The organism is Brevundimonas sp. UBA6550, assembly GCF_002434505.1.
Classification (GTDB): Bacteria; Pseudomonadota; Alphaproteobacteria; order Caulobacterales; family Caulobacteraceae; genus Brevundimonas.
In genome coordinates, this window is the sequence record NZ_DJKE01000012.1 from 218355 (window position 1) to 274547 (window position 56193).

Annotated in this window: 55 protein-coding genes (2 of these 55 running past the window's edge); 21 read left to right on the forward strand and 34 right to left on the reverse strand. The window is 67.7% G+C overall.

All coding sequences use genetic code 11. From position 1 onward, the window contains the following. A protein-coding gene (locus tag B3Z70_RS14455; protein ID WP_292022767.1) for an LPD7 domain-containing protein crosses the window boundary here: on the forward strand, positions 1–110 show its 3' end. 310 nt of this gene lie to the left of the window's left edge; the window shows 110 of its 420 coding nt (coding positions 311–420); its start codon lies beyond the left edge, outside the window; its stop codon occupies positions 108–110. A gap of 80 nt (positions 111–190) precedes the next feature. On the opposite strand, the gene B3Z70_RS14460 is transcribed toward B3Z70_RS14455, so the two are convergent. Both B3Z70_RS14460 and B3Z70_RS14465 read right to left on the reverse strand, forming a co-directional pair. Continuing rightward, on the reverse strand, positions 191–1195 hold the full coding sequence (locus tag B3Z70_RS14460) for a relaxase/mobilization nuclease domain-containing protein (RefSeq protein WP_292022765.1): 1005 nt from the start codon (positions 1193–1195) through the stop codon (positions 191–193). After that, positions 1192–1713, reverse strand: coding sequence for a MobC family plasmid mobilization relaxosome protein (locus B3Z70_RS14465; RefSeq protein ID WP_291834318.1), 522 nt, complete (start codon positions 1711–1713; stop codon positions 1192–1194). The genes B3Z70_RS14460 and B3Z70_RS14465 overlap by 4 nt, the downstream gene beginning before the upstream one ends. A 410-nt stretch (positions 1714–2123) precedes the next feature. Here B3Z70_RS14465 and B3Z70_RS14470 point away from each other — a divergent pair, with 410 nt between their 5' ends. The 3 genes from B3Z70_RS14470 to B3Z70_RS14480 all read left to right on the forward strand — a co-directional run bounded on the left by B3Z70_RS14470 (position 2124) and on the right by B3Z70_RS14480 (position 4515). Further along, a complete protein-coding gene (locus B3Z70_RS14470) occupies positions 2124–2624 on the forward strand; it encodes a helix-turn-helix domain-containing protein (protein WP_291834314.1) in 501 nt (166 codons plus the stop codon). An 83-nt stretch (positions 2625–2707) separates the two neighbouring features. Continuing rightward, positions 2708–3391, forward strand: coding sequence for an Abi family protein (locus B3Z70_RS14475; RefSeq protein ID WP_291834312.1), 684 nt, complete (start codon positions 2708–2710; stop codon positions 3389–3391). Further along, the gene (locus B3Z70_RS14480; RefSeq protein ID WP_292045802.1) at positions 3388–4515 is read left to right on the forward strand and encodes a hypothetical protein; all 1128 of its coding nucleotides are present in this window, start codon (positions 3388–3390) and stop codon (positions 4513–4515) included. Before B3Z70_RS14475 ends, B3Z70_RS14480 begins: the two co-directional genes overlap by 4 nt. 36 nt (positions 4516–4551) lie before the next feature. On the opposite strand, the gene B3Z70_RS14485 is transcribed toward B3Z70_RS14480, so the two are convergent. From B3Z70_RS14485 to B3Z70_RS14505, 5 genes are all read right to left on the reverse strand, one after another. Then, positions 4552–4734 (reverse strand): zincin-like metallopeptidase domain-containing protein, encoded by a 183-nt coding sequence (locus tag B3Z70_RS14485; RefSeq protein ID WP_292045803.1) that lies wholly within the window; start codon positions 4732–4734, stop codon positions 4552–4554. A gap of 383 nt (positions 4735–5117) precedes the next feature. Further along, positions 5118–6464, reverse strand: a complete 1347-nt coding sequence (locus B3Z70_RS14490) for a dihydrolipoyl dehydrogenase family protein (RefSeq protein ID WP_039574902.1) — start codon at positions 6462–6464, stop codon at positions 5118–5120. After that, the gene (gene merB / locus B3Z70_RS14495; RefSeq protein ID WP_292045804.1) at positions 6446–7225 is read right to left on the reverse strand and encodes an organomercurial lyase; all 780 of its coding nucleotides are present in this window, start codon (positions 7223–7225) and stop codon (positions 6446–6448) included. Before merB ends, B3Z70_RS14490 begins: the two co-directional genes overlap by 19 nt. A 9-nt stretch (positions 7226–7234) precedes the next feature. Further along, positions 7235–7462, reverse strand: coding sequence for a GDCCVxC domain-containing (seleno)protein (locus B3Z70_RS14500; protein WP_025549113.1), 228 nt, complete (start codon positions 7460–7462; stop codon positions 7235–7237). Continuing rightward, positions 7455–7814: a hypothetical protein gene (locus tag B3Z70_RS14505; RefSeq protein WP_017184393.1), complete on the reverse strand. Its 360-nt coding sequence runs from the start codon at positions 7812–7814 to the stop codon at positions 7455–7457. The genes B3Z70_RS14500 and B3Z70_RS14505 overlap by 8 nt, the downstream gene beginning before the upstream one ends. A gap of 74 nt (positions 7815–7888) precedes the next feature. On the opposite strand from B3Z70_RS14505, the gene B3Z70_RS14510 reads away from it, so the two are divergent. Next, a complete protein-coding gene (locus B3Z70_RS14510) occupies positions 7889–8305 on the forward strand; it encodes a MerR family transcriptional regulator (RefSeq protein WP_017184392.1) in 417 nt (138 codons plus the stop codon). Positions 8306–8308: 3 nt separating this feature from the next. Here B3Z70_RS14510 and B3Z70_RS14515 read toward each other — a convergent pair whose 3' ends face one another. From B3Z70_RS14515 to B3Z70_RS14545, 7 genes are all read right to left on the reverse strand, one after another. Next, positions 8309–9178 (reverse strand): ArdC family protein, encoded by an 870-nt coding sequence (locus B3Z70_RS14515; RefSeq protein WP_017184391.1) that lies wholly within the window; start codon positions 9176–9178, stop codon positions 8309–8311. Between the two features lie 155 nt (positions 9179–9333). After that, positions 9334–11511, reverse strand: coding sequence for a hypothetical protein (locus B3Z70_RS14520; RefSeq protein ID WP_039574906.1), 2178 nt, complete (start codon positions 11509–11511; stop codon positions 9334–9336). After that, positions 11508–13295, reverse strand: coding sequence for a hypothetical protein (locus B3Z70_RS14525; RefSeq protein ID WP_205499360.1), 1788 nt, complete (start codon positions 13293–13295; stop codon positions 11508–11510). The genes B3Z70_RS14520 and B3Z70_RS14525 overlap by 4 nt, the downstream gene beginning before the upstream one ends. Further along, complete coding sequence (locus B3Z70_RS14530) at positions 13292–14647, reverse strand: tyrosine-type recombinase/integrase (protein WP_292045805.1); 1356 nt, start codon at positions 14645–14647, stop codon at positions 13292–13294. The genes B3Z70_RS14525 and B3Z70_RS14530 overlap by 4 nt, the downstream gene beginning before the upstream one ends. Before the next feature lie 151 nt (positions 14648–14798). Then, entirely contained in the window at positions 14799–15545 is a 747-nt protein-coding gene (locus B3Z70_RS14535; protein WP_292045806.1) for an ArdC family protein, read from the reverse strand. Between the two features lie 72 nt (positions 15546–15617). Next, positions 15618–15911, reverse strand: a complete 294-nt coding sequence (locus B3Z70_RS14540) for a DUF736 domain-containing protein (protein WP_182714080.1) — start codon at positions 15909–15911, stop codon at positions 15618–15620. 347 nt (positions 15912–16258) lie between these two features. After that, a complete protein-coding gene (locus B3Z70_RS14545) occupies positions 16259–16837 on the reverse strand; it encodes an SOS response-associated peptidase (RefSeq protein ID WP_292045807.1) in 579 nt (192 codons plus the stop codon). A gap of 151 nt (positions 16838–16988) precedes the next feature. Between B3Z70_RS14545 and B3Z70_RS14550 the strand changes: the two genes are divergently transcribed. The 5 genes from B3Z70_RS14550 (at position 16989) to B3Z70_RS14570 (ending at position 26426) form a co-directional block, all read left to right on the forward strand. After that, entirely contained in the window at positions 16989–17747 is a 759-nt protein-coding gene (locus B3Z70_RS14550; protein WP_291839314.1) for an ImuA family protein, read from the forward strand. Beyond that, positions 17662–19182, forward strand: coding sequence for a Y-family DNA polymerase (locus B3Z70_RS14555; protein ID WP_291839317.1), 1521 nt, complete (start codon positions 17662–17664; stop codon positions 19180–19182). The genes B3Z70_RS14550 and B3Z70_RS14555 overlap by 86 nt, the downstream gene beginning before the upstream one ends. Further along, entirely contained in the window at positions 19179–22436 is a 3258-nt protein-coding gene (locus B3Z70_RS14560) for an error-prone DNA polymerase (protein WP_292023910.1), read from the forward strand. The genes B3Z70_RS14555 and B3Z70_RS14560 overlap by 4 nt, the downstream gene beginning before the upstream one ends. 83 nt (positions 22437–22519) lie before the next feature. Beyond that, on the forward strand, positions 22520–25438 hold the full coding sequence (locus B3Z70_RS14565) for a hypothetical protein (RefSeq protein ID WP_292023908.1): 2919 nt from the start codon (positions 22520–22522) through the stop codon (positions 25436–25438). A 76-nt stretch (positions 25439–25514) separates the two neighbouring features. After that, entirely contained in the window at positions 25515–26426 is a 912-nt protein-coding gene (locus B3Z70_RS14570; RefSeq protein ID WP_291834815.1) for a HEPN domain-containing protein, read from the forward strand. Between the two features lie 58 nt (positions 26427–26484). On the opposite strand, the gene B3Z70_RS14575 is transcribed toward B3Z70_RS14570, so the two are convergent. From B3Z70_RS14575 to B3Z70_RS14585, 3 genes are all read right to left on the reverse strand, one after another. Continuing rightward, positions 26485–27966 (reverse strand): hypothetical protein, encoded by a 1482-nt coding sequence (locus tag B3Z70_RS14575; RefSeq protein ID WP_291834817.1) that lies wholly within the window; start codon positions 27964–27966, stop codon positions 26485–26487. 140 nt (positions 27967–28106) lie between these two features. Beyond that, on the reverse strand, positions 28107–28955 hold the full coding sequence (locus B3Z70_RS14580; RefSeq protein WP_291834820.1) for a hypothetical protein: 849 nt from the start codon (positions 28953–28955) through the stop codon (positions 28107–28109). 15 nt (positions 28956–28970) lie between these two features. Next, entirely contained in the window at positions 28971–29579 is a 609-nt protein-coding gene (locus B3Z70_RS14585) for a hypothetical protein (RefSeq protein ID WP_291834822.1), read from the reverse strand. A 278-nt stretch (positions 29580–29857) separates the two neighbouring features. Between B3Z70_RS14585 and B3Z70_RS14590 the strand changes: the two genes are divergently transcribed. After that, positions 29858–30658 (forward strand): hypothetical protein, encoded by an 801-nt coding sequence (locus tag B3Z70_RS14590; protein ID WP_291834825.1) that lies wholly within the window; start codon positions 29858–29860, stop codon positions 30656–30658. Positions 30659–30707: 49 nt separating this feature from the next. Here the strand turns inward: B3Z70_RS14590 and B3Z70_RS14595 are convergent, their stop codons facing one another. Then, positions 30708–30878, reverse strand: a complete 171-nt coding sequence (locus tag B3Z70_RS14595; RefSeq protein ID WP_291834828.1) for a hypothetical protein — start codon at positions 30876–30878, stop codon at positions 30708–30710. A 218-nt stretch (positions 30879–31096) separates the two neighbouring features. Then, the gene (locus B3Z70_RS14600; protein ID WP_291834831.1) at positions 31097–33160 is read right to left on the reverse strand and encodes a ParB/RepB/Spo0J family partition protein; all 2064 of its coding nucleotides are present in this window, start codon (positions 33158–33160) and stop codon (positions 31097–31099) included. A 332-nt stretch (positions 33161–33492) separates the two neighbouring features. Between B3Z70_RS14600 and B3Z70_RS14605 the strand changes: the two genes are divergently transcribed. After that, positions 33493–33801 carry a hypothetical protein gene (locus B3Z70_RS14605; protein WP_291834834.1) on the forward strand — a complete coding sequence of 103 codons (309 nt, stop codon included), beginning with the start codon at positions 33493–33495 and terminating at the stop codon, positions 33799–33801. 45 nt (positions 33802–33846) lie between these two features. On the opposite strand, the gene B3Z70_RS14610 is transcribed toward B3Z70_RS14605, so the two are convergent. After that, a complete protein-coding gene (locus B3Z70_RS14610; protein WP_291834837.1) occupies positions 33847–34746 on the reverse strand; it encodes an endonuclease/exonuclease/phosphatase family protein in 900 nt (299 codons plus the stop codon). Positions 34747–35068: 322 nt separating this feature from the next. On the opposite strand from B3Z70_RS14610, the gene B3Z70_RS14615 reads away from it, so the two are divergent. After that, positions 35069–35353 carry a hypothetical protein gene (locus B3Z70_RS14615; RefSeq protein ID WP_291834840.1) on the forward strand — a complete coding sequence of 95 codons (285 nt, stop codon included), beginning with the start codon at positions 35069–35071 and terminating at the stop codon, positions 35351–35353. Here the strand turns inward: B3Z70_RS14615 and B3Z70_RS14620 are convergent. The 9 genes from B3Z70_RS14620 to B3Z70_RS14660 all read right to left on the reverse strand — a co-directional run bounded on the left by B3Z70_RS14620 (position 35350) and on the right by B3Z70_RS14660 (position 43995). Next, the gene (locus tag B3Z70_RS14620) at positions 35350–35643 is read right to left on the reverse strand and encodes a hypothetical protein (RefSeq protein ID WP_291834843.1); all 294 of its coding nucleotides are present in this window, start codon (positions 35641–35643) and stop codon (positions 35350–35352) included. The two genes, B3Z70_RS14615 and B3Z70_RS14620, sit on opposite strands and share 4 nt — an antisense overlap. A 140-nt stretch (positions 35644–35783) precedes the next feature. Beyond that, positions 35784–37016, reverse strand: coding sequence for a DUF3800 domain-containing protein (locus B3Z70_RS14625; RefSeq protein WP_292023902.1), 1233 nt, complete (start codon positions 37014–37016; stop codon positions 35784–35786). Between the two features lie 429 nt (positions 37017–37445). After that, on the reverse strand, positions 37446–38711 hold the full coding sequence (locus B3Z70_RS14630; protein WP_292023901.1) for a site-specific integrase: 1266 nt from the start codon (positions 38709–38711) through the stop codon (positions 37446–37448). 224 nt (positions 38712–38935) lie between these two features. Then, a complete protein-coding gene (locus B3Z70_RS14635) occupies positions 38936–40384 on the reverse strand; it encodes a M20/M25/M40 family metallo-hydrolase (protein ID WP_292023899.1) in 1449 nt (482 codons plus the stop codon). A 43-nt stretch (positions 40385–40427) separates the two neighbouring features. Beyond that, positions 40428–40667 (reverse strand): DUF3297 family protein, encoded by a 240-nt coding sequence (locus B3Z70_RS14640; protein WP_087119764.1) that lies wholly within the window; start codon positions 40665–40667, stop codon positions 40428–40430. A gap of 85 nt (positions 40668–40752) precedes the next feature. Beyond that, entirely contained in the window at positions 40753–41667 is a 915-nt protein-coding gene (locus B3Z70_RS14645; RefSeq protein ID WP_292045808.1) for a MotE family protein, read from the reverse strand. A 17-nt stretch (positions 41668–41684) separates the two neighbouring features. After that, a complete protein-coding gene (locus B3Z70_RS14650) occupies positions 41685–42284 on the reverse strand; it encodes a DUF6468 domain-containing protein (RefSeq protein ID WP_292045809.1) in 600 nt (199 codons plus the stop codon). Beyond that, entirely contained in the window at positions 42284–43327 is a 1044-nt protein-coding gene (gene fliM, locus B3Z70_RS14655; RefSeq protein ID WP_292021441.1) for a flagellar motor switch protein FliM, read from the reverse strand. Before fliM ends, B3Z70_RS14650 begins: the two co-directional genes overlap by 1 nt. Positions 43328–43329: 2 nt before the next feature. Continuing rightward, entirely contained in the window at positions 43330–43995 is a 666-nt protein-coding gene (locus B3Z70_RS14660; protein ID WP_292021438.1) for a flagellar basal body-associated FliL family protein, read from the reverse strand. 181 nt (positions 43996–44176) lie between these two features. Here B3Z70_RS14660 and flgF point away from each other — a divergent pair, with 181 nt between their 5' ends. From flgF to B3Z70_RS14695, 7 genes are all read left to right on the forward strand, one after another. Continuing rightward, on the forward strand, positions 44177–44917 hold the full coding sequence (gene flgF / locus B3Z70_RS14665; protein ID WP_292045810.1) for a flagellar basal-body rod protein FlgF: 741 nt from the start codon (positions 44177–44179) through the stop codon (positions 44915–44917). Positions 44918–44931: 14 nt separating this feature from the next. Next, positions 44932–45720, forward strand: a complete 789-nt coding sequence (flgG, locus tag B3Z70_RS14670; protein ID WP_248118777.1) for a flagellar basal-body rod protein FlgG — start codon at positions 44932–44934, stop codon at positions 45718–45720. Between the two features lie 3 nt (positions 45721–45723). Beyond that, positions 45724–46332, forward strand: a complete 609-nt coding sequence (locus B3Z70_RS14675; protein WP_292045811.1) for a flagella basal body P-ring formation protein FlgA — start codon at positions 45724–45726, stop codon at positions 46330–46332. Positions 46333–46344: 12 nt separating this feature from the next. Beyond that, positions 46345–47064, forward strand: a complete 720-nt coding sequence (gene flgH / locus B3Z70_RS14680; protein WP_292021106.1) for a flagellar basal body L-ring protein FlgH — start codon at positions 46345–46347, stop codon at positions 47062–47064. A gap of 157 nt (positions 47065–47221) precedes the next feature. Further along, a complete protein-coding gene (locus B3Z70_RS14685) occupies positions 47222–47650 on the forward strand; it encodes a hypothetical protein (protein WP_292021104.1) in 429 nt (142 codons plus the stop codon). Positions 47651–47661: 11 nt separating this feature from the next. Continuing rightward, positions 47662–48165, forward strand: coding sequence for a hypothetical protein (locus B3Z70_RS14690; protein WP_292021102.1), 504 nt, complete (start codon positions 47662–47664; stop codon positions 48163–48165). A gap of 52 nt (positions 48166–48217) precedes the next feature. Beyond that, positions 48218–50002, forward strand: a complete 1785-nt coding sequence (locus tag B3Z70_RS14695) for a DUF885 domain-containing protein (protein WP_292021101.1) — start codon at positions 48218–48220, stop codon at positions 50000–50002. Between the two features lie 158 nt (positions 50003–50160). On the opposite strand, the gene B3Z70_RS14700 is transcribed toward B3Z70_RS14695, so the two are convergent. Genes B3Z70_RS14700 through cysG form a run of 5 tightly spaced genes read right to left on the reverse strand, consistent with a single transcriptional unit; the run spans position 50161 to position 55581 of the window. Further along, positions 50161–51159 (reverse strand): cysteine synthase A, encoded by a 999-nt coding sequence (locus tag B3Z70_RS14700; protein WP_292021099.1) that lies wholly within the window; start codon positions 51157–51159, stop codon positions 50161–50163. A gap of 34 nt (positions 51160–51193) precedes the next feature. Then, entirely contained in the window at positions 51194–52273 is a 1080-nt protein-coding gene (locus B3Z70_RS14705) for a phosphoadenylyl-sulfate reductase (protein WP_292021097.1), read from the reverse strand. Beyond that, positions 52257–53927 (reverse strand): nitrite/sulfite reductase, encoded by a 1671-nt coding sequence (locus tag B3Z70_RS14710; protein WP_292021095.1) that lies wholly within the window; start codon positions 53925–53927, stop codon positions 52257–52259. Before B3Z70_RS14710 ends, B3Z70_RS14705 begins: the two co-directional genes overlap by 17 nt. Next, the gene (locus tag B3Z70_RS14715; RefSeq protein ID WP_292021093.1) at positions 53927–54202 is read right to left on the reverse strand and encodes a DUF2849 domain-containing protein; all 276 of its coding nucleotides are present in this window, start codon (positions 54200–54202) and stop codon (positions 53927–53929) included. Before B3Z70_RS14715 ends, B3Z70_RS14710 begins: the two co-directional genes overlap by 1 nt. Next, positions 54199–55581, reverse strand: a complete 1383-nt coding sequence (gene cysG, locus B3Z70_RS14720; RefSeq protein ID WP_292021091.1) for a siroheme synthase CysG — start codon at positions 55579–55581, stop codon at positions 54199–54201. Before cysG ends, B3Z70_RS14715 begins: the two co-directional genes overlap by 4 nt. A 124-nt stretch (positions 55582–55705) precedes the next feature. Between cysG and gcvA the strand changes: the two genes are divergently transcribed. After that, positions 55706–56193, forward strand: the 5' portion of a protein-coding gene (gene gcvA / locus B3Z70_RS14725; protein ID WP_292021088.1) for a transcriptional regulator GcvA. 442 nt of this gene lie beyond the right edge of the window; 488 of the gene's 930 nt are visible here — the first part of the coding sequence; its start codon is at positions 55706–55708; its stop codon lies off the right edge, out of view.

The window sequence follows — 56193 nt, forward strand, 5'->3', positions numbered from 1 at the left end:
CCCGTCTGCTGCAACAGGCGTGGGCGCGGGTTCACCCTGGGTCGGACAAGTCCCGCGGGCCCGACAGCCGTGACGCGCGGACGCGGGGGGAGCGAACCCGGCAGCGGTGATGAGGCCGCGCCGTTGTGTCGGCAACCGGAGCTGCCGCTCTGACCGCGTCCACAGCCCCGGCATCAGACGATCGTCCTCGTCAGCGAGTTCGATCTTTGCCTCGCGCGCTCCGCCCATGATCTTCGCCGAGGGCCCGGGCCAGAATTTCCCGCCGGGTCGCGACGGGCGGCAGTGTCCGAACAAAGGTCTCCAGGTCGCGCCCGAGGCTACGGTCTGCCTCCAGTTTCGACGCCTGAAGCCGCAAGGCCTCAACCACGAGCGCCTTCCGGATTTGCGCCTGCTTCTGGCGCAGGTGGACCTCCCAAGGCTCCGCTTCAGCCGCCGGCCTGGCAGCGTCCTTTAACGCGCCCCTGAGCGTCTCCGACATCGCCCCCTCTCCACGCTCGAACCGCTCGCGCAGCTTTCGAACGGGCGTGCGTTCGCTCTTGCGCACCACACCACGCGCGCGTCGCGGCGTGGCTTCGGCCTCGACGCCCCGATCACGCAGGGCCGCTGCGAAGGTCTCGCGCCAGAGCTGGAGGTCCGCCTTGCGCGGATTGAGCCGTTCCCCGTCACGTCCAAGCGCCCGGACGGTGAGATGGACGTGGGGATGCCGATCATCCGTATGCAGGGCGAAGACATAGGGATGGCGATCGCCGAACAGGGCGTCCGCGAACGCGCGCGAGGCATCGTGCACCCGGCCGGGTTCCACCCCCGCCGGCATGCTCAGAACGATCGACAGCGAGACCGGAGCATCCTTTCGGGACGCCAGAAAATCCAGTTCTGCGCGCCAGTCCTCGGCCAGCGCGCGGACCTCCGCACGTCCCGACAGACACTCGCCGTCGGGTCCCTCCAGGACCAGTTTTCCTTTTCGGGTGATGTAGTCCAGGTGGCGCTGCAGATGGTCGCCGTCCCGCGTTCGGCCGGTGATCTTGACCATCACCTCCGGGGCGCGGCGCGCGACGCGCTGAAGCCTGGCGGTCGCCGGCTCGCTTCCCTTCCCTCGCGTTACACGCAGCACCGCGTGCGCCAGCCTCGCCCGCCGCATGCGGACGGGAGGACGCAGCGCCTCCTCGAACCCTGACGGGAGGCGAAAGTCGTTCATGGGTCGGGCGTCCAGTACGACAGATTACCCGCGAAGGCGTCCCGCACCCCGACCAGGTGCGCGCGGATTTCGTGCGCATAGGCGTCCAGCTGGGCGACCTCCAGGTCCAGCACCGCGCCCTCCATCACGGCCGTGTTCAGGGCCCGGGCGATCTGGTTGATGTTGACGCCGATCCGGCGAAGTTCGCGCTGCACCTCCAGAAAAGCGATCGCCTCGCCACGGCTGAGCTGAGGTCGGCCATGCAGCCGCGCGCGGATCAGAGCCACGGTCCATTGTGTCCGGGACTGGCCTCTCCGGGCCGCCTCGCGCTCCAGGGCGGTCATGTCCTCGATGGTCAGCCGCAGGCCCAGTTTGGCCTTCAGGCGCGCGGGCGGCGTCGCCGGGGCCTCCGGAAACGGCACCTGGGCCGCCGCTTCCATCAGCCGTCGCAGGAGCCGCGCGCGTCCGCCGCGCGAGGCCGCGGCGGCGTCGAAGCGGCGGATCAAATCGGGAGGGAGGCGAAGGGTGAGGCGATCCATGGGCGAGTGGGTCTGTCAGACATTGCCGGCGCAAAGCCTATCCTGCCCTAGAACCCTCACCCCCTTCGCCCCGTAGGCTTACGGGGCTGGCCCGACCTCCCCTCGGCGGCCGGTTCCGGCCGCTCGCCCGCCGCCCTGAAGGGCGCCCCAACCAGGCGGGAAGAGGAAGACCTCGCGGCGCGCCCGCTCGGAGGGTGGGTCTTTTTCCCGCCCTACCGGTGGGGCTCGTGCGAACCCCACCTGGGTCCTCAGCCTGCCGCTGAATCAGCGGGACGTTAAGCGGCGCATCTGGCGTAACGATCGTAAGCATACCCAGTCAGGTAGGTCATGACGGCGCCATACTTCCGCAACCCCGGAACCTTGTTCGCCGCCCATCGCACCCATAGGTTCGTGGGGAAGGAGTTTCCGCCATGTCCACCCCCGCCTCACCGAGCGTTGTCCCGTTCCCGCCGCTCGCCCCCGCCCCGCCCCCCGCCAAGACCGCCGCGTCGCAGGACCGGATCTGGGGCAAGGCCGTCATCGCCAACGGTTATGCCGGCATCCCGTCGATCCTGATCCAGGCGCAGTCGCGACTGGGGCTGACCGCAATGCAGTTCAACATCCTGGTTCAGCTGCTGGACTATTACCGGGACCCGAACCGCGCCCCCTTCCCGTCGCGGGCGGAGCTCGGCCGCCGCATCGGTGTGAAGCCGAAGACTATCCAGACCAATATGCGGCAGCTTGAGCAGGCCGGCCTGGTGCGTCGCGAGATGCGCAAGACGGCGGCCGGCGACTGGGCCTCCAACATCTACCATCTCGATGGTCTGATCGAACGGGTCCGCAAGCTCGAACCCGAGTTCACCCAGGCGCGCAAGGATCGGGAGGCCGCCCGGCTTCGTGTCTCCACTCCGGTGGGACTGCGTCAGCCGTAAAGTCCGGGCCCAGAATTGATTTACCCCGGGGGCATGCTTTGCAGCAGAGGCGATCCCGGGGTGTACGCAGGTAGAGATAATCCATGACCCACCCTGATGCAAGGCCGGCGGCCGACGCCGATGCGGTGGAAGCCGCGCTCTCTCTCGAACGCTTCGCCCGCTATGTCGCGTGGGCGGAAGGCGACCGCGAGCGCGCCGTGGCCCTCTATACGCTGAACACCCAGGTCTCCGAAGCCCTCTATGTGCCCCTCCAGGCCCTGGAGGTGGCGCTGCGCAATCGCATCCATACGGTGATGTCCGAGGCCCATGGCCCGGGCTGGTTCCAGCCCGAGGCCGGTCACGTCACCGACCGTCAGGCCGAACAGGTGCGCACGGCGATCGCCGAGCTGACCGAGGCGGGCAAGCCGATCGAGGACGGCCGCGTGGTCGCCGCCCTGACCTTCAGCTTTTGGACCTCGATGTTCGGGCGGGAGCAGGACGATCTGTGGAAGCGCACCCTGCACCGGATCGCCACGCGGGAAGGCCGCTTCCTGGCCAGGAAGGACTTCACCGCGCGCCTGACACAGGTGCGGCTCCTGCGGAACCGGATCGCCCACCACGAACCCATTCTCTACGGGAACCTGCCCAAGCTGCATCAGGCCATGCTGGAGATGACCCGCTGGCTGTCGCCGGCGATGGACGACTGGCGCGGGACGGTCGACCGCTTCCCCGAGGTCCACCCGGCCGAGCGTCTCGCCCTGCCCCGCCCCGGGAAGGACGAGGCGTGAGCGAGCCCTCCGGGACGACGAGCCCGGTCATCGACGTGAACATGCTGAGGCGGACGGCCATCGAGGCGCACGGCCTGATCCACGCCGACCGGGCCTACTGGCTCTACTACGACGAAACGAACAATATCCGGCGACTGCATCTCCAGGCCGACGCCTTCAACGTCCCGGATCTGAACTGCTGGGTGCTCGGCGGTCTCGGTCGTCGGGATTCGACCCCGATCGATGTCGCGCCGCTGAGGGCGCGGGCCTTCATCCAGCCCAACGCCGAGGAGCTGCATTTCGCGCTCTTCGGCCGGGGCGAGTTTCCGAAGGTCCTCGGGTCGAGGAAGCTCGAAACGTTTCTCGACTGGGCGCTGGAGGAAGACTTCCTCGTCCACTACCTCGCGCTCGACCCCTTCTACTGGTCCGTCGTCGATGTCGTCGACTCGGTGCTGGCGGCCGGGAAAATGCCGGACGGCTTCGGGGAAACCCTGAAGTCGGACCTCTGCACCGTGCTTCGCGCCGACCGGGCCCGGACCGCGGCCCTGATGGCCCGGTTCGACTATCCCGACCTGAAGCCGGAAAACCGGCACGCCTTCATGACCGAGTTGATCGCCTTCGCGGAAGATCACGCCGGTCTGCTGGATCATTTCGGCTACCAGATGCTGCGGGGCCTGCTGCAGATGGGCCGCCACCATCCCTTGCCCTTCATAGAGGGCGGGGAAGCGCGGGTTCTGATCGACGGCTTCCGGGATTTCTTCCTGGAGCGCATCTGCATCCTGAAGAATGCGAGCCACATCTTCGACGCCGAGGACGTCGTCTCCGGCGAGCTCGCCCGGATGACGTTGACCGACGGCGACGCCCCCTTTTGCAACTATCGCTTCGTCGAGAGGTCGCATGACGATCCCGGCGTCCAAGCCTCCGATGTGATGGTCGGCTTCCTCGCCAAAGTCTTCAGCTGGATCTCCAGTGTGGACGAGGACGAGGTTCGGGATTTGAAGGCCGCCCTGAGCCCGGCCCAGGCGCGCAACCGGGAGCGCCTCATCGGTCTTCTCGAGGCCAGCTACGCCGAGAACGCGGCGTTCACGCACACAGTCGTCAGCCTCGCGGACCGACAGAAGGCCGCGATCTTCCTCGACTTCTGAGGAAACGGGCCGACGGCTCGTCGGCCCGTCCCGGCCTCAGGGCTGCAGACCGTGCAGATGGTCGACCGCCTTCTGCGCGTGCGAGGCCGCCGAGACGATGAAGCGCTTGTCGTCCTTCAGGACCTCGAGCCAGTTGGCGATATAGGCCGCATGGTCCTCGCGCGGTTCGAGGGCGAGCCCGAGGTCCGCGCAGAGGAAGGCGGCGCCGAGCTCGGCCACATATCCTGACAGTCCAGCCCCAATCCGGGGTTCGAGGAAGAAAACCATCGGCTGCCTCCAGCACTGCCCAAAAACCGCATCGGCCTCCCCCGAGGCGGGGGTGGGCGGCGAGAGCGACCGAAGAGGCCCGTTCGAGCGGCGGGCTGCACCCGCAGGGGCGAAATGAAATGGAGCAGCCCGGCGAAGCCGGGGCTTGCAGCCCGCCGTGGCGGGCCTAGCAGGGAGCGCCGACCACCTCCGCGTCGGAAGGGAGGCCCAAAAAGTAGCGCCGCCGCGTCAGCGGCGTCCGCAGATCAGGCGGGCGACAGCCCGCTATCGTCTTTCGCGACAGGCTGCCGCCCGCCCGCGGGCGAGCACTGGTGACGGATCGTGCGCGGCGTCGCCTAGAGCATGTAGCCGATATCCGAGGCGCCGGTCGGATAGGCAAACATGGTGGAGCGTAGATCGGCCGCGGTGAGGCCGTGGCGGATGGCCAGGCCGAAAAGGTTGATCACCTCGTCGGCGTTCGGCCCGACGAGATGCGCGCCGAGGACGAGGTCCGTCCGCTCGTCGATCAGAACTTTGTGGCCATAGACCGGCTCGGCGAGCCGGCGGGCGGTGAACCAGTCCGGCGTCGAGGCCGCGTTAACCCGGAACTTGAGGCCGCTGCGGCGCGCCGCCTCTTCCGAAAGCCCGACGGCGGCGATCGGCGGCACGGTGAAGGCGACGCTCGGAACACCGCGATAGTCGGGCTCGCGCGATGGACCTTGCAGGAGGTTCGCGGCGACGATCTTCGCGTCGTGGCTCGACACCGGGGTCAGGGGCGGCCCGACGCCGGCGGCGTCACCGGCGGCATAGACCCGCGGGTTGGAAATGCTGCGCAGATGCGCATCGAGCTGCAGTCGTCCGTCTTGCACCGCGACCTGCCCGGTGGACAGGTCGAGGCTGCCGAGATCGGGACGACGCCCGGCAGCATGAATGACGAGATCGCAGGCGACCTCCAGGTCCGGCGCTCCCTGGCGAGAGGCACGCACCTGCAGGCCGTCCCCGTTCCGCTCGACCCGTGTGACCGCGGTGCCGGTCTCGATGCGAATGCCGAGCGCCGTGAACCGCGGTGTGAGCCAGCCCACCAGGTCGGGATCGAAATGCGGCAGCAGCCGGCTAGCGCGCTGCAGGATCGTGACTTCGGCGCCGGCACGTGCGGCCAGATGCGAGAACTCCGCGGCGACATAGCCGCCGCCGATCAGCACGATCCGGCGCGGCAGCGTCTCCAGCTCGAGGAAAGCGTCGCTCGTGCTGACCAGCTCCTCGCCTGGAATGCCGAGCGGGATCGGCCCCGCGCCGGTTGCGATCAGGATATGCTGGGCCTGCAACGTCCGACCGTCGACCGCGACCGCGTCCGGGCTTGCGAAGCGCGCTAGCCCGTGGAAGGCGTCGACGCCCAGCTTGGCGTAGCGGCGTTCCTGCTTGGCGGGGACCGGATCGGTAAAGCTGCGCTTGAACGCCATCAGGCTCGGCCAATCGATCGCCAGGTCGCCGCCGACACCATGTCCGGCCATGCGAGCGGCGGCATCGATCGCCTCTTCGCCGCTGACCAGCATCTTCTTGGGATCGCAGCCCCGTAGCGCACAGGTGCCGCCGAACGGGCGGTGGTCGATGACGGCGACGGACCATCCGGCGGCGCGGACCTGGCCGATCGCGACCTGGGCGGCTGTTCCGCTGCCGATGACGATCAGGTCGTAATGGGCCATGGCAATATCCCTCCGAGCATCGGTGCAAAGATCGCGCGGCCGACCTGGAGGGCCTCGCGCAGGGTCAGGCGAATGCCGTCGCGGGCGGTCACGGAACCGTCCATACGCCAGGCTTCAAGATGATCGGCATGGCAGAAGAAAGCCTGCTGAGTGCAGAGCGAAGACGCTGCACAGCCGCCGGTGTAGCGATGACCGGACCAGACGAGAATCCCCTCGGGCACGACGTCGCCCAAGGTGCAGCCCCGGTCGTGGACATGGATCGCAAGCGAGCGCCGGCATTGGCGGCATGACGAGCGGATGAGGCTGGCGTGCGGTGCGATCGTGCAGATCCCCAGCGCGTCGAGGGCGCACATGGCTCCCATCGTGATACCCGCGGCCTCCACCTGATGCTCACTGGGAGCATCGGTGAAAGGATAGGCGCCGCTCACTCGGCCGTCGCCGTCGAGGACCACGAGATCGCGTCCGGCGAGCCGGTGGAGCGCTGCGGCCACGTCGCCGGGCGGGAGCGCAACCGCGGCAGCGATCTCCACCGGCGCCGGCGCGTGGCCCTGGGTGACATAGGCCCGGAGGATGGCACGCCGCACCTCGTCCTCGGTGCTGTCGATGCCATGCCACCTGCGGCCGATAAATGCCGCGAACAGCGCTGTCAGGACCGAATGGGCGCTTGGCGCGGTGACCGCAGTCCAGTCCGGGACGACGGTGCCGTCGGGGAATGCAACCGTCGGTTCAGGGGCAGCGTCAGCGGGGGTGGCAAGCGTCACGGCTTGTCTTCAGCCGCAGCAGGACGCGCCCTTGCCCTCGATCTGGATCGGCGGACACGGAACGTCGCCATAGGAACAAAAGACGCAGCAATCGCCCTGCTTGGGCTTGAGGACCGCGCCGCAGCCCCGGCAGTCATAGAAAAACTGGCATGCGTTGGTCGGCATCGTCTCGGTCGCCTGATGTCCGCAGTGCGGACAGGTCAGGGTCGAGTGCAGCTCCGGAACGACGTCAGACATAGCTATAACCCGCCCAGAGCAGTGCCGCGCCGACCAATAGGCCGGCGAGAGTGAGGATGCGCGTCCAGCGCGGCGTGCACACGCCGTCCGGGCCGCAGCGCATGGCGGCGAGTTGCTGGCGCAATAGCAGCGCGGCGCCGGCGACGAGGCATAATGCGCCGATCACGAGGAGCGGCGTGCGATAGGGCGCGGAGACGACGGCCACGCCGCTGAGCCAGGCCGCGCCGATGCCGGCGGATGCCAAGAGGATCGGCAGTGCGCAGCAGGCAGCGACGCCGAACGCGGCGGCGATCCCCGCCAGGGTAAGCGCGGCGGTACTTATCCCCTTGGGCGGGCTTGGTGTCTGGGTCACGGGCGACTCCTTGTGGCGGGCATGCAGCTATCCTACCATCTGTAGCGACTACAGACTCAAGAGGTATTTTGAAGATGGCCGCAACCGCCGCGATCCAGATCGGCGAACTCTCGCGCCGTACCAGCTGCAACATCGAGACGATCCGCTATTACGAGCGGATCGGGCTGCTGCCCGTTCCGCCGCGGCGGGGCCGTTACCGCAGCTACGGTCGGGAGGACGTGGCTCGCCTGGGCTTCGTGCGCCGTGCGAGGGAGCTGGGCTTCACCCTTGACGAGGTGCGCGCCTTGCTCGGACTCGCGGCCGGCGGCCAGGCCTCCTGCACCGAAGTCCGCGAGCTCGCGGCGTCGCATCTGCAGGATGTGCGCGCGCGGATCGCGGACCTCAGGCGGATGGAACGGGTTCTGGCAGACTCGGTGCGAGCCTGCGATGCCGGTCAGGATCCGGGCTGTCCGCTGCTTGATGCGCTCGGCGCCGAGGTGCGGGCCGCGTGAGCGTCACGGCTGCTGGGCGTGCATCCAATCGGCCGCCGCCTGCGCCTTGCTGGCCGCAGTGAAGATCGCGCGGCTGTCGTTCTTCAGCACCTGAAGCCAGGAGGCGATATAGGCGGCATGATCGGGACGCGGATCGTGCGCGATGCCGAGGTCGGCAAGCAGGAACGAGGCGGTCAGCTCGGCGGTCGCTTCCTCCATCGCGAGCGCGTCCTTGGTCCACCTGGCGCTGAAATCCCGGTCGAGCCGATGCGCCGCGCCGCTGGCATGGGCACACTCGTGGATATGGGTGCCGTAGAATCCATGCGCGCTACGGAAGGTTGCGAAGTGCGGCATGTAGATGCGGTCTTCGCCGAGATGGTAATAGGCGCTGCTCGACCCGTAGACCGTGTCGATACCGAGCGCGGCGATGAAGGCCTCGGCGGCCGCAAGGCGCTCGCTCTCGGGCAGGACCGGCCCGGGCTCGGGCGCGTAGCCGTCGACCTGATCGGCGTTGAACAGGCTGAACGCCCGGGCGAAGAGCCGCCGTCCCTTGCCGCCATCTTCGTCATCCTGCTCGTCGTCGCGCCGGCTGATCTCCTTCCAGAGGACGCCGAGGCTGGCCTGCTCGCCCTTGCGGACCTGGGCGCCGCGGTCCTGCCACTGACGATAAGTGCCCCAGACCCCGCTCGCATAGCCGCCGCCATAGGCCGCCGCCCAGAGCGACACCGTGTTGATGCCGCGATAGGGCTTGCCGCTGGCGATGTTGGTCGGCCGGGTGACATCGGCGCCGCTGTGATGCCATGGCATGCGCCAGTTGCCCGTACCGGCTTCGATCGCTGCAAGGATCGCCTCGGTGACCCGAGTATAGACGTCGGCTCGTACCTGAGTTGGCATGATCTGAACTCCGCTTGCCCGTCGGGGGCCATCCCCGGCGGCGGAGCTCGACTAGCGCCGGGCACAAGCGCGGTTGCGCACCCGTAGGGCCGCAGCGAAGCGGAGGACGGCAACGCCGTTGCGCCAGCGCGCCGACCGGCGCAGAGCTTCCGCCGTCAGCCGGGGTTGGCCTCCGGCGGCGCGGGGCCGATGGCGTCGATCACGGTAGTGAGCCGGTTGATCTCGGTGGCGAGTGCATGGCGTTGAAGATCCGACAGACGTCGTTCGCGCAGCAATGCCCTGGCATCATCGGCCGCGCGTTCCCAAGCTGGCCTGTGACGGGCGGTGATGCAGGCGTTGGGACAGCGGGTCGGCTCGCACAGCGCCGTGAGCGGCTGCTTGGGATCGGGGGTGGTCACGCGCTTGAGGCAGAGCGCGGTGGCGGGATCGAAGAAGCAATCCGCGAGGAGGCCGACATGGAGGGTTCGCGCGACGCTGGCGAGCATGACACGTAGCCGGGAGCGGTCGGCGATCATGGCGGGCAAGGGCCCGAGCTGCACGGCCGCATCGTCGAGCGTCCGCGCGATGCGTGGTCCCGCCGGCCCCGCGAGTGAGGCACCGCCCTGCCGCCGGTCGAAATAGTCCAGCAGGTCGCCCTGCTGACCGAGCCGGCGCTGCGCCTCGACCTCGGCGCGAAACCCCGATGCGCTGGTTCCGGCATAGCCCTCGAAAGCGGCGACCGAGGCGTGCTTATACTGGATCATGCCGGCGATGGTGCCGAACGGACGGTTGGCGATGTGCCATGCGATGGTGCGGCGGAACTGCCGCGTCGTTATGCGCCACGGCTTGCCACCGGGTCCGGACGGGATGACCGGCACATCAGGGCTGCCGAAGGCAGCGTTGAGGTGGTCGCGGAAGGCGTTGAGTTGGCGGACCACCTCGCTCGACAGATGCGTCTTGGTGGCGGCGCCGGGGCGTAGCACCGGCCAGAGCGTATCGCTGCCGCTGGCGCGCGTCGGTCTTGCCGACAGGCGTTCAAGCACCGCTATCGCGTCTGCGACCGGCTCGATCGTCACCCAGCTCGCCGCCTCGCCCATGGTCGACCGACGCTTGTAGATGGTCGATCGAATGCGATGCCGCTCGACCAGGCCATCCTCGCTGCGCGCGATCGAGAGGCACCCCCGCCGCATCGCCTGCACCTCGCAGTCGCGCATGCCGGTGAGGTAAGCGCACACTATATAGGCGGCCGCCTGAAGCATCCGTTCCTCTTGTGCGAGCGTCTTCGCATCGAAGCGTGCGCGCCATGGCCGACCGCTATCGGGATCAATCGAGATCGGCGTGTCCATGCCGCCCACTTCGACGCCCAGGTCGGCGGCAGCGGCTTCGATCAGGGCGGAGACGCCCTTGGCGAGTCCGAAATGCATGGCCGGTTCCGCCTCAGCATCGACACCGGCATGAAGATGGAGAAGATGGACGTTGATCGGCGGCGTCGCTTCTCCGGTGCGGGGATCGGTGCGCGTGACGCCGTTATGCGCGGTCGTCCAGATCGGCACGCCGCGGCCTTGCCGGGCTCGACGCGCGATATGGCGCTCGAGGCGCGCGCGCTGCCGCAGGCGGCGCTCTGCGCCAGGCAGTCCGCGCTCGGCGGCAAGCAGCCGGGCGCGGCGCGCCTCGAGCCGATCCAGCGCGGCCCGAGCCGATAGAATATCGTGCGCGAAGACGGTGACGTAGCGCAATGACCAGGCGAGCAGTGCGGCGATGACATCTTCCGGAAACCGCGGGGTACGGTTCTCAACGACGTGCCGATAGCCTGCGACGCGGGCGGGTGCCTGTCCGGCCCAGGGCTCAAACGCGAGGCCTCCGCCAGCGAGGCGGTCACGATAGTGATAGAGATCGGAGACCACTTCGAGGAGGTGGCCGACTATGACGGGTCGCCGGGCAGAATCGTGGCGAAGATGCCTGGCATAGGCATCGGCCAGCGCCTGATCGATGCGGCCAAGGTCGAGCCCTCCAAGCGTCAGGCGCGCGAAGGCGAAGAACCGGCGTGCGCGGTTGAATGCCTGGCGGATGCTCGCCGGCGGCAGCTTCGGGCGGTAGCCGGGAAGATCGACGTTGAGGCGGGCGTAGAGATAGGCACGCATCGCCGCCTGCACATCGGCATGTTCGAGCACGTCGAAATGCACGGTGACATGGCAGCGCCGCGCGTTCTCGCGGAACACGGCGGGACCGAGATCCCAGCTTGAGTCGCCGACCCGCGACAGCTCTTCGCGGGCGTGGCCCGCCTTGAGCGGCGCAGTGGCCAGCACGGGCCGATCGTCGAACGCGGGTGCGCGGGCATGGGCGGGCGTGATCATGCGCGTGCTTCCGGCGGCAGATAGAGCCGCTCGCTCTCCATCTGCCAGCGCGCATCGGCGATAACGGCATCGGAGAAGACCGGCAGGACCTGGGTCGTGATGCGGGAATGGACGCGGCCGAACTTGGCCGCCCAGTCGCTCGCCGGGAGGCTCGGTCGCTGCTCTTCGACGAACGCGAGGAAGGCGAGGATCGCGGGAAGCTTGCGCGCGGTGATGACGGCGTTGGGGCAATCGAGGCAGCCCCAGAAGGGCTGCGCGCAGGGTGAGCCGGCCTCGGAGAAGGGGCTGCTATGGAAGCCCGAGCAGGCGGCGAGCCAGACATCCTGTTCGCCGTCGAGCAACGGCCCCACCGTATCGGCCGACATCAACGGCGCCGCCTGCTCGGGCGCTTCGCGCAGCGCCTGCTCGGCCGTGGGCGCGAGGACGGTCGGCATCGCGGCGGCGACCGCCTCGCGAAAGGCATCGGCGACGGCCGCCTCGTGCAGGGGCCGGAGCGACGGCAGGTCGGCATAATGGCGCGCCGCGACCTCGCGCGTGTGACCGACCGCGAAGCGGGCCATGTGCCCCTCGGTCTTGGTGTACCACAGCGCCTTGTGGGTCTTGCGCAGCCGGGAAAGCAGCAGATGCAGCGGCTTGCCGTTATCGTCGACAATGCCACAGCGGCGAGCCCAGGCGGGGAGCGGATACTTGAGGTCGACTATGCCGGCGCGAAGGCCGCCGACGTTGTGATAGGCCCACAGGCAATCGCCGGGCAGGTGCTCGCGGGCAGCCGCCGTGGCGTCGATCAGGCGGCGGATCAGCCCGCCCGGCGTGCCGCCACCGCCGTCGCGGATGCGCATGCTCTTGTGCTCGGCGCCGCGAGCCCGGCGCTTCAGATAGCGCAGCTCCACCGTGCCGGCATGGGCATTGGCGAGACAGTCCACGGTCAGCGTCTTCAGGCACTCGGGCTCAAGGCCCGTCTCAAGCGTGAGCAGCACGAGCAGCGCCGGCAGGTCGCGCGCGAGCAGATGATGCCGGCCATGCAGGTCGTCGATGAGCGTCGCGGTTGGCAGGTTGCGGCGCATGCGCATGAAATAAAGGCTCTTCAGCTCGGGCTGGTCTGCGACGATAAAGCCCTGCCGCGCGATGATCGCTTCGACATCGGCGCGGGCGGCGGTGATGGCCGGATCACCCTCGTCGGTCCGATCGTCGGCGCCGAGACGGCGGAACATCGCTTCGACATCGGCTCGCGCCGCGTCGCGCAGCGCGCGGGCGACGAAGGGGCTGTAGGCATCGCGCGGGGTCGAGCGGCCCGCCGAAGTGGCCAGCGTGTAGCGCAGCCGCTCATGCAGCTCGGGTGCGATCCGATCGGGCCGGTCTGCTTCGATCGCGCGCAGTGTGTTGATGATCTTGCTGACCGTCATGTGACGGTGGATCGCGCCCATCCCACGCCGTTCGAGCGCGGATGCGAAACCATCGATATGGACCGCGCGCAGGTCGCTGACGCCAACCACCTTCAGTCCTTCGTCGGCAAGCCAGGCGAAGAAGTGACGATAGACCTGGACATACTGCTTGATGACGCTGGCCGCACCGATCGGTCCCCCGAGCGCGGCCGACCGACGCAGCGCACCGGCAAAGGCGATGGCGAGCGGGCGAGGATCGAGCGCGGTCATATCGACCAGGACCGTCCCGCCATGCCGCGCCTCGATGGTGAACTTGAGGCCGAACACCGGATCGGGCTGCGGTCGCTCCGGCGTGATGGGCGCGAAGGCGACAGGCCGGCCCTTGCGGGGACGCTCGCTCATGCGCCCTGCGGTCCCGGCAACAGCGCCAGCAGCTCCTCGACGGCCGCATCCACCGTATCGGCGCGGGTCGCGATATGGTCGAGATAGACATAGGTGGTGGCGAGGCTCGCGTGGCCGAGCAGGCGTTGCACCTGTTGCAGCGGGTCGCCCAGGATCAGCCGATAGGTCTCCACCGGCCCCACCGGCAGTGCGGCCTCGCGCAGTCGCTGCTGGATCAGCAGAGCGAGCATATGGACTGCGAAGGTGTGGCGAAGCTGGTGCGGGCTGATCGACAGCGGGAAGCCGTTCTCCTCGCACCGCTTGCAGGCCCGGGTGAAGATCACCTCCCACGAGTTGGGGCGGACAGGCTGCCCGACCTCGGTCAGCCATAGCGCCACCGGCTCGCGGGGCGTTCCATCCTCGTCGCACAGGATCAGGCGGCATCGTTCCTCCGGGGTGCAGACATCGCGCATGCGGTCGAGACCGGCGCGGGTGACGTGGATCGGTCGCTCGAACCTGGCCGCACCGTCGCGCGCGGCGAACTTGGTCACGCCCGCGGCGCGCTCGACGGCGACATAGGCGGTGATCTGACGAAGGAGCCGGCGCGGGACCAGGACGCTGCGTCCGCGGTCGCCCTTGGTGAGCGGCGGCGGCAGGCGCAGCCAAAGCTGCTGAGCCTGATCGTGGTCGTGATCGATGGCCGCAAGCTCATCGGCGAGCAGGCCCGACGCCTCTTCGAGACGCAGGCCGGTTGTGACGAGAAGATCGGCGAACAGCGCGTTGCGCAGCCCGTTGCGATCGCGAGCGCCGGGGCGTTCCGTACCGTCAAGGGCGAGGCCGCGCAGACCGACGTCGCGGAAAATGCGGTAGTCGTCCATCGTGACGAACCGCACATCCGATCGCTTGGCAGTGCGTTCATAGGCGTCGTTGCGCGCGGCGATCATGCCCCGACGCCCCCCATGCGCCGGTCGCCATATAGCGCGCCGACTGAACGGCGCTTCGGCAATCAGCCCTTGGCTCTTACCCCAGCGGTAGAGGCGATCGAGGCTGGCGACTGCCCGGTTCCAGCTTGCCGCGCTGATCCGCTGGGCGGCGTCGCCGCGCCGCCGCGCGCGGTGATAGGCGGTCACATCGTCGCGGGCCGCGTCCCATATCGTCGTGCCGCAGGCATCGAGGAAGCGAAGCCACACCGCAACGTCATAGGCGTAGGCGCGCAGCGAATGGCGCGAGCGGATCCCCGCTAGCGGCAGGTCGACAAAGAAGCGGTCGAGATCGGGATCATAGAGAGCGTCTCCCCGCAGGATCAGCGGCACATGCGCGTCGAGCCCCCTGGCGTCGCGGCGCTCGCAAACGGTAATGATCGACACCGGCACGAAACCCTCCCCCCCGGACCCCCCACCCGGAAGCTGACCTCACACCGATGCGCCCTATGGCCCGGCAGTTATCAGGCTGGCCTCCGCCAGCTCTTGGGTCAGCGCTACGGCCAGCCTGATAACTGCCTACCGTGGGCGTCCATCGCCGACCTTACTGCAATGTTGCGGGCGGCGCAGACTGTCCAGATAAGGCGACGAGCTCTTCGCGGGCATAGCCGGCGTCGCCGAAGCGCTGACGGCCCAGGTCCCGATCGAGACGCGTGGGATGGCGCGTCCAGTGGGTCATCTCGTGGCCGAGGGTGCTGTAGTAGTCGTCCGCCGTCTCGAAACATTCGAACGGCGGCATCTGCACATGGTCCGGACCCGGGGCGTAGTAGGCGCTGCCGCCGCCGTGCCGGATCTCGGCGCCGCAGTGTCTGAAGAAGGCGTCGATGCGGGCGATCCGCTCATCCGGATTAATCTCGATCGTCTCCGGTTCGCCGAAGCGCTCCGGCAGGCCTTCGATCTGATCGACGTTGAAGACGGTGTAGGCCTTCAGGAACGGGATGCGCTGCTGGACGTCCGCGCCCGTGTCGTCGGTGTCCTCACGGACGATCTGGTTGGCGTAGACGACCGTCGCGCCGCGTTCGCCCTTACGGACGTGGGCGCCGAGGGCCAGCGCCTGACGGAAGGTCATCCAGGTGGAGCGGCTGAATCCCCGGCTGGCCGCTTCGCCCCAGAGCAGGACGACATTGATGCCGTTGTAGGGCGTTCCATCATGGCGGAGCGGGCGGCTGACGGAGATCGAGGCCTTCCAGGGCTGGGTCCAGGGGCGGACCCCGGCTTCGAGCTGGGCGATGATCTGTTGGGTGACCCGGGTGTGGATGTCCGGGCGTGCGGGATCGGCGGGGCGCGTCATGGCGGCCTCCTCGAAACGGAGTGTGGGAAGAAGGAGCGGCGGCGCGGTCTCCGCGCCGCCGCGGCTCTTTGGTCAGCGGGACCAGATCAGGCTGTGTCCGCCCTCGACCTCCACCAGGGAGGCGTAGATCGGTCCCGGGAAGCTGGGATCGTCGAGCTTGACCGAGAGGTAGTCGCGGTCTTGCTGGCTCTTGCGCTTCCAGGCGGCGCCGAACTCGGTCTGGCCGGCGAAGATCCGGAAGTCGGGGGCCTTGTCGTCGTTCTTCTCGTTGGGCCGAAGAACCGCCGCCTTGACGTTCAGGGTGAGGGTCTTGATCGAACCGGTGTAGCCGTCGCCTTGGGCGGTGAAGGTGCCGATGGTGGCCATGTCAGTCTCTCCTTTGCTTCGGGCCACGCCTGCCGCGGCCTCGATGGCGATCGGGAGACCGGGGCCCGGGCGGCGCGCAGGGAGAGTGGAGCGAGCCCCCGCAGCGAAGCGGAGGACCGCGACAAGAGACTTTCTTGTTTCGCGAGGAAGGCCGTCAGGCCGGGGATGAAAGTCGCGCAAGCGGTTGCGCCAGCCGACCGGGTTTCGGTCAGATCCGCCTCATCGAGAGGCCGCGCCGGCTGGCGCGAAAAGGATGCGAGACCCCGGCCGCCCCGAACACCCCGTCATCGCCATCGGTCCCCGGCATGGTCGGTCAGGCCCCAACCCGCCCAGGCTCAAACCGGCGCTCAGGCTGCGGCGGGGAAGACCTTCTCGACGTCGAGGCTCCCGGCGGGCAGAGCCCGCAACAGTTCGGTCTGGGGCCGCTGAAGGTCGAGCCAGGCAGCACCGTCCTCGGGCCGAAGCACCACGATCTGCCGGTCGTGATAGGGGGCGATATCTTCCCCCGGCTCGGTGGTCAGCATGGCGAAGGCGCCGTCCTTGATCAGGCCCGCCACCCAGAAGAGCCGCTGGCCGGACAGGGTGAAGCGCCATTTGGTCTTTCTCTTCTGTCCGGGTTCAGGGTCGGTGAACTCGAAGAAGCCGTCCGCGGGGATCAGGCACCGGTGCGACCCCTCGAAGGATCGCCCGTCGGATCGGAAGTTGAAGACCGGGCGTCCGCCCTGCCCCTTCCAGGCCCAGGGCGTCATGACGGCTTCGGGCCCCTCCGCCCCCATCTGGATGATCGGGGCCCGATCCCCGATGCGGATCGAGGCCATCGGGCCGAAGTTCGGCATGCCGCCGGGAAAGACGAGCCGATTTCCCGTCAGATTGAACGCCGCGATCACATCGTCGAACGGCAGGATGAGTTGGTACTCGTTGCACATGACCTGAGCTCCCGTGACGTCGCGCCGAGGATTTCACGGCTCCGGGGTCGCCGCAAATCCCGGGGGAAAAGGCACCGGCCGGATTGACTCCGGCCTCACCTTCGAACCAGAACATTTCAGGAACATCATAGAGACGAGGAGGAGTTCGTCCATGCCGGCCGCCCGCTCGGCCCACTTCGACGATCTGCGCGCCAAGGTTCGCGCGCTGGAGCAGGCTGACCGTCGCGCGGCCGGCGTGCTGCCGTTCGAGGTGGCGACGCTGGACGCCGCCCTGCCGGGCGGAGGTCTCGCGCTCGGGGCGCTCCACGAGGTGGCCGGGGGCGGCGACGATGCCGTCGGCGGCGCGGCGGCCGCCCTGTTCGCGGCGGGCATCGTCGCCCGTCTGCCCGGACCGGTTCTGTGGTGCATCACCCGCCCCGACCTGTTCGCCCCCGCGCTCAACCATGCAGGGCTGGGACCGGACCGGGTCATCTACGTCGAGGCGGGCGACGAGAAGGCGCTGATGGCCTGTTTCGAGGAGGGCCTGCGCCATGGCGGGCTGGCGGGCGTCGTCTGCGAGACATCCCGCCTGACCATGACCGCCTCGCGCCGGCTGCAGCTGGCCGCCGAGGCGTCGGGCGTCATCGGCCTTGCGGTCCGGCGATGGCGCCGGGCGGCGGAGGCCGCCGACTTCGGCCAGCCGACCGCCGCCGCCACGCGCTGGCGCGTCAGCGCCGAGCCATCGGCGCCCTTGCCGGTCCCCGGGATCGGTCGGGCGCGATGGCGGATCGAACTTATGCGTTGCCGCGGCGCCGACGCGGCGGACTTCATTCTGGACGCTTGCGATGAGACGGGTCGTCTCGCTCTTCCTGCCGAACTGGCCCGTCGATCGGTTGCACCGCCGGCTGGGCGCCGACGCACCGCCGCCTGAGCATCCTCTCGTCCTCACCGGCCGGATCGGTCGCAAACGAGTCGTGACGGCCTGCAACGCCGCCGCCGCCGCCTCCGGCGCGCGCGTCGGCATGGCCGCGACCCAGGCCCAGGCCCTGATCCCGGGTCTGGACGTGAGAGACGCCGATCCGCATGGCGACGCCGAGGCTCTGGACCGCCTCGCCCTGTGGGCGATGCACCGCTACGCCCCCGTGTGCCAGGCCGATCCGCCGGATGGGCTGGCGATCGACGTCACCGGCGCCGCCCATCTTAAGGGAGGCGAGGCGGCGCTTCTGCGCGATCTGGCGACGCGCCTTCAGGGCGTCGGTGTGACCAGTCGGGGCGTCGTCGGCCCCACGCTCGGCGCCGCCCATGCGGTCGCCCGTTTCCGCGCCAACCAGAGCCTCATCGCGGAAGACGGCGTCGATGCGGCGCTCTCCCCCTTGCCGCTGGAGGCCTTGCGCCTCCCGGCGGACCTTCCCGCCGGGCTGAGGCGAATGGGGTTCGAGCGGATCGGCGACGTCGCCCACCGGCCCCGCGCGCCTCTCCAGCTCCGTTTCGGAGCGGAGCTGGGCCGGCGTCTCGACCAGGCCTATGGCCGGTCGGGCGAGCCCCTGATCCCGGTCGAGGCGCCTGAGACGCCCCGCGTCGAACGGGTCTTCGCCGAGCCTATCGGGGCCCCTGAAACCCTGGCCCGGTACGCCGGTGCCCTGGCCGAAGCCCTGTGCGGGCAGTTGGAGACGCGCGGCCTGGGGGCGCGACGGCTCGACTGGCTCTGCTACCGCGTGGACAACCGGATCGAGGCGGTCCGTGTGGGTCTGGCCAAGCCGGTGCGCGACGTGCGCCGACTGACCCGGCTGCTGACCGACAAGATCGAAACGATCGCGCCCGGCTTCGGCATCGACCGCATGACGCTGGCCGCGAGTGCGGCCGAGCCGCTGAACTGGCGGCCCGCCGCCGCGCGTCTCGGCGCGGAGGCCGCACCGGACGTGTCCATGCTCGTCGATACCTTGGCGAACCGGATCGGCGCCGACCGGCTCTATCGGCTGTCTCCGGTGGAAAGCGACGTCCCGGAGCGCTCCACCCGGAAGGTCGCACCTCTGTCCGCCCCGACGGGCGGGGCCTGGGCGCCGGACTGGCCACGCCCGACGCGGCTGTTCCGCAAGCCGGAGCCGATCGAGACGATCGCGCTCCTGCCCGACAACCCGCCGACCCATTTCACCTGGCGCGGCGTCCGCCGCCGGATCCGCCGGGCCGACGGCCCGGAGCGGATCTTCGGCGAGTGGGGGCGACGCGATGCGGAGATGTGGGCGGTCCGCGACTACTTCCAGGTCGAGGACGACGCCGGCGAGCGCTTCTGGCTGTTCCGGGCCGGCGACGGCGAGGATGCGACGACCGGCTCCCAGGCCTGGTTCATCCACGGCCGGTTCGGATGAGCGGGTCCGCGACGCGGCGCTATGCCGAACTCCAGTGCGCCTCCCATTTCTCGTTTCTGCGCGGCGCCAGTGGTTGCGACGAGCTGTTCGCCCAGGCCGCCGCCTGCGGCCTGGAGGCGCTCGCCATCACCGACCGGAACAGCGTCGCCGGCATCGTGCGGGCGCATGAGGCCGCCAAGGCGACCGGGGTCAGACTGGTGATCGGCTGTCGTCTCGAACTCGTCGATGAGACCGCCATACTGGTCTACCCGACCGATCGGGCGGCCTATAGCCGCCTGTGTCGATTGCTGACCCTCGGCAAGGGGCGCGCTGGCAAGGGCGCGTGTCGCCTCGACTGGTCCGATCTGGCGGACCATGCCGGAGGCCTGATCGCCGTGCTCGTCACCGATCGCGCCGATGCGTCGTGCCGCCGACGCCTCTCGGCCCTGGCCGACATCTTCGGCGCTGACGCCTTTTGCGCCCTGACCCTGCGGCGACGCCCCCGGGACCAGATGCGGCTGCATCAGCTGTCGGAGCTGGCGCAGGATCTTGGGGTGAAGACCGTCGTGACCAACGACGTCCTCTTCCACCACCCGGACCGCCGCATCCTTCAGGACGTGCTGACCTGCATTCGCGAGGGCTGCACGATCGACGATGTCGGCTTCAAGCGGGAACGATCGGCCGATCGTCATCTGAAGCGCGCCGAGGAGATGCACCGGCTATTCGCCCGCTATCCGGACGCTCTGCGCCGGGCGGTCGAGATCACCGAGCGCTGCCGGTTCAGCCTCGACGAGCTGTCGTATCAGTATCCCAGAGAGGCCGCCCTGCCCGGCCTGACCCCGCAGCAGGCGCTGGAGCGACTGACCTGGGAGGGCGCGGCCGATCGCTACCCGGACGGTCTGCCGGACAAGGTCCGCGCCAGCCTGAAGCATGAGCTGACGCTGATCGAGGCCCTGGGCTATGCGCCCTATTTCCTGACGGTGAACTCCATCGTTCGCTTCGCCAGAAGCCGGGACATCCTCTGTCAGGGCCGGGGATCGGCCGCCAACTCGGCGGTCTGTTTCGTGCTGGGCATCACCTCGATCGACCCGGGCCGCAACGACCTGCTGTTCGAACGCTTCGTCAGTCAGGAGCGGAAGGAGCCGCCGGACATCGACGTCGACTTCGAGCACGAACGACGTGAGGAGGTGATCCAGTGGGTCTATGAGACCTACGGCCGCGATCGCGCGGCGCTGTGCGCCACCGTGATCCGCTACCGGTCGCGCGGCGCCCTACGCGACGTGGGAAAGGCGCTCGGCCTGTCCGAGGATCTGATCAAGACGCTGTCGTCCCAGGTCTGGAGCTATTCCAGCGAGGGCGTCGAGGATCGACACGCCGAGGAATTGAACCTGAATCTCCAGGACCGTCGCCTCCGGCTGGCGCTCGACCTGTCCCGCCAGTTGATCGGCTTCCCCCGGCATCTGAGCCAGCACCCGGGCGGCTTCGTCCTGACGGACGACCGACTGGACGATCTCGTCCCCATCGAGCCGGCGGCGATGAAGGACCGCCAGGTCATCGAATGGGACAAGGACGACATCGATGCCTTGAAGTTCATGAAGGTCGATGTGCTCGCGCTCGGCATGCTGAGCTGCATGCGGCGGGGCCTGGACCTGCTGCGGGACCACAAGGGCGTCGGGCTCGATCTGGCCTCGATCCCGGCCGAGGATCCGAAGACCTATGCGATGATCCGCAAGGCGGACACGCTGGGGGTCTTCCAAATCGAGAGCCGGGCCCAGATGGCCATGCTCCCCCGGATCAAGCCGCGCACCTTCTATGACCTCGTCATAGAGGTGGCGATCGTCCGCCCCGGCCCGATCCAGGGCGACATGGTCCACCCCTATCTGCGACGACGCGAGGGCAAGGAGCCGGTCGACTATCCCAAGCCGGAGCTGGAGCGGGTGTTGGGCAAGACGCTCGGCGTGCCCCTCTTCCAGGAACAGGCGATGCGGGTCGCCATCGAATGCGCCGGGTTCACGGCCTCCGAGGCCGACCAACTCCGGCGCGCCATGGCGACGTTCAAGTTCACCGGCGGCGTCAGCCATTTCAAGGACAAGCTGGTCAACGGCATGGTCGAGCGCGGCTATACGGCCGAGTTCGCCGAGAAGACCTTCAGCCAGCTGGAGGGCTTCGGCTCCTATGGTTTCCCCGAGAGCCATGCGGCGTCCTTCGCCCTGATCGCCTACGCGTCGTCCTGGCTCAAATGCCATCACCCCGACGTCTTCTGCGCCGCTCTGCTGAACGCCCAACCGATGGGGTTCTATGCCCCGGCCCAGATCGTTCGCGACGCCCGTGAGCACGGCGTCGAAATCCGCCCGGTCTGTGTCAACGCCAGCCGTTGGGACTGCACCCTAGAGCCGACCGGTCGCGAGGACCAGTTCGCCGTCCGTCTCGGCCTGCGCATGGTGCGCGGCTTGGCGAACGCGGACGCGGGGCGTCTCGTCGTTCACCGGCGGGCGGCCGCCTTCATCAGTGTCGAGGATGTCTGGCGACGCTCCTCGACACCGGTCGGCGCCCTCACCCGCCTCGCCGAGGCGGACGCCTTCCTGCCGTCGCTGGGTCTGCAAAGGCGCGAGGCGCTATGGGCGATCAAGGCCCTGCGCGATGATCCCCTGCCCCTGTTCGCCATCGTCCAGGACGATGGCGCGACAACGCCGGAGGTCGCTGAGCCGGACGCGACCCTGCCCGGAATGCCGGCGGGCCAGGAGGTGGTCGAGGACTACAGCCATGTCGGCCTGACATTGCGCGAGCATCCGGTCGCCTTCCTGCGCGACACCCTCCGGTCGCGCCATGTCATGACCTGCGCCGACGCCTCGGCGATGCGGGACCGCCGCCAGACCCGGGTTGCGGGTCTGGTACTGGTCCGTCAGAAGCCCGGCTCGGCCAAGGGCGTGATGTTCATCACGATCGAGGATGAGACTGGCGTCGCCAATCTGGTCATCTGGCCCAGCCTCTACGAACAGCAGCGCCGGATCGTGCTCGGCGCCAGCCTTCTCGTCGTGGACGGGAAGGTCCAGCGCGAGGGCGAGGTCGTCCACATCGTGGCGACACGCCTGCACGACGCATCCGACCTGCTGGCGTCACTGGGCCAGCGGGATCACTTCCCCCTGCCGCACGGTCGAGGCGACGAAGTCTATCGCGGCAGCGCGCCCGACGCCCGCACGCCCAAGGTGCGGGACATCTACATCCCCGATCTGTCGCTTGAGGCGATCAGGGTGCGAACGCGGGACTTCCGTTAGCCTTCCACAGCGACCAAATCAGCATCACAACTACAGCTAAGCCCCGGAAAGGGGCGCAAAAACCTAGACGGGACATAAACGCCTTGGCCGACGGCCCCTCGCCAGCACAGCTTTCTCGCGTTCTCCGCTATCACCTGAACGAGCTGGGCGCGCTCAATGCGCACCATGACTTCGAGCATCTGACGCGACACGTCGCGCGAGCTCGGCTCTATTCGAACATCCTGCCCGCGACCGGCCCCGTCAGTGCGGGGGGTGATGGAGGCCGGGATTTCGAGTCGTTCAGGACGAACCTGCCGCTTCCCTTGACCGCGAACTCGCCGTTCGTCGCACAGGCCTCCGGCACCCGCGAGGTCGTGTTCGCCTGCAGTCTCGAGAAGCGGATCGAACCGAAGATCAAGAAGGATGTGAAGTCCATCGTCGCGGGAGGGGTCGTCGATGAGATCGTCTACTTCTGCGAGGCGGATTTTCCGATCGGCCGGCGCCGCAGATTGCAGAAGTGGGCGAGAGACGAGCACAACATCGAGCTCAGGATTTTCGATGGCCAGGCGATCGCCGAATGGCTGGCAGATCGCGACCTGTTCTGGATCGCCCAGCAGTACCTTTCGCTGCCGGCCGAGATCGGCCCCGCAGGTCCTGCGAGTGGCGACGGGTACGATGATCGTCTTGCCCGTTGGCGAGACCGCGAACCGCTGGTGATAAGCCAGGCCGACTTCACGGACATAAAACGCGGTGTGCGGCGAGCGACCTTCGACATCGAAGCACGTCACGACCTCCGCTTCTGGATTTCGAAGATGGAGGTCTTCGCGGCGCACGAGGCGACACCGCGTGGTCTCGCCCGGAACGCGGCCTATGAGATCGCGGTCGCGTCCCTTCGAGGGTTCGGAGATCTGAACCCCCAGGCGCACAGGCTCCGCGACTACTACTCCGACGTCGGGGAATGGACCGGTCAGGCTGACCTGCAGAACGCAGCCACCCTGCTCGTCTATGCGCACGGCGGCTTGCTCCACTCGACCTATCACGGCTCATTGGAAGAGCTCGTTGAGTGGAGAAACACCCTTCTCGACGTGATCGATCGCGAGATCGAGACCGCGCCCGGCCCGGTGCGTCGCACCGGGCTACTTCGCGTGCGCGGGCACATCAGCGGACTCCCGAGCGCTCCGGACACGCCAAGCGATCCAAACGCGTCTCGTTTGGACTGGGGACGAATGCTCGATGAAGCCGAGTCTACGCCACTCTTCCCGATCGAAGACTTCTCGGATTTCCTGACCAAGGTGATCGCGATCGCGGGCGAGGATGCGGAGCTGCTCGCCTTGGCGGAACGCGCCGACGAACTGATCGCTGAACGGGCCGGCGGCGCCGTGGCAGGTGAAAAGGCGTTCAGACGGGCGCTCGCGCTCCTGGACAATGATCATCCACTGACGGCGATCCGCGAGCTCCACAAGGCCAAGGCGAAGTGGTTTTCTGGAGACCGCATTGAGGGTGCCGTCCGCGTCATGCTCCTGCTCGCGGACTGCTACCGGGATCTGGGGCTGACCTATGCAGCCAAGAACTACGCGCTCGCGGCGGCCTTCATTGCCGAGTACCACCCCGAGGACGCGCTCGACCCGCTTCTGCCCACCGCGCGCTTGTCCGTGGCGGACTTCGAGGACAACTCAGGCTGCGCGGTTGGTTTCATTCAGGCGATGGCGGCGATGCTGCACGCTCATGTCCAGCATGAAGCGGACCCTCTCGACCTTCAGAAGCACTCGGACCTCAACGTCAACATCGGGCAACTGACGACGTGGCGTGGGGCTCTTCTCAGGCTCGCCCCCGAGGCGCTGCCGACCTTTGACAGACTGTACGCCGACTGGCCGCCTGTACTCTGGGATCCGATCCGGTCCGCTTCTGAATCGGCGGACGGCTTCTGGATGCAGGATAGCCCGGATGAACTGTGGGATCGTCTCCAGGAGGCTTTCCTTGATCGTCCGTTCAGTGATTTTGGCCCGAAGCGAACCGTTCGCTGGCGCGCGATGGATATCGATTGGACGTGCGTGTTCGAGAACCGCTACGCCGTCGTGCCCGAGGCCGAACAGGTTATAGCCAGCCTCCAGCTTTTCGCCGTCATCCTGCTCCGGGTCGATCTGGTGACCCTTCCGGGTGAAGTGCATATCGATGTCCGGGTGGATCCGACACGCGCGGAGCCTGCGTTCGAGGAAGTCGAACCCAGCACGCCGACCACAATACGCACCTTCAGCCTCACCCTTCCGTCTGGAGGCCCGCCAGACCCATGGCCGATGATTCAAGGGGTCCTCGCTCCGATCCTCGGAGCCCTGTCGCTGTTGCCGCCGAAGGAAGCGGCCGAAGCACTGAGCGACCAGATGGAAGCGCTCGCCGGCGAGCTCTTCACCGCTCGCCCTTACCCGGAACTCTACCGAGACCTGATCTCTGAGGAGGCGTTCGGCGAGGCGATCCGCCAGGCGTTGCCGACCATCGAGCCCGAACGCGACTTTGAGCTTAGAAAGATCGAGGCGCTGTCGGGGCCGACGGGGCCCGGGCCAGGATACGATGCGGATGAAGCCGCACTGTGGATTGAGCAGCGATACGATCGCTCGTTCGCCTATCTCCGCCACACCCTCCCAGTAATTCTAGCGGATCCGGATGTGCGCGCCCGCCTCGCGGCGATGCGCGACGAGGGACTCAAGGACTGGGAAATCCTGAGCATCCTGGCGAATATCGCCTTGAACGCCCGATTTTCGTTCGATGTGGCGGGAAGACCGTCGCGCGAGGTGATGGAGAAGGCGAAAGCCGAATTGAACAGGCCTGAAGAACCGGATGAAGCGCTGTCCGCCGAGGCCTTTTCGGACGAGGCCATCAGAGTGAACAGGCTGATGTTCATCGGCGCCCACGTCGGTTCGTGGGGCTTGCAGGGCGGACGAATGAGAGATCCGGACGCGCTGGAAGCGCTGTTGATCCGGCGTTATGGCCTGCGGCGAGACGACGTCGATCACGAGCCCCTGTTCTGATGCCCGATCGCCGCTGCGACAGGGATGCGATGTTTTCGACCTTGCTTCGAGGCCGGGCATTTCCGAGACTCACCCCATGAAACGCCCTCTCCGCAAACTGTCGCCGACCAAGCAGCGCGAGCTGGAACGGTACGTCGACATCATCGAGGAGGGGTTCGCCAAGGCAATCTCGACGCGACGGGCCGACCGACTAAAGAACGGTCGCATCCTGAAGATCATCCTCTACGGGAGCTACGCACGAGGCGACTGGGTCCACGATCCGATCAGCCGTTACTTCTCGGATTTCGATCTGCTGGTCATCGTCGATCACGAGGATCTCACGGACATCGAGTTCTGGGAGAAGGTCAATGAGGAGCTGATGGAGCAGTGGACGCTCGGCGCCATGCGCACCTCCACCGAGCTCATCGTTCACAGCCTCGACGACGTGAACTTCAAGCTGGAGCACGGCCGTCCGTTCTTCATCGACATCGTCCGCGAGGGCGTTGTCCTTAAGGATACACCCGGCGTGAAGCTGTCGGACCCGCAGCCGCTGCCCCCTGCTACCGCTTTGGAAGAGGCGTCAGAGTACTCCGAAGAATGGAGAGAGAGCTTCGCCGACTTCAAGCTAGCCGCCGAAACGCTAATCAAGAATGCCCGGTTGAAGCGCGCAGCGTTCAATCTGCATCAAGCGACCGAGTCCCTGTATCAGGGCCTTCTTCTGGTTCTGACGCTCTATGCACCTCGCAGCCACAACCTCGTCCATCTCCGGAAGATCACCGAGCCGCTGGAACCCCGCCTGCGCGAGGTCTGGCCGCAGGAGACCAAGTTCCAGAAGCGCTGCTTCGAACTTTTGCGCGCGGCCTATGTGAAGGCTCGCTACTCCCGCCACTACCGCATCACGGAGGAGGAGCTCGCCTATCTCGGAGAGCGCATCGAGCTGCTCCGCCAGATTGTGGCCGAAGCCTCCGATCGCCGGCTCGCCGAACTCCGAGCTGAAGGACAGAGCTAGCAGCGGATCGCTTCGGCAATGCCCCAGGTCATTCGCGTGGCTCGGTGTCCCGACCAAGTTAAGGCAGGCGGTTCGCCCGGTTTCGAATGTTCTCCAGCTCGCCGATGGACCGAGTTGCGTGACCTAGAAGACCGACGCGCTGGTCGGAGGCGCTTCTGACAGGCATCCCACAGGTCACGAGATCGTAGAGCGCGCACGCGCAGGCGAAGCCCTCCACCGTCGGACTCGCTTTCGGCATGACGTCCGCAGCGGGCGAAAGGCCATGGGCCGCGATCTGACGCAGCTCCATGATGGCAGCGATGAGCGTCTTCGCCTGAGCCTTGTTGATGAAAGGCTCCAGACTTGCGAACATGAGCTTCAGACGCTGCCCAAGGCTCTGGTTCTGCAGACTGCCGATGACACCCCGTAGCCGAGCGTCCTCGATGTCGATCCCGTTTGCCTTGGCGACGGTAATCGCACCGTCGGCGATGATACGGGATTGTTCGGACGAGAGCGCCGGTTGACCTCTCAGTTCCGCCAGACTCTCGACGCCGGCGCAGAGCGCGACGACGTCATCGAGCGAACTGCCTCGGCGCAGGTTTCTGGCTACACTCTGAACCGCCCCGCGCAGTCGGTGACGGTCGCCTTCTCGTTCGGTCCACGTCTTCATGACGGTGGCGAGGGCGTTTCGTTCGCTCCAGCGATTCAGAGGGATGTTTCCAAGCCAGAACTGGAACGGCCCATTCTCATCCGCCGATCGACTGTCGTGGTTTGGAAGGTAAAAGTCAGCGTCCCGCATTGCGCGACCGCGTCCCGACCGGGCCGTAAGCGACGTCCAGGGGATCGGCCGCAGCGCAAGGTTCTCGAAATAGCGTTTCCACTGCCACGCGAGATCCATCGCCTCTTCGATGCCGAGCGGTTCAGCGAAGTGGATCGTCGCGATTGGATCGGTTTGAAAGTCGATTTTCTTCCACCCGAGCCCGGATTGCTTCGAGCCAACAAATACCTCGTACCTATGACCATCAACCTTGAAGCTCAGCACTCTCGGGAACTGATGGACGACAAAAACCTCCTGCGGTTTGAACAGGTCGTATGAGCGGTCCTTCTTGTCGCGAAGGCCTTTGAGCGCAGCAACGATATGCTTGGCCGGCCGGAAAAGGTGGTGGGATTCCACGTGCTGGTAGTGGAAGAAGGCCCCTAGATTTCTCATCGTGAAAGCGATCGACGGAACCTTGTATCCGGGCAGCAGAGCGTCGGAGCCGAGAATGACCGCGTTAGGATAGACATGCTCCTCATACATCCGGCCATGCTGGCCGGTGTACTGGGTCGAGCTGGTAAGAAGAGCATTGTGGAGCAGGATGGGTCGACCATCCGGCCCCTTGAGCCGAAGCCGGAACCAACCGTCTTCGTTGGTGGATCCCATCAACGTTCCGTCCGAAAGTAGAACCGCCTGCGACTTCTCCCCATCCAGTATCAAGGTCCCGCTGCCGACATGGCTCGGGTCATCGGTCACGACGGGCGAACTGCCGCGCTTCTTCTCGATCTCGTCGAACCACATCATCGGGGGACTATGCGGAGCGGCGGTCCGGAGCGCCAGTCACCCTTGCAGGTCATTCCTCGCGAACGCTCTCCGCACAAGCCGCTGGACCGGAACACGGGTCCACAGCGCTGGCCCCGCCTCTCCCAAGCTAGACCAGGCTCTTACTCAACGGCAGCAGCATCCACGTGCTGTTGCAACGCGGTCCTGATGTAGATGGTGCTGTAGACCGCGAACCGGTCTATCCGGGCGTTTGTGACCATCCCTGCTAGCCCCAACCAAGCCTGGTTGTTGTTATCCTGCCAAACGAAAAAGACTGGGGCGCCGCTCAGCCCATCGGGGTTGGATAGGGTGGTTGGTGCCTTGGGGTCGGGCTCAAGAATAATCCGGTTATCAGGGTCGAAGGGGTGCGTCGCAGCAGCGGGCTGAAGGTGCACCTTCACCCACTGGAACCGCATAGACATGGGGGGATCGCCGGTATCCTCATCCCATTCGCCAATCTCAACAGCCGTTAGCTCGCTGGGAAAGCCGATAGCGAAGATACCCTTGATCGCATCCGAGGGGACTGTCTCGAGGGTATGCGACAAGTCCAGCTTCAAGAACCGGTCTGTCAGATCACGCCCGTTCCGGACATCCTCATACTCACAGATTTGCAGGTCCTCGAGGTTCTTTGCCGCGTAGGATTCAGCCGACACACGGGTGACCGCGACCGGCGTCAAACCGACCTTCCTCCCGTCGCGGTCGTCGATACCTATTGTGAAGTCCTTCGCTTCCAGAGTGTGGACGCCCTTGCCTAGCTGATGATGCGTCAGGACGGCGAAGTTGCGCCCCTGGAAGCGCAGCAAGATTGCCGAGCCCCGTGTCGTCAGGTCGAACGTCGGCTCGCCCTCATTGTGGAAGAAGGCGGGAGCACAGAAGCGGCGAACGGCGGTCGGAAGGTTGTTGTACCCGATCCAAAGGCCATTGATGGAGACAGAGAGGAGCGCTCGGGCACGGATGAACTTGTCGATCAAGCCGTCCATAAACGATCACTCGCGGCCGGCCTGAGAAGCGGCTGATGTGAAGTCGATGCGATCGACTACCACTTCGAGGAATGGCTGCACGAAAAGCAGCACGGCCCACTGGTGCTGCCCTCTCATGCCTCCGATCTCGATCTCACCGGTCATGTACCAGACCCTTTTGTAGCTACCGTCGGCAACCTGTCGATCCGAGTGATCGTAGACAGGGCGAAAATCAACGGCATGGATGATCTTGTTGCAGGCTTCGCGGAGGCTCAGTGGGGTTCCGTCCAGGTCCCCTATGTAGTTCTCGCCGTTCGTGGCGGCGGCATGAGCCCGGTAAGCCTCCGGGTCGAGATCGGTCATGACGTCGTCGAAGGTTCGTACGAAAACGGCGATCTGAAGCAGCAGCTCTGAGAGGCGCGGCTCGGCCAACGCGTGGTGCAAGCGGAAGAGGCTGGTTGGCTCAGGATCCTCCTCGTCCGCCATCTCGTACTCGCCACCCAACGCCTGGCTCGCGGTGACGATGTTGAATGCCTCGAAGCACGTCATTCGCGCCTCAGCCACATTGAGGTAGTGCGGCTTGGTCTCAGCCTTGTGGTACGGATTCTCGATTACATCGACGATGATGTCGGTCATGGCGGCCTTCGGTTGCAGAATTCCCTCGACATCCGTGGGTGCCAGGTCGGAGTGGGCATCAGGCTGTCCGTTCTCTGACAGGTCAATCCACCCCCCCTATTCTCATGTCTCCTATCGACCACGAGCTTCGACTCAGCGCATTATACCCGTCGGGTTAGGCGCCTGTGACCTGTCGCCGGGTCAAACGTCTCGTGGCTTGCAATCCCTTCCTCGGCCCCACGTTTTCCTCGTGTGCCGCAGCGTAATCGGCGACCTGCGCACCCACAGAGGCAAACGCCATGGTCGAACTCGACATCACTCTGAACCCTGTCACCCTTGAGCGCCTCAAGGCCGGACTTCGACAGACCGCTCCCGGAATCAAATCCTCCCACCGCGTCGAAGCGCTGGCGCGTGGACTGGGCTTCCACTCCAACGCCGAATTGCGCGCTCGCATAGACGCGGGCGGTTCTCGACGGATCGATCCTGAGTCTTTCGGCCGCTACCTGACCGAACGCGGCTTCGATGCGCCGGCGTCGATGCTGCTGCGCGCCGCAGCCCATGCGATCACGCTCACGGCGATGGATCGCGACGATCGTCTCCATAAATGGGGATGGGGTTTCGGGCGGCCCGAACGCCGCAGCGATGGTCGCTGGGAGACGCCCTACGAGCACTATGACCGGGTCCAGGCGTATCGGGAGGAGCTGAAAGACATCGCCGTCGCCGACCATGTGCTGCGCGCGCTCGCCATGCTGGCGTCGGTGCCCGCGACGAAGACCATCCGCCCCGACACCGACAGCTATCGCCTGAAGCACATCGCGGAGAACTTCGCCTGCACCTTCCCCGACGGTGCGCCTCTGGGCCCGGACTATGTCGCAAACGGTCCCCTGATCGTCGCGGCCGTCCACCTTGGCTTCCGATACCGGACGGCGCACGACCTGGACGGAAACGAGTGGCCGAACGTCACCTTCAACATGTCGCAGTCACACCTGCTTGAGCTGGACATCGACTGTCGGCCCAACGGCGCACGGGCGCAGGACCGGCGCCGCAAACAGGAGGCGCGGAAGTACGGTTCGTTGTGGCCGCAGGCCAGAGCGGCCTAGCTCTCGCGACGGCGCCCTGACGCTGGTGGGACGGTTTCTCGCGCGGGTTCTAGGGATCGGGTTCAGGCGCGTCGTCCAACGCCTTCCACATCGCCTTGACCGTGTCGGACTGGCCCGTGGTCGTATCCTCGCGGGCCTGTTCGACGGCGTCGCGCTCGTCGTCGCTCAGCGCGCGCCTCAGCCGTCGTTCCTGATGCGCGATGAATTTGCTGGGCTTCATGCGCGGGTTATACCTCGTCCGAGGGAGACGTGGGCGACCCGACCCGGAGCCGTTCGGTTCGGAAAAGGTCGCCCGAGTTCCGGTACATCGGTCCGTCCCCCCGACACTGGTCATACAGCGTTACGCCGAAGCGCGACACCGGGCATCGGCGCCTTGCCCGGAGACAAAAAGCCGCGCGCCCCAAAGGGCGCGCGGCGAGTTTTCGGCCCTGACGCCGTCTATTCGGCGGCGAACCGATAGGCGTCGTCATCGGCGGCGGGCGGCTCGGTCGCCTCGCCTTGCGGCTCCGGTGTCTCCGGTTCCGCCGCATTCGAGACGGTGCGCAGTACGGACGGAAGCCAGCCCTTGCCCTCGACCAGCCGCTCGGCGGCCTCGGCCATATCGCCCTTCTTGAACCCGGCGATACGCCCGGCTTCCTCGGGCGTGGTCGCCTCGGTCACCGCTTCCAGAACCCGCGCCTTGGACACGCGGGAGAAATAGCTGGCGGCGGTGGCCGTCCACGTCCTGGTCATGTCCAGACCGGTGGCGGTCGCCAGCGTCTCGGCATGGGCCAAGGCGTCCGGCTTGCGGTCGTGGGGGTCACGCACAGCGTAGAGACCGACGCCCGCGCAACAGGCCATCAGGTCCAGAAGGTCCGACGGCGGCAGGGTCATCAGCACGGCCCAGAGGTCTCGCGCCTCTTCCGGCAGACGGGCGCCCCACGCCTCCAGCCGGTCGGCCACGCGCCGCCCGGCCGGGCTGTCGCTGACGCCGGGCGCCAGCCGCTCCAGACCGGTCACGCTCAGACGCACTTGCAGGGGCGTCCACGTCCCCCACGCCGGGTAGAAGACCTGCAAGGCCAGCGCATGGACCACCACCGTCAGGGCGATGTTTTCATCGGCCTGAACCGCATCGCGCAGCCCCATGGTCCGATGGGCGGTGAGGTCGATCACAAGCCGTTCGGACAGGGGCGCCGGTCCCTCGTCGGCCTCGGCGTCCGGCGCGGGCGGCGCCGTTTCGCCGTCCTGCGTCTCCGGCTCAGACCAGCTTTCCGGGGCGTCCGGATCGGGCGCGCGGTCGCTGACCGCATCTTCGGCCCTGACCAGACCCCGCTCGAACCGGGCCAGCCCGTCATGTCCCAACAGGACCATGACCCCGGCCCGCGCCTTGACCTCGGCGGGATAGTCGAAGTCCGGACCGAAGGCTTGCAGGGCCTTATCGATCTCTTCCAGTCGGGCGTCGGCTTCGGGCGTCAGCCCTTCCGGCCCGGCCTCGGAGACGAGGGCGTCGTATTCCTCGGACAGGGCGGCGATCTGCGCCGCATCGTCCTCGGACCGGACGACCTCGACCGGATAGACCCGGCCCAGGGCGTTGACGGCGACGTAGTCGGACGCGGCCTCGGCCCATTTCCAGTCCTCGCGCTGGCGCGCCTCGTCGGCCAGAGCGGTGAGCTTGTCGCCCACCATCCGGTCCAGCAGGGCCGGGTCTTCCAGCCAGCCGCCGCCGTCCTCGGTGAACAGGTCGCGCAGCACCGAACCGCCCTCGGCCTCATACGCCTCGACGCCGACGAAGACGGCGCGGCGGTCGTCCGCCCTGACCTTGGCCTCGGTCATGGCCCGGCGAATGGCGTGGACGGGACGGTACTCGCCCAACTGCTCGAACACCTGACGCTGCCGGTCCTGATCGCCGCTGACGCAGAAGGCCATCAACTGATCAAGCGCCAGCGCCCCCTCCCGATAGGCCGCCATCAGCTCCGGGGCCGCCGCCCCGAGCCGCAGACGTTGAAGCACTACGGTCGCCGTGACGCCGAACCGGGCGCCGATCTCCTCGGCGCCATAGCCCTTCTCGTCCGCCAGCCGCTTGAACGCCTCGAACTGGTCGGCGGGGTGCATGGCCTCGCGGGTGGTGTTTTCGTCGAGGCTGATTTCATGGGCGTCATTCTCGGTATCTACGACAACCTTGACCGGATGGGTCCGCTTGATCTGCTTGCGCTTGGCCAAGAGCCTCAGGCCCTGACGGCGCCCCTCCCCGATGGTTACGAGGTAATTGCCGGTGGCCGTCCCGTCCTCGCCGCGTTCGATCTCGACCACGGGCGGCTGCAACACCCCCTTGACCTTGATGGAGGCGGCGAACGCCTCGATGGTCGCCGCGCTGTGCGGCACCTTCCGGGCGTTCTTCGGGGACGCCTTCAACCGGTTCAGCGGAACCACGATCTCCGCACCGTGAACCGGCTCCTGATCCGCTCCGGTCGCGGCGGCGCCAGCCGCCGCAGGGATACGGGCTTGGGTTGATTGAGCAGTCATGTCTGCCTCCTTTGGGCAAGGGTTGCAGGCACGCGAAACGCGCGCCTGAAACCCTGCCCGTCGGCGAGACCGGGGTAGCAAGGGCCAGGGCGGATCGGCCGGAGGGGGATCGCCCGGCCTGCACAAGCCTCGTATCGATCGCGGACATCGCCCCTGTCGCCGGCGCGGAAGGCCGGGGAGACCGGCCGATCCGGCGGCGAAGCCGCTTCACCCTGGCCCGCGCGAGGGCGGAGCCCTTAGATCTTCAGAGGCATGCGATCGCGGTTCGGCCAGCCGAATCAGCGGTTAGGGTGATGTCCCTTCGCCGATTGCGGCCCACACGGAGTGCCGAGATGACCACCGCTGCATCCCCCGCCCGACCCGCCTGCTACGCCCGGATCATTCTGACCGCAGCGGGCGCTCAACTCCCCCGTCAGCACTTTTTGGTCGCCGGATCCACGCCGGCTCAGATCAACAGCGTCGCAATCGGCCTACGCGACGCGCACGATCAGGCTGACAACTATCTTACCAAAACTGTCCTGGCCGCCGACGTGCCGGAGCACGTTCTGCTCCAGGATGGTCAGTCGCTGCCTCTCGGCGTCGAGCTGAGTTGGTTCGACAACGATCTGGGCAAGGTGGATTGGTCGAAGCTGAGGATCTGATTGTCAGCAGGCGGCGGCGAGCGTTCAGGACGTGCTACCCGTGTGTCAGCCCGCGATCCGCACCGAGATCGGACAGTGGTCCGACGGGTGCTCGGCCTCGGGCACACCACCGTAGACATATTCCTCGAAGGACCCCGGCTCGATCCGGGCGGTCGCGGCGACGCCCGTGGCGATGAAGTCGATGTATTCGCGATACCGCGCCTTGCAGCCCGCCGACCGGTCGCCCGAGGTCAGGTTCAGGGTCGAACCCCCGGGGTCGCCGTCGTTCAGGTCCGCCAGGAAGGCGTCGTTGCGGCTGGCGAGACGACGGTTCCAGTCACCCAGCACGACGAAGGCCGTCCCCTCGCGAGCGCGCGCCTCGGTCCATCCTTCCAGCACCGGCAGCTGGTCGAAGAGCACGGGGCAGTCAGGGTCGGTCGGCTCGCGGCCGGAGTTGCAGCCAGACTTCAGATGCACCGCCAGGAGCCGGACCGGCCGTCCGCGCGACACGGTGACATCCACGCCCCAGCGCAGATCGGGGTTACCAAGGGCCAGGGCGCTGAGGTCGGGGTTGCGAGTCCAGGGCACGCCCTTGCGGATGGCGAAGCCGACGGCCTGATTCTGAATGTAAAGTCCCGGACGCCCGCGGCACTCGCCGCTGCGCGTGCTGGCCGGACGGCCGGACATGACCACGTCGTAGAGCGCCGGGTCGAACACCCGCTCGGCGGCGGCCCGGTTCTGCACCTCCTGGAAGGCGATCACGTCGGCCCCGAGGGCCGAGGCGTGCGCCCGCAGACGGGCGTAGTCCGCCCCGGTGCGTGGGCTGCAGCCCTCCCCGTCCCGTTCGGCCAGATGCTCCATATTCCAGCTGGCGATCTTGAGGCTACCGCCGTCGCGGGGCGGCGTCATGCCGATGCAGCCCGACAGGAGGGCGGCCGAGAGGGTGAGGGCGATCAGGGATTTCATGACGGGGGCCTCGCGGTGAAGGGTGCGGCCCGGCCGACGGCGGGTCGGCGCGGGACCGCTGCCGGGCGCAAGGTCGGTCGCGGTCCGGCGGTCTCGCCTATCGCATCGAACCGATTCCCGCGATGCGTCATTCGCGGCGATCCGCGTCGATTGCGCCGGGGCGGCGAGCCTGTAGGCTGGCCGCTGACGGGTTCCGGAACGATAGGGACCGACCGGGAGCCGGGGGACGTCCCTGACGTCGGCGGCGGCCGGTTCTGAAACCCCGGGCTTCCTCACAGAAGTTCCAGGCCCGTCCCCCATTCGCCGTCACGAAAGGATCGCCGTGGCCGATGAGTTCACCGCCGAGGAAACGGCCCTCTATGACGAGCTGGCGGAACGGGCGGGCGAGGTCGCGCGCCGGATCCTGGCCGAACGCGGCCTGATCTATCTTGACGATCTCGCTCCCGAGGCCGCCCGCGACCTGCTTCGGATCGCCTGGCGCGAAGCCGCCCAGGCGCGGTTCGAAGGCCAGGATGTCAGCGAGCTCCATGCGGAGATCGACCTGATGGTCGACAGCCTCGTCATGAGCTCCGAAAGCGGCGGCGCCGCCCCGGCCTCGATTCACTAGGCGGGAGCGCGCGAGTCCTCCGGCGTGCGCGCCCTGAGATCGCGATAGGGGTCGCCTCTCTCCCCGGCCTCCGCCCGCGAAAGCAGCTTCGTCTCGAAGTGCGACGACACGAGGATCCGGATCTCGCGGTACCGAAGCCCGTCATGCAGGGTGGCGCAGGTCGCCTTGACCGTCGACAGAGGGCCCAACCAGTCGTCCGTCTGCACCGTCACGGCGCCGGGCTGCTGGTCTGGCGAAGCCGCCTCGGCGAACATGCGGTCGAGGGCCTGGTCGAGTTCGTCGTGGGTCATGACCTGCGACTAGGCGGAGTCGGCGGCGGCGTCCTCCCCCGCGCGATGCAGGACGACGTTCGGACGAACTGCTTTCGACGTGGCGTCTGGGGTCGACGGCTTCATCCGGAAGCCGACCGACCCCGACCTTGCGACGGGTGCTAACCTTGAGCCAGCGGCGCCGCCGGCCCGGCCGTGGCAACGCCTGGCGGCGGAGTTCGCATGAACGGCGGCAGTCCGTCGATTTCGTACTGTTCCATCGACGCGACGCGACGTTCTTCGCTCATCTTCACAAGCGCTCGACCCGCTTCCAGCTTCTCTTCAGGCATGTCGCCGAACATCACCTCTCCGAACTGATTGAGCAGCGAGTGTTCGACCCCCTTGAAGGAGAAGTCGTTGTGCCAGCCGTTGGCGAGGATAAAGAGCAGCAGACGCTCGCAGTTCTCCGGCAGGTCCTTCCCCTTCAGCCACTGACCGTAAAGCCAGAGTGCGACGTCAGCCATCTGGATGCCGGCGCTCTGATCGTCGGGCTTCATGACGAAGAGACTGCCCGGAGCCCGCTGCAGGGAGTATCGCTCGCCAGCCCATTCGATGACATCCGGCGAGGCGTTGGAAAACAGACCGTGCCAGGAGCTCAGCGTACGGCCGAACTCGTTCTGCTCATCGTGGATGATCGACGCGATCTTCTTGTTCAGGCGGCTGGACATGGACTGGAGCCCTTCCAGAAGGTTCGCGAAGGCCACCAGATTGGGGAAGTGGCCTTGTTTGGCGAGCTTCTGCTCGGTGGCGAACTGGACGCACTCCGGGTGAGCGATGATCCAGTGCAGCCCCTGCCCCAGCAACTCGCGCGAACGCGCATCGGGCAGGATGTCGAGCCGGGCCTTGATCGCCTCGCAGATCGGCGGAAGCGCTGCGCGCGCGTCCGCTTCCTTGGGCATCAGCAGGCACTTCCAGAAATCCCGGGCGATATCATCGGTGATGACGCCGGCGAGCTTGAACGCTCCGATGATCTTGAGCGGCTTCAGATTATAGGCGTGCCACGGGACGGCGGCGTTCTCCCCGGAATCGAACAGGGTGTCGAACATCTTGGTCGCCAGCAGGTACTTCTTCTCGACCCTCGAGACGAAGAAGGTCGCTCCGGCGCGATGCAGCAACCGGAGCAGGTCGTCAGCGATCGTTTCCAGTCGCCCGAGACCGAGCTCGTTCGCGTGGATGGCGGTAGCGCCAACCCTCCCGGCGATGGCCCGGACCTTGTCGCCGTAGTTCCGGTCGAAGTCGCCCCGGCTGACCAGGGCGGCGGTGTAATAATCGGGCTGCGCCGTGTCGAAGATGTTCCTTCCGGTGTTTCCGGATTCATCGACGTAGGCGAACAGCGGCGTGCGGGCTTCTCCCATGGTTTCTTATTCTCCGTTCTCAGGGGGGCCTGAGACATCGGAACCGGACACCACCAGTTCAAGGCGCAGCGTTCATCGAATTCGGGTTGGTGCGGGCGGCCGGGGTCGAACCGGCATGGGCAAAGCCCGACGGATTTTCATACCACTTCGACTTTCGCCGCCGCCCCAGGGCGTTCGTGGTCTGGACTATCCCTTCGTCATAGCCCGAAGGCCTTAGACGCCGCCCGTCTAGTCTCTACACCTTCCCGTCGAGAGACGGGCTTGGCTCGGGATCGCCATTTGACAGGGTTCCCCGACTTTGAGCGGTTCTACGTCCGGGATTTCCCCCGGCGCACTCAATCCTCAGCTTAAGTCCGTTGCGTCTACCAGTTTCGCCACGCCCGCGAGCCGAACCGGCTCTATAGCCGCGTTCGGCCGCTATCGCCAAGGTCAGTCGACCTTCGCCGCCTGAGCCGTCCCTGCCCGCCCTTTGGCCGGCTTCGCCTTGCGGACGTTGATCGCCGAGGCGTCGAGCACGTTCTTGATGTGCGAGGCGTAGTATTTCTCGATCATCTCCACGCTGGTCCGGCAGTTCTTGGCCACCTGGTAGATGTCCGCCCCCTCCATTAGTCGCATCGAGATGTAGGTGTGCCGCAGGCTGTAGGCAGTTCGCGGCTTGCCGTCCCGGTCCTTCTTGAGCCCGAGTTCGTCCAGGATGGCGTTCAGGAGCTCGCGCTGGACCAGTCCGAAAACCAGATCGGTCGGCTGGCCGTTCTTGCGCTTCAGGACCCGCTCGAAGGGACGCACGGCGCCCGGCATGCTCTTGCAGTACCCGACGCCCCGCTTTCCCCGGACTTCGATCTCCAAGATCCGTTCGCCGGTGGCCTCGTCCTCGACGATGGAGACGTCCCTGAACTCAAGACGCTGCGCCTCGTCGGGACGAAGGCCGGTGTTGACCATGAACAGGACGAAGTCGTGGAACTGCTCGCACTCCTCGCGCCACCGTTCCTTTTTCGGGTTCTTTGCCCTCTCCCGCGTCGCTTCGTAGAGCCGCTTGTATTCCTCGGGGGAGAACCAGGCCCGATGGCTGATCTTCCCGGACGTCCGATAGGGGTTGCTCATATCGGGGAGGGCCGAAATCCAACCCTTGCGGTTGGCGCTCTTCAGGATCTGTCGGAGGCAGACCATCTCGTTGTGGAGCGTCTGCCGGCTCGGACGCTTCCAGGCCTTGGCCTTGCCGATCCGCTCCCGACCGTCTGAGACGAAGCGCACCCGCTGTGGCTCCTCGGGAGGTGTAACCCGCTGAAGCCGATAGTCCTGAATCCGACCTGCAGAGACCTCGGAGATCGGCAGGTCGCCGAAGAACGGGTTCAGATAGAGCCGGATCACCCTACCCTTGCTCGCGACGTACTGAGCGTTGCGCTCGCCCAGCGTCATCGCCGCGTACTCCTTCTCGAACGCCGCGGCAGCCTCGCGGAATGTCTTCTCGCCGCTTCGGCGCGGGGCGATCCGCTCCGGAATTACGACCATCGAATTTGGAGTCGTCGGCAACACGCCGTGCCTCCGCAACCGGTCCTCGGCTACGCGATCGAGATACCAGTCTCGGGCGAACTCTCGCGCGTAGGCGATGTTCGTTTCCTTCGTCGACTGACGATAGTTGCGACCGCTCAGGTACGTCGCGCACTGCCAGAAGCGGCTGTTCTCGCGACGGTACACATGGAGCTTTCCATCCATGAGGGAGTGAGACTCCGACACATGACCTCCTTGCCGCTCACGGCAACTGTGTAAGGCATGTGTAAGTCTCTACTCCTCCTAACCCATTGATTTAGATACGTAAATCTACGGTAGTGGGTTTTAAGTCTGCTGCGTCTACCAGTTTCGCCACGCCCGCGTGCTGGTCCGGCTCGTATAGACAGAACCGGACCGGGTCTCCAAGCGATCTAGCGCGCGGGCGTGGTAGAGGCCGGGGTGGCCGGCTTCATGGCGCGGAAGTCGACGTCGGAATCGGCGATCAGCCACAGCAGGCCGGCCCAGGCGGCGACGTTCTGGCTCAGTTGCGCCGGGTCGATCTTGTCCAGGGTGTCGTTGGCGGTGTGGTGCAGGTCGAAATAGCGGGTTCCGTCCTGGGCCAGGCCGAAGAAGGGCACGCCTAGCGGTCCCATCGGGCCGACGTCCACGCCGCCTTCGGTCTCGACCCGATCCGAGGCCAGGACGCCGATGGGATAGAGGACGCGGGTCGCCGCCTTCTGGAAGTCCGAGCCTTGCGCGCCGGCGGGCAGGCGCAGGGCGTAGACGCGGTCGGCGCCGAAATCGCTCTCGCCGGCGATGATGTGCTTGTCCAGCGCCGCACCCTGGGCGCGGGCATAAACGGCGCCGCCGTTGCCGGTCTGGGCCGTGGGCTGGGCCACTTCCTCGGAGCCGTAGAAGATCACGCGCAGGGTGCGCGCCGGGCGGCGACCGCTGTCGGCGATGGCCTTGGCGGCGGCGATGGTGATGGCGCCCCCCGCCCCGTCGTCGATGGCCCCGGTGCCCAGGTCCCAGCTGTCCATGTGCGAGCCCAGGACGATGATCTCATCGGGCCGGGTCGCGCCGGGCAGGTCGCCGATCACGTTCTGGCTGTGGGTCTGATAGGTGCGGGCGGTCGAGGTCAGGCGCATCCGCACCGGCTGGCCCAGGGCGACCAGGCGGCTGACCTGATCGGCGTCGGGCGCGGCCAGGGCGAAGGCGGGGATGGTCGGCTTGCCGTCCACATAACGGGTGGTGCCGGTGTGGGGCATCCGGTTCTCGTCCGAGCCGACCGAGCGCATGATGAAGGCCGCCGCCCCCTTGGCCGCCGCCACGCCGGGGCCGGCGCCGCGCACACGGGTCTGGGGACCATAGCCCGAACCGTCCTGCATGGCGTGCATCTGGCCCAGATCGACATAGACGATCCTGCCGCGCACGGCGGCGTCGGGCGCGGCCTGCAGGTCCTCCATAGAGGCGAAGCGCACGATCTCGGCCTCGACCCCGCCGCGCGGCGTGGCGGGCGAATGGCCCAGCGCGGCGGCGACCAGGGCCTGGGCGTGGTCGCCGACGATGGCGGCCGAGCTTTCGCCCCGCTCCCAGCCCACCAGCGGGAACTCTTCGATCCGCACGTTCTGGAAGCCGTTGGCGCGCAGATAGTCGGCGGCCCAGGCGGCGGCGTTCTGTTCGGACCTGGAGCCTGCCGGGCGGGCGCCGAAGCGGGTGGTCAGCTGGGTGACATAGTCCAGCGCGATGTTGGAGCGCATGGCCGCGTCGCGCACCACGATGGCCTGCTGAACCACGGCGGCGTCCTGGGCGTGCGCCAGGGGCGTAAAGGCGGCGAGGCCCAGCGCGAGCGCGCTGGCGGTCATCAGACGACGGGACATGGGAACGGGCTCCTGGACGCGAAGGCCCGGACCCTATTCAGTGTCAGCCGTTCTGGAAATAGGGTTCGACCGGCCCCTGCAATTTGACGGTCAGGGCCTTGCCCTTGCGGTCCACGCGGTTGCCCAGCGCCAGGCGCACCCAGCCCTCGGACACGCAATATTCCTCGACGTTGGTCTTCTCCTCGCCCTTGAAGCGGATGCCCACGCCGCGCTGAAGAACCTCGGCGTCGTGATGGGGGCTGGACGGATCGACCGAGAGACGGTCGGGGGGCGTGTCGGTCATGATGCGGGCCTGGGGTCTCGGAAAGGCGCGGTGATAGCGGCGCCCGACGCGGATGCCAACCGAAAGCGTGGTCGGCGCCGCGCCCTTACTGCACCGTCTGGCGCGGCTGGGCGTTGGCGGCGTTCGAGGGCTGATAGGCCTGAGGCCCGGCGGCGGGCGGCGTCGCGGCGACGGCGGGACGGCGCGCGGGCGGGGTCGCCGGGCGCTGGGCCGGGCGTGTCGCAGCCGGGCGGGGCGTCGGCCGGGCGGCCGGGGTCGCGGCGGGTTTGGCCGCCGGCGTCGTGGTCGGAGCGGCGGCGGGCGTCGCGGCCGCCGGGGTCGGTGCGGGCGTCGGGGCGGCGGCGGGCGGGGTCGCGCCTTCGGCGGCGGCGGCGCGGGCTGCCATCTGCTGCGCCTGGAAGCGGGCGGCCAGCTTCTCGGTCAGCTCGCGGGCCTGCGGGGCCGTCATCTGGGCCATGATGGCGGCCAGGGTGCGCGGGCGCATGGCGGCGGCGACGGGCAGGCGCACCCGGTCCTCCAGCGTGGCCATGACCGGGGCGGCCTCCTTGGGCCGCATGGCCGAATAGACTTGGACCAGCCGGTCGATCTCGGCCTTCTCGCGCTCGTCCACCTGGCCCAGCATCTGCCTCATCTCGGCCTTCAGGGCGGTCATGGCCTGGATCTTGGCGTCCAGCTTCTGCTCGGCGGCCACCATCAGCGGCAGGGTGGTGGCGAAGTCCTGATCGCGCGCATCCAGGGCGGCGCGGCGCTGCGACAGCGACTGGATGATCTTCAGCTCGGCCGGCGATATCCCGGCCTGCTGGGCCAGCTGTTCCGGCGACAGGGCGGCGCAGGTTCCCGGCAGGGCGGGCTTGGGCGCCCCGGCGACGGCGGGCGCCGCCTCCTCGGCCCAGGCCTTGGCCCCGTCGAACAGGCCCGGCGCCACGCCCACGGCGCGCACGGCGACCACCCCGCCGATGGCGATGGCGATCAGGGGCAGAAGGCGGGGGATGCGGGCCATTTAATCGGGTTCCGAACTCAGGCGGCGAACAGGTCGTCGTCGAGATTACGACGCGCGGCGTTGAGGCTTTGTTTGGCGGAATGGTTAGCGGACCGGCCGGCCGTCAGGGCCTGGACGATGGCGGCGACATTGTCGCGTCCGGTCGGCGCGGCGGCGGCGGCGCGGCGGGTGGTGGCCGGGCCGGTCAGGCCCTGGATGCGCTCGGCCAGGGCCGCCATCCGCTCGGCGCGCGCCTCGTCCTCCGTGGACGGGGCGACCGGCGCAGGGGCAGGCGTGCGGCGGGCCGGTTCGACCCGCAGCGACAGCTCTTCCTCGGCGACGCGGACGGGCGCGGCGGCCGACGCCGGGGCGCGGGCGATCAGGGTCTCCAGCTGCGCCTTGACCTCGCGCGCCTTGATGATGCGGTCGTGCAGCAGGTCCGTCTCCTGGCCCGAGGCGCGCAGGGTCGCCAGGGCGTTCTCGGCCCGGCCGGCGGCGGCGTTCAGGTCGGTCACCGCCTGGGCGAAGGCCAGTTGACCGGCGCGAAGGGCCGACAGCTTGCGTTCCAGCTTGACCCCGTAACCGACCGCCGCGACCAGCAGCAGCATCAGCACCGCGTCCATGATCATTCCGACCATCAGAGACCTCCTCCTAGGCGGGCGGCGGTCTCCGGGTTGACCGGCCCTTCCACGCGCACGGCGATATGCTGACCCTTGCGGCCCATGCGGCCGGTGGTCAGGGGGATGGAGCCAGCGCGGATCGACACCTCCGAATCCGGCGTGGCGTTCAGCATCAGGGTGTCGCCGACCTTGAGGTTCAACACGCTGGACAGCGGCATCTGCTGCTCGTCCAGCACGGCGCGGACCTCGGTCTCGGTGGTCCACATCTCGGTGGCCAGGTGGCCTTCCCAGATGTTGTCGCGGCCGAACTTCTCGCCCATGAACTGCTGCAGCAGCATCTTGCGGATCGGCTCCAGCGTGGCATAGGGCAGCAGCAGCTCGATCCGGCCGCCGCGATCCTCCATGTCGATCCGCAGCTTGATCAGGATGGCGGCGTTGGCCGGCCGGGCGATGGCGGCGAAGCGGGGATTGGTCTCCAGCCGGTCCAGGTTGAAGTGGACCGGGGTCAGCGGCTCGAACGCCTGACGGGCGTCGTTCAGCACCACCTCGACCATCCGCTGCACCAGGACGCGCTCGATGGTGGTGTAGGGGCGGCCCTCGATGCGCAGGGCGGCGGTGCCCCGGCGCCCGCCCAGCAGCACGTCCACGATCGAATAGATCAGGTTGGAATCGACCGTCAGCAGGCCGTAGTTGTCCAGCTCCTCGGCGCGAAACACCGCCAGGATCGCCGGCAGGGGGATGGAGTTCAGATAGTCGCCGAACCGGATCGAAGAGATGTTGTCCAGCGACACCTCGACGTTGTCGGAGGTGAAGTTGCGCAGGGACGTGGTCATCAACCGCACCAGGCGGTCGAACACGATCTCCAGCATCGGCAGGCGTTCGTAGGACACCAGCGCCGAGTTGATGATGGCGCGGATGCCCGAACGTTCGGCGCCGTCGTCGTCGCCCAGATCGAAGCCCAGCAGGCTGTCGATCTCGTCCTGGTTCAGCACCCGTTCGGACAGGGCGTCGCCGGGATCGCCCAGGCCGCCGAACGGGTCCAGTTGCGCCGCGTCGCTCATGCCTATTGCACCAGCATTTCTTCGATCAGCACGGCGTCCACCTTGCCCGGCGCGGCGATCAGATTGACGCGACGCAGGATTTCGGCCCGCAGCTGATAGGTGCCGGCCGAGCCGCTCAGATCCTCGGGCCGCAGTTCGCGCACGAAGCCGGTGAACATGTCCTGCAGGCGCGGCATCTCTTCCTGAAGGTGGCTCGCCACCCCGGCGTCGTGCATCTCCAGCGTCAGTTTCAGCTTCAGGAAGGTCGGCCGGCCGTCGGCCGACTGAATGTTCATGACCATGTCCGGCAGGGTGTAGAAGGTCACGCCGTCCGGCCCGGCCGAGATAACGCCCAGCGACGGATCGGCCTCGCCCTCCTTGCCGCCGCCTCCATGGCCGCCGCCCTTCTTCTCTTCCTTCTTGTCGGTCTTTTCGGCGCCGTGTTCGGCCTCGCCCTCGGCCGCCGCGCCATGCGCCTCGGCGGGCTTGGGCTTCAGCATGAAGAAGGCGGCGGCCCCGCCGCCGCCCAGCACCAGCAGCGCCACAGGCGCGATGATGAACAGCAGCGGCAGTTTCTTCTTCTTGGGCGCGGCGGCGTCGTCGCCTTCGACAGCGGCCTCGCCCTCCTTGACGGCAGGCAGATTGGCGTCCGCGGCCGGATCACCCTTCTTCTTGCCAAACTTGAACATGCGCGCGCCCCGGAGACTCTCTCACCGTCAGGATCGGCCGGTTTTGGTTAACGCGACGTTTACGATGGGCAGGATTTGCCGGGTCGTCCGGGGGTCTACGACGCTGAAACCCGCATTGCGCCTGGATTAACCCTGTTGGCACGGCCGTTGCGAGGGGGATTGGCGAAGGAGCACGCCTCTCGTGGAAAACGCCGCCTATATCGGACTGTCACGGCAGATGACGCTGCGTCGCGAACTGGACATCGTGGCCAACAACGTCGCCAACGCCAACACCACCGGCTTCAAGGTCGAGCAGCTGATGGTCAGCGCCGAGGTGGGCAAGCGCGCCCGCAACGATTCGATCAAGCCCTCGGCCAGCTTCGTGCTGGACAACGGCGTGGGCCGCGACTTCGGCCAGGGCGCGATGCAGCAGACGGGCCGGGGCCTGGACTTCGCCATCTCGGGCGAAGGCGCCTTCTTCACCGTGCGCGACGGGGTGAACGGCCAGGCCTACACCCGCGACGGGGCCTTCACCCTGGACCCCGAAGGCAAGCTGACCACCAAACAGGGCCAGGCGGTTCTGGGCGGCGGCGCCGAGATCGTGCTGGACCCCAACCTGGGCGCCCCCAGCGTCGGCGAGGACGGCACCATCACCCAGCAGGGCCAGGTCACCGGCCGTCTTTCGGTCGTGCGGTTCGATACCCTGGGCGTGCTCGAAAAGGGCGGCGACAGCCTTTATCGCAACCGCTCCAACACCCAGCCGATCGAGGCGACGGACGCCCAGATCCACCAAGGGTCGCTGGAATCCTCCAACGTCAATCCGCTAGTCGAGATCACCAATCTGGTCGAGATCAGCCGCGTCTACGAAAGCGTGTCGCGCATGATCGACAACACCAACGACCTTAGCCGCCGCGCCGTCGAGCGCCTCGGCAAGGCCGCGTAAAGGGAGCCCCAAAGATGCGCGCACTCCGCACCGCCGCCTCGGGCATGGCTGCTCAGCAGCTGAACGTCGAGGTCATCTCCAACAACATCGCCAACATGAACACGGTGGGCTTCAAGAAGCAGCGCGCCGAGTTCCAGGACCTGCTCTATCAGAACGTCGAACGGATGGGGGCCCAGTCCTCCAGCGCCGGCACCGTGGTTCCGACCGGCATCCAGATCGGCGCGGGCGTCAAGGCCGGGGCGGTCTATCGCGTCACCGAACAGGGCACGCCCCAGGCCACCGGCAACCCCTACGACATGGCCATCGACGGCAAGGGCTATTTCCAGATCAGCCTGCCCTCGGGCGAGAAGGCCTACACCCGCGCCGGCAACCTTCAGGTCAACCCGGAGGGCCAGATGGTCACCGACGACGGCTATCTGCTGGAGCCGGCCGTCACCATCCCGCAGGACACCACCAAACTGACCATCTCCAAGACCGGCCTGGTCCAGGTGACGCAGGCCGGCCAGCCCGCCCCGACCACGGTGGGCCAGATCGAACTGGCCAATTTTTTCAACGAGGCGGGCCTGGAAGCCATCGGCGACAACCTGCTGCTGGAAACCGCCGCCTCGGGCCCCGCCATCGTCGGCACGCCCGGCGACGCGGGCTTCGGTCAGGTGCTGCAGAACTACACCGAGGCGTCGAACGTGGATGCGGTGTCGGAGATCAGCGCCCTGATCGTGGCCCAGCGCGCCTATGAGATGAACTCCAAGGTCATCAGCACCGCCGACCAGATGCTGTCGGTCGCCTCGCAAGTGAAGAGCTGAGCCATGCGCCTGACCCGCACCCTGATCCTCGCAGCCGCCGCCAGCGCCTTCGCCGGCGCGGCCTTGGCCGGACCGGTCGTGCTGCGCGCCAATCCGGTCGACGACGACGGCCGCGTCACTCTAGGCGACCTGTTCGAGGGCGCCGGGTCCGCCGCCGACGTCGTGGTGGCCCAGCGCGTCGGCCCCTCGGTCGTGCTGGAGGCCGGCCAGCTTCAGGCCCAGGCCCGTCAGGCCGGTCTGGACTGGGCCAATCCCAACGGCCTGCGCCGCGTCGCCGTGCGCCGCGCCGAGGCGCCGGTCCAGGGCATGGCGGAAACCGCCGCCGCCCCTGCCGCCGTCCAGCCCGTCGCCCGCGCCGCCTATCGGCCCGCCGCCGCCCAGCAGATCATCGCCCGCAACGACATGGTGCGCGTCACCTATCAGGTCGGCGGCGTGAACCTGGCCGTCATGGGCAAGGCCATGCGCAGCGCCGGCCTGGGCGAACCCGTCGCCATCATGAACACCACCTCCAACCGCGTCATCGACGCCGTGGCCTCCGGTCCCGGCCAGGCCGTCGCCGGCCCGGCCGCCGACGCCGCACGCGCCGCCCCTCAACAATTCGCCGCCCGCTAGGGAAACCTCGTCATGCGCAAGATCCTTCTGACCCTCGCCGCCGTCGCCCCCCTGGCCGCCTGCTCCACTGTCGCCGAGACGGTGCGCGGCCCCGAACTGGCGCCCATCGGCTATCCCGCCGCCCTGGTGCCGGTGCAGCAGGCCTATCTGCCGGCGCCCGACGCCGCCGCCAGTTCCAACAGCCTGTGGCGCGCCGGCGCCCGCACCTTCTTCGGCGATCAGCGCGCCCGCCACGTCGGCGACATCCTGACGGTCAAGATCGACATCGACGACCGCGCCCAGACCCAGAACTCGACCCAGCGGTCGCGTTCGAACAACATCTCCGGCGGCGTCTCGCACCTGTTCGGCCTGGAAAGCAGCCTGGGCCGCGCCTTCCCCGGCGGGTTCGATCCATCGAACATGGTCGGCATGGACGGGGCGTCCAAATCCACCGGAACCGGCACCGTCAACCGCGCCGAAAAGGTCTCGCTGACCATCGCCGCCGTCGTGACCGACGTTCTGGCCAACGGCAATCTGGTCATCCAGGGTCGGCAGGAAGTGCGCACCAACCGCGAGGTCCGCGAACTGACCGTCGCCGGCATCGTGCGGCCCGAGGACATTTCGTCCGCCAACGCCATCAACCACACCCAGATCGCCGAGGCCCGCATCTCCTACGGCGGCCGGGGCGACGTCAGCCGCGTCCAGGCCCCGCCGGTGGGTCAGGCTCTGGTCGAACGGTTCAGCCCGTTCTGACCGGACAGGCCGGTTTGAACCGTCTGCGGATAACCGCGTTCCGTTCTGCTGAAGGCCTGTGGGGAGGATTGCGGCTGTCTGGTCTCTTGCGGATAAGCGCCGGTGTGGCGACACTGGGCGCGACGCGACGATGCGCGTCGTCGGCGGGGGCTGACGCATGACCCTTATCGCTTCGGCCCTGATGGCCCTGGCGCTCCAGGCCGCGCCTGCCAGCGGCTGGACCTGGAGCCTGTACGAAGGCGAAGGCCCGCTGGTGCTGGCCAACGACATTCCCGACACGGCCGAACTTCGCTCCACCTTCCAATGCCAGGCCGGCTCGGGCGCCGTGACCATCTCCGTCTATGGCGAGCCGGCGACGGCCGGCTTCGCCCGCATCACCGCCGGCGGGACCACCGCCGCCAGCGAGGCGCGGGTCGGGCGCGGCGGCAAGCTGGAGACCGCCATCCCGGTCGATCACCCCGCCTTCACCGCCTTCGTCGCCGACGGCCGCATGACCATCGCCGTCGGAACCGACGCCCGGACCATCACGGTCGAACGCCCCCATCTGGCCAAGCTGCGTCGCTTCGCCGACCGCTGCGCCGGATAAGAGAGGTCGCCATGCGTCTGTCCCGCCTGATCCCCGCCCTGATGGCCGTTTCGGCCCTGGCCGCCTGCGCCACCCACGCCCCCGCCCCTGCGGCAGGCATGGCCGCCGCCCAGGGCGAGCCCGTCGCCACGGCCGGTCTGGACTGGTTCATGAACCGCGACGGGCGGGAGGTCAGCCTGGCCTATGGCGTGGCCAACAGCGACGAGGTGAAGCTGCATCTGCTCTGCCAAGCGGGCTCCGGCGCGCTGGAGATCACGGCGGCCAGCGAGAAGCCCGCGCGTGAAATCCATCTGGAATCCGGCGGCGACACCGAACGCTACGCCGCCACGTCGGAACCGGCCGTTGTCCACGAAGGCGAACTGTTGACCGCCCGCGCCAAGACCAAAGACCCGGTGTTCCTGCGGTTCCGTCGCCTGGGCTGGATCGCCGCCTGGGCGGACGACGTGCGTGAACTTTATGTCGCCCATCCGACGGCCAAGGCCGGGATCGAACAGTTCTTCACCGTCTGCGGTTGACGCCGCGACGCGGCTCGGCTTGCACTGCGCCCTGCACTGGAGGGGCGCACCGATGAAGATGTCTCAGCTGGCCTTGGCGGCCCTGATCGCGGCGGCGTCGCCGACCCTGGTGCTGGCCCAGACGCCGCCGGCCGTAGCGCCCGCCGCTGCGGACGCGGCGCTGAACGCCGTGGTCGCCGATTACGAGACCTATCTGAAGGCGGTCGATCCCTTCTCGGCCAGCGGCGAGGGCGATGTGGAGGCCATGGGCCGGGTCCCGGACCTGAGCCGCGCCTTCGAACTGGCCCAGCGCGCACCGCTGGAAGGGTTCGTGCGGCGGCTCGACGCCATCGACCCGGCAAGTCTTTCCCACGCCGGCGCCATCAACCACGCCTTCCTGCTCTACAGCCTGAAACGCAGCATCGAGGGGCTGGATTACGACACCGGTCGGCTGGCCTTCGACAGCGAGGGCGGGCCGGGGACGTGGGCGCTTTACGTCGGCGGCGGCACGCGGCTGAACTCGGTCGCGGAGGCCGAGCGCTATATCCAGCGCATACGCGGCTTCGGCGACATCTACGCCCAGACCACCGACAATGCGCGGCGCGGCCTGGACACCGGCATGGTCCAGGCGCGGTCGGTCACGCAAAGCGCCGTCGCCCTGGCCCGCAACGACGTGGCCATCGCGCCCGACGCCGAACCGCTGCTGAAACCCTTCGCCACCCTGCCCGCGACCGTGCCTCAGGCCGAAAAGGATCGACTGACGGCCGAGGGCGCCGCCGCCGTGGCCGCCGTCATCGTCCCGGCCCGCCGGGCCTTGCTGACCTTCCTTGAGACCGACTACCTGCCCAAGGCGCCGGTCGAACCCGGCATCGGCGATCGCCCCGGCGGCAAGGCGCTCTACGCCTATCTGGTGCGCGGCCACACCACCACCGACCTGACGCCGGATCAGATCCACCGGATCGGCCTGGACGAGGTGGCCCGCATTCGCGCCCGCATGGAGGTGGAGATGAAGGCGTCGGGCTGGACCGGCGATTTCGCCGGCTTCCTGGCCTTCCTGCGCACCGATCCGCAATTCTATGCGACCAGCCGCGAACAGTTGCTGGAGAAGGCGTCGGAAATGGCCAAGCGCGCCGACGGCGGCCTGCCGGCCCTGTTCGCCACCCTGCCCCGCCTGCCCTATGACGTGCAGCCCGTGCCGCCGCAGATCGAGGAGAACTATACCACCGGCCGCTACAACGGCGGGTCGATGCAGAACGGCGTGGCGGCCCATTACATCGTCAACACGTCCAAGCTGGATCAGCGCCCGCTCTATGAACTGCCCGCCCTGACCCTGCATGAGGCCGTGCCGGGCCACCACATCCAGATCGCCCTGCAGCAGGAGGCCGCCGGCCAGCCCTATTTCCGGCGTCAGGCCAATGTCACCGCCTTCACCGAGGGCTGGGGCCTGTATGCGGAATATCTGGGCGAGGAGATGGGCTTCTACCGCACGCCCTATGAGCGGTTCGGCCGCCTGTCCTACGAGATGTGGCGCGCCTGTCGCCTGGTCGCCGACACCGGCCTGCACTGGATGGGCTGGACCGAGGACCAGGCCCGCGCCTGTTTCCGCGACAACTCGGCGCTTGCGCCCCACAACATCGAGACCGAGCTTCAGCGCTACATCGGCTGGCCCGGTCAGGCCACGGCCTACAAGATCGGCGAAATCCGCCTGCGCGAGATCCGCGAACGGGCCGAGCGGGAACTGGGGCCGAAGTTCAACGTCCGCACCTTCCACGACGCCCTGCTGACCGAAGGCCCCCTGCCGCTGGCGCTGCTGGACCAGCGCATGGATAGGTGGATCGCCGAGCAGAAGGCGAAGTAGGTGAACCTGTCTCCTCCCCGCCTTGCGGGGAGGTGGCTCGTAGCGCAGCGAAGAGACGGAGGGGTTCTGCACCGCATCACAAGCTTCAGTGGAACTTCAAGAGCCCCTCCACCGCTTCGCGGTCCCCCTCCCCATTTCATGGGGAGGAGACGATGGGTTCACGCCCAGTCCGGCTCCGGCAATCCCTTGGACCGCAGGAAGGCCGGATTGAATAGTTTGGACGCATAGCGCGATCCGGGGTCGCACAGGCAGGTGACGATGGTCTTGCCCGGCCCGATCTCCCTGGCCAGCCGCACGGCCCCGGCGATGTTCACCCCGGCCGATCCGCCCAGCGACAGGCCTTCGTGCTTCACCAGGTCGAACAGGAGCGGCAGGAACTCGGCGTCCTCGATCCGATAGGCGTGGTCGGGGCGGAACCCTTCCAGATTGCCGGTGATCCGGGCCACGCCGATGCCTTCGGTGATCGACGACCCTTCGCCGGTCATCTCGCCCTTGTTGAACCAGTTGAACATGGCCGCGCCCGCCGGATCGGCCAGGGCGATGGTCACGTCCGGCTTCTGCTCGCGCAGATAGGCCGAAACCCCGGCGATGGTGCCGCCTGACCCGACGGCCGAGACGAAGGCGTCCACCTTACCCTCCGTCTGCGCCCAGATTTCCGGGCCGGTGGCGCCGTAGTGGGCGTCGCGGTTGGCCGTGTTGTCGAACTGATTAGCCCAGATGGCTCCGGCCTCCTCGCTGTCGTTCAACTCGGCCGCCAGACGCCCGGAATAGTGGACGAAATGGTTGGGGCTGGAAAACGGCGCGGCGTCCACCTCGACCAGGCGCGCGCCCAGCGAACGGATGGCGGACTTCTTCTCTTCCGACTGGGTGCGGGGAATGACGATCACCACCGGATGGCCCAGGGCCGCCCCGACCAGGGCCAGGCCGATGCCGGTGTTGCCGGCCGTCCCCTCGACGATGGTCCCGCCAGGCTTCAGCGCGCCCGACGCCCGCGCGGTCTGAACGATGGACAGGGCGGCGCGGTCCTTGATCGAGCCGCCGGGGTTCAAGAACTCGGCCTTGCCCAGGATTTCGCACCCCGTCTGGTCGGACAGGCGGTTCAGGCGCACCAGCGGCGTATTGCCGATCAGGTCGATGACGGTAGGCGTGACGGACACGTTGAAGCTTTCAGGCGAGGTCGAAAAGGTCGGATCAGGCCGCGGCCTGCCGTTTGCCTAGGTGGATGCCGCACTCGACCTTGTCCATACCCGACCAGCGCCCGGCGCGGGCGTCCTCGCCGGTCTGGACCGCCCGGGTGCAGGGCCAGCAGCCGATGGAGGCATAGCCCTGCTCGACCAGCGGATGGCGCGGCAGGTCGTTCTCGTCCAGCCAGGTCTCGACGTCGTCGGCGTCCCAGTTCGCCAGCGGATTGATCCGCAGCACCCCGTCCAGCACCTCGAACGGCTTCAGGCGCGCCCGCGTGGCGGCCTGATAGCGTTTGCGGCCGGTGATGATGGCGTTGAATCCCGCCGTCGCCCGCGCCAGCGGCCGCACCTTGCGAAGGTCGCAGCAGGCGTCGGCGTCGGTCCGCCACAGGTCGTCGCGCGCGTCCAGCGCCGCCTTCTCGTTCGCATCGGGCGTGACCAGCCGCACATCGGTCAGGCCCAGCGCCTTGGTCAGTTGGGTGCGATAGGACAGGGTCTGCAGGAAATGCTGGCCGGTCTCCAGAAACACCACCGGCGTCTCGGGCCGTTCATCGGCGATGATATGCAGCAGGGCCGCCGATTCCGCCCCGAAGGACGAGATGGCCCCGACCCGCAGCCTCAGCGCAGGGTCCAGCGCCGCCTTGACGATTTCAGCCGCCGTCTTGCCCTCGGTCTCGTGGTTCAGCCGTTCGGCCAACGCCTCCAGGTCGTGGTCGTTCGAGGCCGCGCGGCGGCGCCGCCAGATGGTCGGCGCGGGATCGACGGCGGGCTGATAGGCGCCGCTGAACGCCTGATCCATCCGGCCCCAGACATCCGCATCGGCTCCCGGCGACAACTCCACCGCATCGAATCCAGAACGCCGCAGATGCCGCGCCTGATCCGGCAGCAGCTTGCCGGCCGCGATCAACCGCCCGGCGTATCCCCGCTCGCGCAGCACCGCCGCCAGCGAGAAGCCGCGCCCGTCGCGAAAGGCGTCGAACTCCAGCACCAGCACATCCTCATGGGCAGCCGCCGCCTCGACCTCTTCCAGCGGCGTCGTGACCGACAGGCGCAACCCGTTCTGAATCCCTTCAAGCGTTTGCAGCATCGAGCGTCTCATAGATGGCGTCGCGGAAGGGATCGGGGCCGACGCGGCGCACCGTGTCGATGAACCGTTCGCCGTCCGTGCGGATTTGCAGATAGCGGTCCAGCGTCCGCTGAATGGCGGGCGCCACCTCTTGCGACGGCAGGCTCTTGCCCACGATGTCGCCCAGCGCCGCCTGTTCGTCGGGCGAGCCGCCGACGGTGATCTGATAATATTCCTCGCCCTTTCGATCGACGCCCAGCACGCCGATGTGGCCGACGTGGTGATGGCCGCAGGCGTTGATGCAGCCGCTCATATTGATGCGAACCGGCCCCAGCGCTTCCTGATAGTCCAGGTCGGCCAACCGCTTGGACAGGGCCTGGGCCACCGGGATCGACCGGGCGTTGGCCAGGCTGCAATAGTCCAGTCCCGGGCAGGCGATGACGTCGGTCGCCAGGTCCGCATTGGCCGTCGCCAGACCCGCCTCATGCAAGGCCCGCCACACGGTCGGCACGTCGCCCAGCTTCACATGCGGCAGGACCAGGTTCTGTTCATAGGCGGCGCGCAGTTCGTCGAACGAATAGCGCTCGGCCAGGTCCGCCACGGCGTCCATCTGGTCCGCCGTGATGTCGCCGGGCACGCCGCCGACCGGCTTCAGCGACACCACCACCGAGGCGTAGCCCGACTGGCGATGACGGCGCACGTTGTTGCGGGCGAACCGCGCGAAGTCTGGGTCGGCCAGCAGGGCGCGGTCGAACGGGGCGCTGGTCTTGGGCAGATCGGCGAAGGGCGGCGGGGCGAAATAGGCCTGGATGCGCGCGACCTCATCGTCCGGCACGCGCAGGTCTTCGCGACGCAGGGTGGCGTAGTGCCTGTCCACCTCCTCGCGGAAGGCGTCGATGCCCAGGGAGGCGACCAGGATCTTGATCCGCGCCTTGTGGATGTTGTCGCGGCGCCCCAGCAGGTTCCACGCCCGCAGGATGGCGGTCAGATAGGCCAGCAGGTCCGCCGCCGGGACCGCCGACGCGATCTCCTGCGCGATATGGGGCAGACGCCCCTGCCCGCCGCCGACGAAGACGCGGAAGGCCGTGCCGCCGTCCTCGCCCTTGACGATCTGCAGGCCGACGTCGTGGGTGCGGATCGCCGCCCGGTCCTTTTCGGCGCCGATCACCGCGATCTTGAACTTGCGCGGCAGGAAGGAAAACTCGGGGTGAATGGTCGACCACTGGCGGATGATCTCGCACCAGGGGCGCGGGTCTTCGATCTCGTCGTCGGCGGCGCCCGCGAACACGTCCGTCGTGGTGTTGCGGATGCAGTTGCCGCTGGTCTGGATGGCGTGCATCTCGACCTCGGCCAGATCGCTCAGGATGGCCGGCAGGTCGGTCAGGGCCGGCCAGTTGTATTGAATGTTGCACCGCGTGGTGAAGTGGCCGTAGCCCTTGTCATAGGTGCGGGCGATATGGGCCAGCCGCCGCATCTGGCGGCTGCTCATCACGCCGTAAGGAATGGCGACCCGCAGCATATAGGCGTGAAGCTGCAGATAGACGCCGTTCATCAGCCGCAGCGGCTTGAACTCGTCCTCGGTCAGGGCGCCGGACGCGCGTCGCGCCACCTGATCGGAAAACTCCTCGACCCGTTCGCGCACCAGGGCATGGTCGAACTCGTCATAGCGATACATCAGCCCACCCCTCCCGCGACGCTGTGGCCCACGGTCGGTCCGGCCGAGCGGATTCGCTCCTTCAGCCGGTCGCGGCCGGACGGGGTGTGGTCGTCCACCTCGACGGCATAAGGATTGACGAAGATGTCCGGGCGCCCGGCGATTTCGGTCAGGACGATGTCCGCCGTCGCCTCGTCCAGCACGGAGGCCTGGTCGATGTGATCCACCGGCTGGTTGTCGACACCGGCGTAGATCACGCGCCCGTCCGACAGGCGGTTTGCGGTGACGATCTTCATGCCGCCGCCTCCGTCCGGGTCTCGACCGCCGCCGAAAAGGCCGCCGTCTCGCCGACGAACAGCAGGGCCGGCCCCGTCAGACTGGCCCCGCGAACCAGGGCGCCCAGCCCGTCCAGCCGGCCGGTCAGAACCCGCTCGTCCGGTCGGCTGCCGTTCTCGACCACGGCCACCGGCGTCGAGCCTGCGCGCCCTGCGGCCATCAGCTTGGCCGCCGTCTCCTCGGCGCGATCCGTTCCCATATAGATGGCCAGGGTGTGGTTCGGCGCGGACAGGCGCGACCAGTCGGCGTCGACGCCGCCCGGCTTGGCCTGCGCCGTCACGAAGGTGACCGCCTGGGCGTGATCGCGGTGCGTCAGGGGAATGCCCGCAGACGCTGCGCAGGCCAGGGCCGCCGTGACGCCCGGCACCACGAAGGCCGGCACGCCCGCCGCCCGCATGGCCTCCAACTCCTCGCCGCCGCGTCCGAAGACGAAGGGATCGCCGCCCTTCAGGCGTACGACGCGATGACCGGCGCGGGCCTCTGCGATCATCAGGGCCTCGATCTGGTCCTGAGGCACGGAATGGTCGCCGCGCGCCTTGCCGACATACAGGCGTTTGGCGTCGCGCCGCGCCCGCTCCAGCACCGCCTCCGGGACCAGCCGGTCGTGGACGATGACGTCGGCGTCCTGAAGCACCCGCAGGGCCTTCAACGTCAGCAGTTCGGGATCGCCCGGACCGGCCCCAACAATATGGACCACGCCCTGTTCGGGCGCCGCCACGTTCAGCAGACGCAGCATCTCGCGCCGCGCCTCGGCCGTCCGACCTTCCGCCGCCAGGGTCGCGGACGGCCCGCGAAACGCCTTCTCCCAGAACCGTCGGCGCGCCATGAAGTCCGGCACGCTGGCCTTGACCGTGTCGCGCAGCTCGCGCGCCAGCCGCGCCACATTGGCCAAACCGGCTGGCAGCACGCCCTCGATGGCCGTGCGGATGTCGCGGGCCAGGATCGGCGCAGAGCCGCCGGTCGCCACGCCGATCACCACCTCGTCGCGGTCGATCAGGGCCGGGGTCTGGAAATCGCTGAGCGCCGGCTGGTCCACAACATTGACCTGGGCGCCCGCGGCCCGCGCCAAGGCCCCCAGCCGCGCCAGCTCATCGGCGTCTTGCAACGCCATGAAGACCAGACGCGCGCCTTCGAGGTCCGCTGCGTCCGGCGAACGCAACACCGGCTCGGGCGCCGCCAGGGGCGTCTCGATCCGTGCAGGCGCGCCGTCGGGCGCGAACCAGACCACCTCGGCCGGCGTGTTCAGGAACAGTCGCAGCTTGGCCAGCGCAGGCTCGCCGCCGCCGATGATGATGACCTTTGCGGCCTCCAGCGGGATGGAGGCGAGGAATACGCGCATCGTCTTGCTTTCAGGGCCGTCGGGAGAGGAAGGAGGGGCGACGGCGGGTCAGCGACCATCGACTTGACGGTCCCAGGCCGCAAACCAGATTGCCTTTGTCTCGCTGATAGGATTTCTAACGGCGATGGCCCGTCCCCTGCTTCCGCTCAACGCCCTTCGCGCCTTCGAGGCCGCCGCGCGTCACCTGAACTTCTCGCGCGCCGCCGACGAACTGTCGGTGACGCCGGGCGCCGTCAGCCAGCAGATCCGGCTGCTGGAGGACATCGTGGGCGGCCCCCTGTTCGTGCGCGAGGCGCGCGGGCTGCAGCTGACGGACCTGGGCCGATCCTCCGTACCGCTGCTGCGCGAGGGGTTCGAACGGCTGATGGACGCCTCGGCCCTGTTGCGCGAGCCGCCGCGCAGGAAACAGGTGTCGATCAGCGTGGCGCCCGGCTTCGCCTCCAAATGGCTGATGCCGCGCATGGACGACTTCCACACCGCCCATCCCGAGATCGAGCTGTGGATTTCGGCGGACATGGAGACGGCGGACCTGTCGGAGGGCAAGATCGACCTGGCCGTCCGCTACGGGCCCGGCGACTATCCCGGCCTGACGGTCGACCGGCTGATGACCGA

Bases quoted from the DNA above. Each gene is read 5' to 3' on its own strand.
- B3Z70_RS14460 (WP_292022765.1), bottom strand. From the start codon at position 1,195: ATGAACGACTTTCGCCTCCCGTCAGGGTTCGAGGAGGCGCTGCGTCCT.
- B3Z70_RS14465 (WP_291834318.1), bottom strand. From the start codon at position 1,713: ATGGATCGCCTCACCCTTCGCCTCCCTCCCGATTTGATCCGCCGCTTC.
- B3Z70_RS14470 (WP_291834314.1), top strand. From the start codon at position 2,124: ATGTCCACCCCCGCCTCACCGAGCGTTGTCCCGTTCCCGCCGCTCGCC.
- B3Z70_RS14475 (WP_291834312.1), top strand. From the start codon at position 2,708: ATGACCCACCCTGATGCAAGGCCGGCGGCCGACGCCGATGCGGTGGAA.
- B3Z70_RS14490 (WP_039574902.1), bottom strand. From the start codon at position 6,464: ATGGCCCATTACGACCTGATCGTCATCGGCAGCGGAACAGCCGCCCAG.
- B3Z70_RS14500 (WP_025549113.1), bottom strand. From the start codon at position 7,462: ATGTCTGACGTCGTTCCGGAGCTGCACTCGACCCTGACCTGTCCGCAC.
- B3Z70_RS14510 (WP_017184392.1), top strand. From the start codon at position 7,889: ATGGCCGCAACCGCCGCGATCCAGATCGGCGAACTCTCGCGCCGTACC.
- B3Z70_RS14515 (WP_017184391.1), bottom strand. From the start codon at position 9,178: ATGCCAACTCAGGTACGAGCCGACGTCTATACTCGGGTCACCGAGGCG.
- B3Z70_RS14520 (WP_039574906.1), bottom strand. From the start codon at position 11,511: ATGATCACGCCCGCCCATGCCCGCGCACCCGCGTTCGACGATCGGCCC.
- B3Z70_RS14525 (WP_205499360.1), bottom strand. From the start codon at position 13,295: ATGAGCGAGCGTCCCCGCAAGGGCCGGCCTGTCGCCTTCGCGCCCATC.
- B3Z70_RS14535 (WP_292045806.1), bottom strand. From the start codon at position 15,545: ATGACGCGCCCCGCCGATCCCGCACGCCCGGACATCCACACCCGGGTC.
- B3Z70_RS14540 (WP_182714080.1), bottom strand. From the start codon at position 15,911: ATGGCCACCATCGGCACCTTCACCGCCCAAGGCGACGGCTACACCGGT.
- B3Z70_RS14545 (WP_292045807.1), bottom strand. From the start codon at position 16,837: ATGTGCAACGAGTACCAACTCATCCTGCCGTTCGACGATGTGATCGCG.
- B3Z70_RS14550 (WP_291839314.1), top strand. From the start codon at position 16,989: ATGCCGGCCGCCCGCTCGGCCCACTTCGACGATCTGCGCGCCAAGGTT.
- B3Z70_RS14555 (WP_291839317.1), top strand. From the start codon at position 17,662: ATGAGACGGGTCGTCTCGCTCTTCCTGCCGAACTGGCCCGTCGATCGG.
- B3Z70_RS14560 (WP_292023910.1), top strand. From the start codon at position 19,179: ATGAGCGGGTCCGCGACGCGGCGCTATGCCGAACTCCAGTGCGCCTCC.
- B3Z70_RS14570 (WP_291834815.1), top strand. From the start codon at position 25,515: ATGAAACGCCCTCTCCGCAAACTGTCGCCGACCAAGCAGCGCGAGCTG.
- B3Z70_RS14575 (WP_291834817.1), bottom strand. From the start codon at position 27,966: ATGATGTGGTTCGACGAGATCGAGAAGAAGCGCGGCAGTTCGCCCGTC.
- B3Z70_RS14585 (WP_291834822.1), bottom strand. From the start codon at position 29,579: ATGACCGACATCATCGTCGATGTAATCGAGAATCCGTACCACAAGGCT.
- B3Z70_RS14590 (WP_291834825.1), top strand. From the start codon at position 29,858: ATGGTCGAACTCGACATCACTCTGAACCCTGTCACCCTTGAGCGCCTC.
- B3Z70_RS14595 (WP_291834828.1), bottom strand. From the start codon at position 30,878: ATGAAGCCCAGCAAATTCATCGCGCATCAGGAACGACGGCTGAGGCGC.
- B3Z70_RS14600 (WP_291834831.1), bottom strand. From the start codon at position 33,160: ATGACTGCTCAATCAACCCAAGCCCGTATCCCTGCGGCGGCTGGCGCC.
- B3Z70_RS14605 (WP_291834834.1), top strand. From the start codon at position 33,493: ATGACCACCGCTGCATCCCCCGCCCGACCCGCCTGCTACGCCCGGATC.
- B3Z70_RS14610 (WP_291834837.1), bottom strand. From the start codon at position 34,746: ATGAAATCCCTGATCGCCCTCACCCTCTCGGCCGCCCTCCTGTCGGGC.
- B3Z70_RS14620 (WP_291834843.1), bottom strand. From the start codon at position 35,643: ATGACCCACGACGAACTCGACCAGGCCCTCGACCGCATGTTCGCCGAG.
- B3Z70_RS14625 (WP_292023902.1), bottom strand. From the start codon at position 37,016: ATGGGAGAAGCCCGCACGCCGCTGTTCGCCTACGTCGATGAATCCGGA.
- B3Z70_RS14635 (WP_292023899.1), bottom strand. From the start codon at position 40,384: ATGTCCCGTCGTCTGATGACCGCCAGCGCGCTCGCGCTGGGCCTCGCC.
- B3Z70_RS14640 (WP_087119764.1), bottom strand. From the start codon at position 40,667: ATGACCGACACGCCCCCCGACCGTCTCTCGGTCGATCCGTCCAGCCCC.
- B3Z70_RS14645 (WP_292045808.1), bottom strand. From the start codon at position 41,667: ATGGCCCGCATCCCCCGCCTTCTGCCCCTGATCGCCATCGCCATCGGC.
- B3Z70_RS14650 (WP_292045809.1), bottom strand. From the start codon at position 42,284: ATGGTCGGAATGATCATGGACGCGGTGCTGATGCTGCTGCTGGTCGCG.
- fliM (WP_292021441.1), bottom strand. From the start codon at position 43,327: ATGAGCGACGCGGCGCAACTGGACCCGTTCGGCGGCCTGGGCGATCCC.
- B3Z70_RS14660 (WP_292021438.1), bottom strand. From the start codon at position 43,995: ATGTTCAAGTTTGGCAAGAAGAAGGGTGATCCGGCCGCGGACGCCAAT.
- flgG (WP_248118777.1), top strand. From the start codon at position 44,932: ATGCGCGCACTCCGCACCGCCGCCTCGGGCATGGCTGCTCAGCAGCTG.
- B3Z70_RS14675 (WP_292045811.1), top strand. From the start codon at position 45,724: ATGCGCCTGACCCGCACCCTGATCCTCGCAGCCGCCGCCAGCGCCTTC.
- flgH (WP_292021106.1), top strand. From the start codon at position 46,345: ATGCGCAAGATCCTTCTGACCCTCGCCGCCGTCGCCCCCCTGGCCGCC.
- B3Z70_RS14685 (WP_292021104.1), top strand. From the start codon at position 47,222: ATGACCCTTATCGCTTCGGCCCTGATGGCCCTGGCGCTCCAGGCCGCG.
- B3Z70_RS14690 (WP_292021102.1), top strand. From the start codon at position 47,662: ATGCGTCTGTCCCGCCTGATCCCCGCCCTGATGGCCGTTTCGGCCCTG.
- B3Z70_RS14695 (WP_292021101.1), top strand. From the start codon at position 48,218: ATGAAGATGTCTCAGCTGGCCTTGGCGGCCCTGATCGCGGCGGCGTCG.
- B3Z70_RS14705 (WP_292021097.1), bottom strand. From the start codon at position 52,273: ATGCTGCAAACGCTTGAAGGGATTCAGAACGGGTTGCGCCTGTCGGTC.
- B3Z70_RS14710 (WP_292021095.1), bottom strand. From the start codon at position 53,927: ATGTATCGCTATGACGAGTTCGACCATGCCCTGGTGCGCGAACGGGTC.
- B3Z70_RS14715 (WP_292021093.1), bottom strand. From the start codon at position 54,202: ATGAAGATCGTCACCGCAAACCGCCTGTCGGACGGGCGCGTGATCTAC.
- cysG (WP_292021091.1), bottom strand. From the start codon at position 55,581: ATGCGCGTATTCCTCGCCTCCATCCCGCTGGAGGCCGCAAAGGTCATC.